We start from the raw sequence: 54,586 nt of genomic DNA on the forward strand, positions 1-54,586 counted from the left end.
GCCTCGGCGATCAGTTCGGCGCCGGCGTCGGCGATCTCCGCCATCGCCGTGCGAGCCGCTGCCCACCCGAACTCGCTCTCGATGAAGTCGATGGCGGTCGGGGTGGCCAGGTACGTGGTGGCGTCGATCGTGCCCTGCGTGTCGAAGCGGGAGGGGTACGGCTCGCGCGCGGCCCAGGAGTCGATCAGCGGCCAGAGCTCATCGCGGTCGGGCGCCGTCGTGACCAGAAGAGCCGAGCCCCGCGGTGCGCACGGCCACTTGTGCATGTTGCCGAACCACCAGTCCCCGCCAGCGACAGCGGCCGCGTCGGGGACCAGGCCGGGGGCGTGAGCGCCGTCGACGAGGGTGCGCACGCCGTGTTCGGCTGCGGCGTCGGCGATACGTCGGGTGGGCAGGAGGCGGGCGGTCGGCGAGGTGATCTGGTCGACGACGATCAGTCGGGTACGCGGTGTGAGCTCGTCGGCGAAGAGCTGCACGATCTCGTCATCGGAGGCGAGCAGCGGCACCGCGACGGCGCGGACCGTCGCGCCGAAGCGCCGGGCGAGGCGTTCGGCGCCCATCGTGATCGCGCCGTACCCCTGATCGGTCACGAGGATCTCGTCGCCGGCGTCGAGTCGCAGGGCGTTGAAGACCACGGTCGCGGCGGCGGAGGCGTTGGGCACGAAGGCGCTGTCCTCGGCGCGGGCACCGATGAACGGGGCGGTGCGCTCGCGGGCCTCCTGCACGCGCTCCGCGATGCGCGGGAACCACTCGACGGGGCTGAGGTCCGCGCGGCGGCGTAGAGCGTCCTGCTGCGCGACGACGACGGACGGGACCGCGCCGAAGGACCCGTGGTTCAGGTGGATCACGGACGGGTCGAGGGGCCAGGCGTCGCGCGCTCGCATGCCGGAGGTCAGCGTGAGCGGTGCGGGGAACAGCGGTGCGGGCATCGGTCCTCATCGGTGAGTTCGGGCGAGTTGTTGCACAACTTTGCCACAGGGCTACCGATTCCGCCACAAAACTCCGGTGATGAAACATACTTGTCATACGAGTTTGCGGAAACATCGCTTTCCGACAGACTTCACGAAGAGCGGCGGAGTGTCTGGAGGACGACGATGAGCGCACTCGACACGGCGCTGCACGGGCTGCGGGCCTTGATCGCGGACGGCGCGCTGCGGCCGGGCGACCGGCTTCCCAGCGAGGGAGAGCTCTGCGAGACCCTCGGTGTCTCCCGCGGATCCCTGCGCGAGGCGATCCGTACCCTCGCCGCCCTCGGGGTGCTCGAGACGCGACACGGATCGGGCAGCTACGTCAGCGAGCTGCGCGCCGCCGACCTGATCGGCAGCCTCTCGCTCACCGTCGGACTGCTGCCGATGGCGGGCGTGCTCGAACTGACGGAGCTGCGCCGAGTGCTCGAACCCCACGCCGCTGCACTGGCCGCGGCGCGCATCGACGACGAGACGGTGGAGTCGCTGGACCGCGTGCTCGACGAGATCGAGGCGACCACCGACTTCGAGGCGCAGTCACGGCTCGATCACGAATTCCACATGGCGATCTCCGCGGTCGCGGGCAACGAGGCGCTGACCAGCCTCATCGACGTGCTGCGCTCGCGCTCCCGGGCGTATCGCATCTCCGACCCCGAGGATGCCGCGGAGCTCAAGATCCACTCCGATGCCGGGCACCGCGCCATCCTGCGCGGCCTGGCCGCCGCGGATCCGGTCGCTGCGAGTGCTGCGGCCTCCGCGCACGTCGCGTACACGGAGTACTGGGTGCGCAAGTACTCCGGACTCTGACCTCCCCGACACCCAGCGTCGAAACCCATCGTTGTCGCCCAGACCCACGCCCAGCGGCGGCTTTCACCGTGGGTCTCGGCGCGGACCGTGGGTCTCGGCGGGGAGGGGCGGGGATGAGCGGGAGACCTCAGCCGAGGGTGATGTCGACCTGGATCTCGGCGGCGATGCGCTCGAGGTCGGCGCGCAGGGCGTCGAGGTCGACGTCGGCCGGCACCTTCGCCGTGACCGACGCCTCGAACAGGCGCCCGCCCGCCATCGCGGCATCGCGCGTCTCGGTGGCGAGCTCCTCGATGCTCAGGGCGTGAGCGTTCAGCACGCCGGAGACCTCGCGCACGATGCCGGGTCGGTCGTTGCCGAGCACCTGGATCTCGAGCAGCCGATCGTCGGCGGCGGCTGCGTCCGGGCTGCCGGTGAGCACGGCGAGGGTGAGCAGCCCTTGACCCTGGAGGCCGCGGAGCGCCGACGTCAGCTCGGCCTCCTTGTCGTCAGCGACCGAGACCTCGATCACGCCCGCGAACGTGCCGGCGAGCTCGGCCAGCGAGCTGTTCTCCCAGTTGCCGCCGTGCGCATCCACGACATCGGCGACGGCGGCCACGAGGCCAGGACGGTCTGCACCCGCGACGGTGAGGATCAGAGTAGTCATGCGGCCAGCGTAGCCCGCAGCCTTCACTCGCCCCAGACGCCGGACTCCAGGAACCGCTCCAGCCGGGCGCGGTGCGGGGCGAGGTCCCAGCCCTGCGCGGCCACCCACTCGTCGGAGTAGTAGGTGTTGGCGTAGCGGACTCCGCTGTCGCAGATCAGGGTCACGACGCTGCCGGTCTCGTCCGCGGCACGCATCCGCGCGATGAGCTGGAACGCGCCGTAGAGGTTCGTGCCCGTCGACCCGCCGGCCCAGTGCAGGGTGCGTTCACGCAGCAGGCGGATCGCGGCGATCGACCCCGCATCGGGGACCTGGATCATCTCGTCGATCACGGTGGGCACGAACGACGCCTCGACGCGCGGGCGGCCGATGCCCTCGATGCGACTCGGGCGTCCGGCCGGCGGATCCACCGTGCCGGCCCATCCGTCGTAGAAGGCTGAACCCTCCGGGTCGACGACCGCGATCTTGGTGTCGTGCATCCGGTACTTCACGTAGCGGCCGAACGTGGCGCTGGTGCCTCCCGTGCCCGCACCCGTGACGATCCAGGTGGGGATGGGGTGGCGTTCCTGGGAGAGCTGGCTGAACACGCTCTCGGCGATGTTGTTGTTGCCGCGCCAATCGGTCGCGCGCTCCGCGAACGTGAACTGGTCGAGGTAGTGGCCGGTGCAGTCCGATGCGAGGCGCTGCGCCTCCGGCGACATGTCCTCCGCACGGTCGACGAAGTGGCAGGTGCCGCCGTAGAACTCGATGAGGTCGATCTTCTCCTGCACCGTCGAACGCGGCACGACGGTGATGAACTTCAGGCCCAGCATCCGGGCGAAGTACGCCTCGGAGACCGCGGTCGACCCACTCGACGATTCCACGAGCGTGGTGTCTTCGCGGATGCGTCCGTTCACCAGCCCGTAGAGGATGAGCGACCGCGCGAGGCGGTGTTTGAGGGAACCCGTCGGGTGCACCGACTCGTCCTTGAGGTACAGGTCGATGCCCCATTCGGGCGGCAGCGGGAACAGGTGCAGGTGCGTGTCGGCGCTGCGGTTGGCATCGGCTTCCAGCAGGGCGATCGCGGTGCTGGTCCAGTCGCTCATGCCCTCGAGACTACCGGGCGGTCAGCCGACCGTTCCGGCGCGCGAGGCCCCGCCCTCGCCGTCCACGTGCAGCAGCGAGGCCTGCGACTGCTCCTGCTGCAGCTGGAACTCGAAGCGCGACCGGTCGCCGCGGTGATACGCGATGAAGTACTCGATGGGCGTGCCGTCGGCGCTGCGGCTGATGCTGCGCAGACGCAGCAGGGCCGAACCAGCGCTGACGCCGAGATGCTGCGCCTGCTCGTGCGTGGCCACGGTCGCCTCCGCCGAGCGCACGCCGTGCGTCGCAACGATGTCGTTGTCGGCGAGCAGCCGGTACAGCGACGCCTCGGTCAGGTCGGCGCCGAGCGTCACCGAGCCCACGGCTTCGGGCATCCAGGTCGTCGAGAGCGACCACGGCTCGCCGTCGACGTGGCGCAGACGCTCCAGCACGACGACGGCAGAGCCGACGGGCACCTCCAGGGCGAGCGCGATCTCTTCATCCGCCGTCGTCCGCTCGTGGCGCAGCACGTCGCTGTGCACGTGGCCACCACGGCGCTCGACGTCGTCGTACAGGCCCACGAGGGTGTGCACCAGGCTCTCGCTGGTGCGGGGCCGGGAGACGAAGGTGCCCTTGCCCTTCACGCGCTCGACGAGCCCCTCATGTTCGAGCTGGGCGAGCGCTTGACGCACCACGGTGCGGGAGATGCCGTAGCGCTCGCACAGCCGGTGCTCGCCGGGGAGCGGATCGCCGGGCTGCAGGCCGTCGCGGGCGATGCCGTCGATGATCAGCTGGCGCAGCTGGTCGTACATGGGCGCGGCGGAATGCCGATCGATCGCGTCGTCGACGATGGCCATCAGTACGCCACCCCCGCGTGCAGGATCACGTTCGCGTAGGGGGTGAACTCCCCGGAGCGCACGAACGCGCGGGCGCCCTGGCTGAGCTTCTTGAAATCGACGTGCGGGATGAGCTCGATCTCGAAGCCCTCACCGGCGAACCGCTCCCGCAACGCCTCGAGCACTTCGGGACTCTGCTCCGCCACCTCGGCCGAGACGGTGGCGCCCTCGACCACCAGCTCGGCGAGCACGGTGTCGAGCACGTCGAGGAAGGCCGGAGCCCCCGGTCGATACGCCAGGTCGATGCGCTCAGAGCCCGGCGGGATGGGCAGGCCCGCATCGGTGACGACGATCAGGTCGGTGTGCCCGGTCTCGCTGATCACGCGGGAGAGCGCGGGGTTGATCGTGGTGGCGGTCTTTCGCATGGGTCTCCTCGGTTCTCCGGATGCGGGATCGCGGAGTTCAGCTCGCGACGGATGTGGTGGTGCGCTCGGCCAGGAATGCCTCGACCTCCGCGCGGTGGGGCAGGCTCGGCGATGCGCCCTGCTTGGTGACCGTGAGCGCGCCCGCCGCCGTTGCCAGCCGCACGGCGTCCTCCAGGCTGCTCCCGTTGGCGAGCGCTGCACCGAGATAGCCCGCGTAGGCGTCTCCCGCTGCTGTCGTGTCCACGGCGTCGACGGGGAACGGCGGGATCACGGCGGCGCCCTCCGCCGTCACGACGCATGACCCCTGGCCCGCGAGTGTGATGACCGCGGCGCCCACCCCCTGTGCGAGGAACCAGCGGCCGGCGCGCTCGGCCGAGTCCGCGTCCGTGACCTCGATGCCGCTGATCAGCGTCGCCTCGGTCTCGTTGGGGGTGACGATGTCGATGCTCCGCCAGATCTCGGCGTCGAGCTCGGCGGCCGGGGCGGGATCGAGGATGACCGTCATGCCGTGTTCGCGTCCCCGCGCGGTGATGTGCGCGGTGAGCGCAGAGGGGGTCTCGAGCTGCGTGAGCAGCACCGACGTGGTGGGAGCGAGAGCCGCGAGTGCATCGTCGATCTGTGCGGCACTCAAGGCCGCATTGGCCAGCGGCACCATCACGATGTCGTTCTGCGCCGAGGAGTCGACGCGGATGTGCGCCACACCGGTCGGGCCGGGAACCGTGCGCAGGTGCGCCAGGTCGACCCCGGCGGCCGTGAGCCCGTCGACGACGAGATCGTGGAAGAGGTCGTCGCCCACGCAGCCGACGAAGCTCGTCCGTGCCCCCGAGCGCCCGGCGGCGACGGCCTGGTTGGCACCCTTGCCTCCCAGCATGAGGGTGAACTCGTCGCCCAGGATGGTCTCGCCCCTGGCGGGGAGGCGTCCGGAGAAGGTGGTGACATCGGCCGTGACGCTTCCGACGATCACGACGCCGGTGCGATCCTGGGGGTGTGCGGGGGTCATCTCGCTCCTGATCTCCTTCGACGGCAGGCGTAGCCGACGCTTTGACAGACCGCGGTGGCTGTCATTACATTAGCCGAATCCGCACCTGTAACGACAGGTTGTCCGCGAGGAGACCCCGATGAACCCGATCGCGCCACGCCTGTACGTCGACAGTGCCGACGTCGACCGCGTCTCCCGCCTGCTCGCCGCCGGGGTGGTGCACGGCGTCACCACGAACCCGACGATCCTCGAGCGAGGCGGTCGCACCGCAGCCGACATCCCCGAGCTCTACGCCCGATGGGAGGCGGAAGGCGCGCGTGAGATCTTCTTCCAGACGTGGGGAGGCGACACGGACTCCTTCCTGCGCAATGCCGAGGGCATCCGCGCGCTGGGCGAACGGGTAGCGGTGAAGGTGCCGGCGACCACTGCGGGTTTCGCCGCGGCATCGAACCTCGTGCGCGACGGCGCGACCGTGCTCGTCACCGCGGTGTACTCGGTCGCGCAGGCGCTCGCGTGCGCCTCGATCGGCGCCCAGTACATCGCGCCCTACCTCGGTCGGATGCGCGACGCCGGCCTCGACGGCGACCACACCATCGCACGGATGCAGGAGGTGTGTGCGGGCAGCGACTCGAACGTGCTCGCCGCCTCGCTGCGTTCGGCCGACGACATCACGGGGCTGCGCCTGGCCGGAGTGCCGTACTTCACCGCAGCGCCCGACGTGCTGGACGAGGTGCTCTTCCACGAGGTGAGCGACAGCTCCGCCACCGAGTTCGACGCCGCGATGGTGCGCCTCGGCGCCTGAGCGACGCCCCGGAGCGGATCAGTTCGCCGCGGCCTGACGCAGCCAGCGCTCGACACCCGCGATGTGCGCGGTGGCGAGCGAGGTCGCGAGGGCGGAGTCGTGCTGGGCGATCGCGTCGGCGATGGCCCGGTGCTCCGACAGGGTGCGCTCGACCGCGCCGGCCTCCGTGAGACCGCGCCAGACCCGCGCACGCACGGTCTGGCTGCTCAGGTGCTCGATCAGGCTCGCGAGATACGCGTTGCCCGACATCGCGACGATCTCACGGTGGAAGCGGATGTCGTGGTCGACGAGCGCCTCGATCGTGACGGCCGCATCGACCGCGTCGACTTCGTCACGCAGCTCGGAGATCTGCTCCTCGGTGCCGAGCGTGGCCGCCAACCCCGTCGCCTGCGACTCCAGCATCCGACGGACCGCGAAGATCTCGAGCATCGAATCGTCGTCGTGCATGTCGACGACGAACGAGATCGCCTCCAGCAGCAGGTGAGGTTCGAGGCTCGTGACATAGGTGCCGTCGCCTCGTCGCACGTCCAGCACCCGGATGACCTCGAGCGCCTTGACCGCCTCGCGCATGGAGTTGCGGGAGAGGCCGAGCCGTTCGGACAGCTCCTTCTCCGGGGGGAGCCGATCGCCCGGGGCGAGTTCGCCCGCCACGATCATCGCCTTGATCTTCTCGATCGCCTCGTCGGTGACTGCCATGGCGTCATCCTAGCGATTGATCGGATGTCTCCGGCAGGATGGGAGCCATGCGTGTTCTCGATTCACATCTGCACCTCTGGGATCCGGAGGCCCTGACCTACACGTGGCTCGACGGGCCGCTCTCAGGACGCTTCGCCGGGGCGGAGCTGGAGCGTGCCCGTGTGGCGCGTGCGGAGACCGAGCGGTCGATCTTCGTGCAGGCGGAGACCGTCGAAGACGACTTCCTCGACGAGGTGCGCTGGGTCGAGGAGCTCGCCCCCGCGGCGGGCGTGATCGGGATCGTGGCCGGCATCCGTCTGGATCGGGGTACCGACACGGTGTTGCACCTGGAGAGTCTCGCGGCGGAGCCTCTCGTCGTCGGCGTGCGTCACCTCCTGCAGGACGGCCCTGACGGGTTGGCCCTCTCCGCCGCATTCGTGACCGGAGCGCGGGAGGTGGCTCGGCGCGACCTGGCCTTCGACGCCTGCGTCCGTGCTGAGCAGCTGCCCGAGGTGGCGCGTCTCGCGGCAGCGATCCCCGAGCTGCGGATCGTGCTCGACCACCTCGGCAAGCCGGCGGTCGGCACGGCTGCTGCGCCGCTCGCGCCCTCAGCCGAATGGGTGCGCGACCTGACGGAGGTGGCGGGCCACGCGAACGCGTTCTGCAAGCTCTCCGGTCTGCAGGCGGAGGCAGGGGGAGACTGGGCGGCGGAGCAGCTGGTGCCGTTCCTCGACGTGGCCGCCGATGCCTTCGGCGTCGAGCGCCTGATGTGGGGGAGCGATTGGCCCGTCTCGGCGATCGGTCCGGCCGAGTCCGCTGCGCCCGACGCACCCGAGCGCGAGAAGGTGGCCTACCAGTCCACGGCACGATCGCGCGGGGCCGATGTCGTCATCGCGTGGGCGGAGGCGCGCGGCCACGATGTCGACGCCCTGTTCTGGCGCAACGCCGAGCGGTTCTACCGGATCGACGCCTCGGCCTGAGGGTTTCGAATCGCGCAACCGGTCCGATCCATGCTTCGGATATCCAGAGTGCGGATGGAACCAGTTGCGCGATTCGAAAGCGGGCGAGGGGCTACTCCGCGCGCAGGCGCAGCTGGGCCATGCCGCCGTCGACCTCGATGAAGGTTCCGGTGGTGGAGCCGGCTGACGGGCCCACGAGGTAGGCGACCGCCGCAGCGACCTCGTCGGGGCTGACCAGGCGTCCGTGGGGCTGGCGCGCTTCGAGGGCGGCGCGCTCCGCGGCGGGATCGGTGGCCGAGTCGAGAAGTCGCCCCACCCATGGGGTGTCTGCCGTTCCCGGGTTGACGGCGTTCACGCGGATGCCTTCGCGCAGGTGATCGGCGGCCATCGCACGGGTGAGGGCTGAGACCGCACCCTTCGACGCACTGTAGAGCGCGCGCTGCGGCAGGCCGGTGGTCGAGGCGATGGAAGCCGTGTTGCAGACCGCGGCCGCCGGCGACTTCCGCAGCCAGGGCAGGGCGGCAGACGTGACGCGGGCGATGCCGGTCACGTTGACCGAGAGCACTCGGGCCCACTCGTCGTCGTCGTTCGCGGCGATGTCGCCCTGCGCGCCGATACCGGCGTTGTTCACGACGATGTCGATGCGTCCGAACTTCTCGCCGACGGCAGCCACAGCGGCGTCGACGCTCGCGCGGTCGGAGACGTCGGCCGTGAAGGCGGCGAAGGCGGGGTCGGCCGTGGCGGTGTCGCGATCGAGCACCGCGATCGTCGCTCCGTCGGCGTGCAGGCGCTGTGCGATCGCCGCGCCGATTCCGGATGCTCCGCCGGTGACGATCGCCACCAGCCCGTTCAATGCGCTCATTTCCGGGCCTCCCATGCCACGAACTCCTGTCGCTGACGACCGAGGCCGTCGATCTCGATCTCGACCACGTCGCCCGCGGCCAGGTAGGGGTACTTGCCCGACAGTGCGACACCCTGCGGGGTGCCGGTGAGGATCAGGTCGCCGGGCTCGAGCGTCACGTACTGCGACAGGTGGTGCACGATCTGCTCGACCGTGAAGATCATGTCGCTCGTGTTCGAGTCCTGCCGCGGCTCGCCGTTCACGAAGCTGCGCAGGCCGAGCGCCTGGTGGTCGACCTCGTCGGGGGTGACCAGCCAGGGTCCGGTCGGATTGAAGCCGGCGGCGATCTTGCCCTTCGACCACTGCCCCCCGGAGACCGCCATCTGGAAGTCGCGCTCGGACACGTCGTTCGCGGCGACGAAGCCGGCCACGTGCGCCATCGACTCCTCCGGCGAGTCGAGGTACGCGGTGCGGGTGCCGATCACGATGCCGAGCTCGACCTCCCAGTCGGTCTTCTCGCTGCCGCGGGGGATCGTCACCGTGTCGTCAGGGCCGACGACCGTGTTCGGCGTCTTGAGGAAAAGGATCGGGATGGTGGGCGGCTCCGATCCCGACTCGGCCGCGTGGGCTGCGTAGTTCATGCCGATGCAGATCACGGCGCTCGGCCGTGCGATCGGGGCGCCGACGCGCAGGGAGGAGGCATCCGCGAGCTCGGGGAGCTCTCCGGCATCGCGGGCGGCGGTGACGCGGGAGCCGAAGTCGCTCTCGAGGAAGGCTCCGTCCACATCGGATGTTACGGGGCGGAGGTCGAGGTATCGGTCGCCCTCCACGAGGACGGGGATCTCATTCCCGGGGGTGCCGAGCCGCGCGAACTTCATGTTTCTCCTGATCGGTCGGGAGGCCGCGACGAGGCGGCCGGTCTCGTTGACAGTATAGACATCGGATGTTTACACTCCAAGAGATCCGCACGGAGAAATCACCCGTGCATGGAGAGGAATCCCGTGAGCCGTATCGTCGCCCTCGACACCACCGACATCCGCTTCCCCACGTCTCTGAGCCTGGACGGGTCGGATGCGATGAACCCCGACCCCGACTACTCGGCCGCGTACGTCATCGTGCGCACCGACGCGGACGACGACATCGAGGGGCACGCCTTCGTCTTCACGATCGGCCGCGGCAACGATGTGCAGGTCGCCGCGATCGACGCACTCGCCGGCCACCTGGTCGGACGCGAGATCGAGCCGCTGCTCGACGACATGGGCGGCACGTTCCGTGACATCATCGGCGACTCGCAGCTGCGCTGGCTGGGTCCTGAGAAGGGCGTCATGCACATGGCCATCGGCGCCGTCATCAATGCGCTGTGGGACATCAAGGCCAAGCGTGCAGGGCTTCCGCTCTGGCAGCTCCTCGCCCGGATGACGCCGGAGGAGCTGGTCGACCTCGTCGACTTCCGCTACCTCACCAACGCCCTCACCCGCGAGGACGCCCTCGGGATCCTGCGGGCCGCAGAGCCCGGTAGGGCCGAGCGGGAGCAGCAGCTGCTCGCCACCGGCTACCCGGGCTACACGACCAGCCCCGGCTGGCTCGGCTACTCCGATGAGAAGCTCGAACGCCTCGCCCGCGAGGCCATGGCCGACGGTTTCACCCAGATCAAGCTCAAGGTCGGTGCCGACCTGCAGGACGACATCCGCCGCTTCCGCAAGGCGCGCGAGGTGTGCGGCCCGGACTTCCCCATCGCGATCGACGCCAACCAGCGCTGGGAGGTGTCGGAGGCGATCGAGTGGGTGAACGCGCTCGCCGAGTTCCACCCCGCGTGGATCGAGGAGCCCACGAGCCCCGACGACGTGCTCGGTCATGCCGAGATCGCCAGAGGCATCGCCCCGATCCGCGTCGCCACCGGTGAGCACGCGCAGAACCGCGTCATCTTCAAGCAGCTGCTGCAGGCCGAGGCCATCTCCGTCATGCAGATCGACGCCGTGCGGGTCGCGGGCGTGAACGAGAACATCGCCAACCTGCTGCTCGCCGCCAAGTTCGGGGTGCCGGTCTGCCCGCATGCCGGCGGTGTCGGCCTGTGCGAGGCCGTGCAGCACCTGTCCATGTTCGACTTCGTCGCCGTCACCGGCACCCGCGAGGGCCGCATGATCGAGTTCGTCGACCACCTGCACGAGCACTTCGTCGTGCCCACCGACATCCAGGGCGGCTCTTACATGGCTCCCACCGCACCGGGCACGGGCATGGAGATGAAGGCTGAGAGCATCGCCGAGTACACCTGGACGGGCGCGCATGTCGGCGTCTGACGGTGTGATCGTGCCTGACCGCCTGACCGTCCCGACTCTCGGCTATGGTGCCGCCAACGTCGGCAACCTCTTCCGTGAGCTGTCCGACGACGACGCGTGGGCGGTGCTGGACGCGGCGTGGGAGAGCGGCATCCGCTTCTACGACACCGCTCCGCACTACGGCCTCGGGCTCTCCGAACGTCGCCTCGGCACCTTCCTGCAGACCAAGCCGCGCGACGAGTACGTGCTCTCGACCAAGGTCGGCCGGCTGCTGCGCCCGAACCCCGACCACGCCGGCGGCCTCGACACCGCGAACGACTTCCACGTGCCTGACGACCTCCAGCGCGTGTGGGACTTCTCGGCGGACGGCATCCGGACGAGCCTGGACGAGTCCCGCGAGCGGCTCGGCATCGAGCGCATCGACCTCCTCTACCTGCACGACCCGGAGCGGCACGACCTCGACCTCGCGCTCGCCGAGGCCCTTCCGGCCCTGGAGCAGCTGCGCGCGGAAGGCGAGGTGACCGCGATCGGCATCGGCTCGATGGTGTCGGAAGCCCTCGCGGCATCCGTGCGTTCCGCCGACCTCGACCTCGTGATGGTGGCCGGCCGATACACGCTCCTTGAGCAGCCCGCGGCAGTCGACGTGCTGCCCGCGTGCCGGGAGACCGGGACCGGGATCGTCGCGGCGTCGGTGTTCAACTCCGGACTGCTGGCCTCGAACGAGCCGCGGAGGGATGGCCGCTACGAGTACGGGCAGCTCCCCGACGAGCTGTGGGACCGCCTGGTGCGCATCGCCGCGGTGTGCGCCGACCACGATGTGCCCCTGCCGGCCGCGGCGATCCAGTTCCCGTTGCAGTCCGAGGTCGTACGCTCGGTCGTGGTGGGTGGCAGTCGTCCGGCGCAGCTGCAGCAGAATGCGGAGTACGCCGCCCTCGACATCCCGGCCTCACTGTGGGAGGACCTCGCAGCGGAGGGGCTCATCCCGGCCGGCTCAGGCGTCTCCTGAACCACCCGACGGCTCGACGAGAGGAGCACTCGTGCTCGAAGGAATCCATCCCCTGCTGACGGGAGAGCTGCTGCTGCACCTCGACCGCATGGGGCACTCCGATGCCGTGGTCGTCGCCGACGCGCACTTCCCCGCGTGGGGTCTGGGCGCACGTGTGATCGACCTGCCCGGCACCACGACGCCCGAGGTGGTGGCTGCCATCCGCACCGTGCTGCCGCTGGACGACGCCCCCGGCCTCGATCTGATGACCTCGGCCGACGGCGAGGTGCTCGACGTGCAGCGCGAGCTCATGGCGGCGGCGGGCACAGCCGTGGACACGACGGCCTTCGTCGAGCGGTTCGCCTACTACGAGGTCGCGAAGACCGCCTATCTGATGGTGCGCACGGGTGAGACGCGCAAATACGGCAACGCGCTGCTGCGCAAGGGTGTGGTCGGCCACCCCTCGGCCTGACGAAGGAGCGAGGCCTCGCGGCAGCCAGGGAACGACCGTCTCAGCGACCGACGGTCGACTCCCGCACGATGAGCTCGGCGGGGAACGGCGTCGTCGCGGGCGGGGGTGCCGAGGGGGCGGCGAGCTGTGCCAGCAGGGCGATCCCGGCGGCGCGGCCGATCTCGTAGCCGGGCTGCCGCACGCTGGTGAGGGGGACGACACCCTGGTGCGCCTGGGCGACATCGTCGAACCCGATGAGTGCGATCTCCTCCGGCACGCGGACGCCGTGGCGCAGGAGCTGCGTGAGCACGCCGAGCGCCACCATGTCGTTCGCGGCGAACACGGCGTCGGGCCGCTCGGCGGGGGGCAGGGCGATGATCCGCATGCCGGCCTCCAGGCCGTCCTCGGTCGCCAAGTGCGGCACTTCGACCGTCGACACCGTCGCGTCCGTGTCGGCGACGGCTTCGCGGAGCCCGGCCAGACGATCGTTCGACTGGCTCACCGCCGGGTTGCCGAGGAACAGGATGCGTCGTCGCCCGAGATCGACGAGGTGCTTCCCCGCGAGGCGGCCGCCGGCACGATCGTCGAACAGCACGGATGCGACCTTCGATGAGTCGGGGATCGGTCCCACCACGACCGAGCGGATGCCGCGATCGGCGAGCGCCTCGAGGCGCGGTACGACGTCGCCGAGCGGATAGATGACGATGCCCTGCACACGGTGCGCCTCGAACATGTCGAGGTTGCGTCGCTCCTGTGTCTCGTCGCGGTCGCTGTTGCTGAAGAAGAGCGACCAGCCGCCCTCGCGCGCCACATCCTCGACGCCGCGCGAGAGGTCGTGGAAGTAGGGCAGCCAGGCATCGAGGAGGATGAGCGCCAGCGCCTTGCTCGAGCCGGCCCGCAGCTGCCGAGCGGATTCGTTGGGCACGAAGTCGAGCTCTTCGATCGCGGCCCGTACCCGCTCGCGGCTCGCGGCTCCGAGCACGTGCGGGTGATTGAGGTAGTTCGACACGGTGGAGGAGGAGACTCCCGCGAGGGCGGCGACGTCCTTGACGCTCGCTGGCATGGGGCTCCTTCATCTTCTTCGTCTTCATCGTCGCCGCGGCGATCGGGGCTCCTGACCGCGGTGGCGGCCTCAGGATATCGGAGGAGTTGCAACGTGCCAAGAAAGTTCTTGACACCGCTGCCGCCCCCGACGTAGCGTGACTCGCACACCGGACTTGGCACGTGCCAAGTCCGGGGCGGCGACGGTGCCGGACACCCGCTGTGAGAGGTCTCATGAACATCGGCTGTCACGGTCTGGTCTGGACGGGGAATTTCGATGCCGAGGGCATCCGTCTGGCGGTGCAGAAGACCAAGGAGGCGGGCTTCGACCTCATCGAGTTCCCGCTGATGGACCCGTTCTCCTTCGACGTCGCGGTCGCGAAGGATGCTCTCGAGGAATACGGCCTCGACGTCAGTGCGTCGCTCGGCCTGTCCGAGGCGACCGACGTCACGAGCTCCGACCCCGTGATCGTCGCGGCCGGTGAAGCCCTGCTCATCAAGGCCGTCGACGTGCTCGCGGATCTCGGAGGGAAGCACTTCTGCGGCGTGATCTACAGCGCGATGAAGAAGTACATGGAGCCGGTGACCACCGAAGCGCTCGCGAGCAGCCGGGACGTGATCGCGCGGGTGGCCGACCATGCCTCCGAGCGCGGAGTGTCGGTCTCGCTCGAGGTCGTGAACCGCTACGAGACGAACGTGCTCAACACGGCGCGGCAGGCTCTCGCGTACGTCGCCGAGGTCGACCGGCCGAATCTCGGGATCCACATCGACACGTACCACATGAACATCGAGGAGTCGGATATGTTCGCGCCGGTCCTCGATGCCGCCCCCGCCCTGCGCTACGTGCACATCGGCGAGAGCCACCGCGGCTATCTGGGAACCGGCACCGTCGACTTCGACGCGTTCTTCAAGGCGCTCGGGCGCATCGGGTACGACGGTCCGATCGTGTTCGAGTCGTTCTCGTCGGCGGTCGTCGCCCCTGACCTCAGCCGCATGCTCGGCATCTGGCGGAACCTCTGGAACGACAACGTCGAGCTGGGTGCCCACGCGAACGCCTACATCCGCGACAAGCTCGTCGCGGTCGAGTCGATCCGCCTGCACTGAGTCGGTGAAGGGCGGGAAAGATCAAGATGTCATTACAGGTCTTCCCAACCTCGTCGACGTTAGATACATTTAGATACAACTTGCGCTGCCCGTAGCGTAGGACGCAGAATTGATCCGATGTTTGCGGCGGAACGATCCGTCGACATCGAAGCAGAACCTTCAAGGAAGCAGGTGAGCGCATGAGTGGACCCATCCTCCGGGTCGAGGGGATCAGCAAAGGATTCCCCGGCGTGCAGGCGCTGAAGGACGTGCACCTCGAGGTGCACGCCGGCGAGGTGCTCGTGCTCGTGGGTGAGAACGGCGCGGGAAAGTCGACCCTGATGAAGATCCTCTCCGGGATCTACACCAAGGACGAGGGGACGATCACGTTCGAGGGTCAGGAGGTCGAGCTCACGAGCCCTCTTCAGGCGCAGGAGCTCGGCATCACGATCATCCATCAGGAGCTCAACCTGATGCCCGATCTGACCGTGGCGCAGAACATCTACGTCGGGCGGGAGCCGACGACGGGCCCGTTCCTGTCGGAGCGCAAGCTCAACGCCCAGACCGCAGACCTGCTGCAGCGCCTCGACATCCACCTGAACCCGCGGCAACTCGTCGGCGAGCTCACGGTGGCCGAGCAGCAGATGGTCGAGATCGCCAAGGCCCTGTCGTTCAACGCCAAGGTGCTCATCATGGACGAGCCCACCTCGGCCCTCACCGACACCGAGGTCGAGACGCTGTTCGTACTGATCGAGCAGCTCAAGGCGCGTGGCACCGGGATCGTCTACATCTCGCACCGCATGGACGAGCTGCGTCGCCTGGCCGATCGGGTGACCGTCCTGCGCGATGGCACATACATCGGATCACTCGACCGGTCCGAGATCACCATCCCGACGATCATCGAGATGATGGTCGGACGTGTGATCGACGAGGGAACCCGTCCTCAGGCCCGCGAGCACGCCAACGACCCGATCGTCCTCGATGTGCAGGGGCTGTCGACCAGGAACCTTCTCAAGGACGTGTCCTTCCAGCTGCACAAGGGCGAGATCCTCGGGTTCGCCGGGCTGATGGGTGCGGGACGCACCGAGACCGCGAGGGCGGTGATCGGCGCCGACCATCGCGACGGCGGCACCATCGCGATCGACGGTCGCACCGTGAAGATCGCCCAGCCCGCCGACGCGGTGCAGCACGGCGTCGGATACCTCTCGGAAGACCGCAAGCTCCTCGGGCTGATGCTCGAGCAGGACGTGACGTTCAACACCGTGCTTGCCTCGCTCGGCTCCTACGCCAACGCGATCGGCTGGATGGGCGACAGCAAGGCCAAGAACCGCACCAAGGAGTACGTGCAGCAGCTGCGGGTGAAGACCCCCTCGGTCAACCAGGTGGTCAAGCTCCTCTCCGGAGGCAACCAGCAGAAGGTCGTCATCGCCCGGTGGCTGATGCGCGACTGCGACATCCTCATCTTCGACGAACCGACGCGAGGCATCGACGTCGGCGCGAAGGAGGAGATCTACCGCCTCATGCAACAGCTCGCTGATGCAGGCAAATCCATCATCGTCATCTCATCCGAGCTCCCGGAGATCCTCCGCGTGGCGAACCGCATCGCGGTGTTCGCCAACGGCCGCATCACCGGGACGCTCCGCAACGAGGAAGCAAGCCAGGAGAAGATCATGCAACTCGCAGCCCACGGGGAGGAAGACTGATGAGCGCTCCGCAGCAGCCCGGATCGTCGACGACGACGATCATCCAGACCGCCGTGAACGAGAACACGGACAAGAGGGACGTCGGCGCGTTCCTGAAGCGTCAGTTCCAGCAGTCGCTGGCGTTCGGCACGCTCATCGTGCTGATCATCTTCTTCTCGATCGCCAGCCCGAACTTCTTCACCTTCAGCAACATCGCCACGGTGCTGCTGTCGACGGCGGTCATCGGCATCCTCGCCCTCGGCACCACCTTCGTCATCATCACCGGCGGCATCGACCTGTCGATCGGCACCGGCATGGCGCTGTGCGCCGTGATGACGGGTGTGTTCGTGACCAACATGGGGCTGCCGGTGTGGGTCGGCGTGATCGGCGGCGTCCTGACCGGTGTGCTGATGGGGCTCGTGAACGGTGTGAACATCACGTTCCTCCGCCTCCCGCCGTTCATCGCCACCCTCGCGATGATGATGATCGCGGGCGGCCTCGCCCTCGTGATCTCGGGTGTCGCACCGATCTACTTCTCGACGTCGGCCCCCGACTTCAAGAAGATCGCCCTCGGCGTGATCATCCCCGGCATCCCGAACGCCGTGCTCGTGACAGCGGTGCTCGCGGTCATCGCGTACCTGGTGCTGTCGAAGACGCTCCTCGGCCGGTACACGTTCGCGATCGGCTCGAACGAGGAGGCCACGCGCCTCTCGGGCGTCAACACGCGTCGTTGGACGATCCTCATCTACATGTTCGCCGGAGCTTTCACCGGGGTCGCCGGCATCGTCATCGCCTCGCGGCTGGATTCGGCCCAGCCGCAGATCGGCACCGGATACGAGCTGCAGGCGATCGCCGCGGTCATCATCGGCGGCACCTCGCTGCTGGGAGGACGCGGATCCATCCTCGGCACCGTGATCGGCGCCCTCATCATGAGCGTGCTCGTGAACGGGTTGCGCATCATGTCGATCCAGCCCGAGTGGCAGAACATCGTCGTCGGCGTGGTCGTGCTGCTCGCGGTGTTCCTCGACTCGCTGCGCAACCGACAGCGCACCTGAGACCTGGACGGCGGCGAAAACCCGTGCCCGTCGTCGTCCTCCGGCCCCGGCCGACACCCCGCGGAGACATCCGCACAGGCACCTGGAATGTCCACAGCGCCGGCTCGTCCGGCATCCACACAGAACAAACCGAGTCGTACCCAAACAATGGAGTTTTCATGAAATTCGGGAAGAAGACCGCACTCGTGGCCCTGGTGGCCGCATCCGCACTGGTGTTCGCCGGCTGTGCCGGCGGAGGCGGCGACGTGATCGAAGAGGGCTCGAGCAGCGGCGGCAGCAGCGACGGCGAGATGTACATCGCCATGGTCTCGAAGGGCTTCCAGCACCAGTTCTGGCAGGCCGTCAAGAAGGGAGCGGAGGACAAGGCGAAGGAGCTCGGCGTGAAGATCACGTTCGAGGGTCCTGCCGCCGAGACCGAGATCGCGCAGCAGCTCGAGATGCTGACCGCCGCGATCGACAAGAACCCGGACGCCATCGCCTACGCCGCCCTCGACCCCGAGGCGTGCGTCGCCCCCCTCGAGCAGGCCAAGGCGAAGGACATCCCCGTCGTCTACTTCGACGCCCCCTGCAACGGCGACGTCGGGCTCAGCCTGTCGGCCACCGACAGCAAGGTCGCCGGTGCGCTCGCTGCCGAGCACATGGCCGACCTGATCGGCGGCGAGGGCCAGGTCGCCATCGTCGGTCACTCGCAGATCAACTCGACCGGTGTCGAGCGCCGCGACGGCTTCGTCGACAAGATCGAGGCGGACTACCCCGACATCGAGATCGTCGACATCCAGTACGGTGACGGCGACCACCTCAAGTCGGCCGACATCGCCAAGACCCTGATCGCGGCCCACCCCGACCTCAAGGGCATCTACGGCACCAACGAAGGCTCCGCCATCGGTGTCGTGAACGCCGTGAACGAGCTGGGCCTCGAGAAGGGCAAGATCACGATCGTCGGCTTCGACTCCGGCGCAGCGCAGATCAACGCCATCAAGGACGGCACCATGGCCGGCGCCATCACGCAGGACCCGATCGGCATCGGCGCACAGGTCGTGCAGGCCGCCTACGACGCCGCCAACGGCGACTCCGTCGAGAAGTTCTACGACACCGGTTCGTACTGGTACGACAAGAGCAACATCGACGACGAGAAGATCGCGGCCGTGCTCTACGAGTGACACCGCAACGTTGAAGAAGCCCCTCACCTTCGGGTGGGGGGCTTCTTCGTGTCCGGACGCGGGCGGGGGATGGAATTCCACGATCGAGTCCGGGAATCGAGGTCAGGATCTGTCCGCGGTGACTGTCAGAGTGATCGCGACGAAAGGACTCACACCATGAGCAGCACACCCGCCCGCCCGGCTGGATCGAACACCATCAACCCCTTCCTCATGACCGATGACGCCGCCCGCATCATCGACTTCGTGATCGAGGTCTTCGGGGCGACCGATGTCCCCGAGGCCCGCACCGTCGACACCGACGGACTCATCCTGCATTCCGAGCTGCGCATCGGCGACTCCGTCATCACGGTCGCGGACCGTAAGCCGGACTGGCCCTTCACCCCCGGATTCATCCAGGTGTACGTCGACGACGTCGAGGGAACGCTCGCACGAGCCGTCGGACTCGGCGCCCGTATCGTGACCCGGCCGACGGACTTCTTCGGAGACACGTTCTCGCGCTTCGCCGATCCCTCGGGAAATCTCTGGTGGGTATACGCCCACGTTCCGCAGGAGCAGACGTGGGACGCGGACGGAACGGACGCATCCACGTGGAACGGATCGGCGGAAGATGCGGGCGCGGACGACCGCGATGCCGCCGAGGCGGACTGGTCGAGCTTCACGTCACCCGAGCTCGAGTACATCCACGAAAGCCTCGTCGAGGCGATGGCGTCCTTGCGGGATCCTCGGCTCGATCGCTGACGGCGACGGATCGTCAGATCCGACGGAGGAAGGTGAGCTGCGACGAGGGTTCGACGATGAGCTCCTGCAGCGCGGCGTTGAAGGGGACACCGGCGGGGGCGGAGAGATGGGCGTGGAAGGCCGCCTCATCGCGGTAGACCTCGTACACGAAGAAGCGGTCGGGATCGTCGACGAGCCGGGACGCGTCGAAGACGAGGTTGCCCTCCTCGGCGCGCACGACTTCGGCGAACGCACGCAGCAGGGTGGCCACCATGTCCCCGGTGCCTGGTCGTGCAGTGAAGGTGGCATGCAGGACGGTCGGCTCTGACACGGTGTCTCCTCGGGGCTGTCGGATGCGGATGTGGATGCCCATGTGCATGCTCTTGTTCCGGCCCATGCTCGGGTTCAGGTGGAGAGCGTCAGCAGTCGGGCCGGTGTGGTCGCGAGCATCCGGTGCACGGCTTCGTCGCCGATCGCGTCGCGCAGGCGTGGGAGGTAGCGCTCGCCGAGGTAGGCGAGTCCTGGCATGCCGCCGTAGGCGACGTACCGCGTGCGACGAGCCACGTCGCCACCGAGCACGATCCGGTCCCCGGCGCCGCGCTCCACGACAGCGACCGTCAGGGCGAGCAGCTCGGCATCGGAGCGGGTGCGGGGTCGTGCGAAGCCGTCGTAGCCGAGGTGGGCTCCGCGTTCCGCGAGGGAGACGTGCAGGCCGGGATCGGGGTCGCGGTCGGCGTGTGCGAGCACGACGCGGTCGGCGGACACCCCCTCGGCCGCGAGCAGATCGAGCACCTCGTGAGCCGCCGTGCCGAATTCCAGGTGCACCATGACCGGCGCCCCCGTCGCACGGTGCGCCTCGGCCACCGCGACCAGCGTGGTGCGCTCGAACGGGCTGATGCGCCAGTAGTCGGCGCCGCCCTTGAGCATCCCGGCGCGCACGGGTGCGCCGTCGGGCGCTGCGGCGATGGACACCTCTGGGGCCTCGAAGAGCTCCGCGTCGTCGGCGGGCATGCCACGTGTGATGTCGGCGATGAAGAGGGCGGCCAGACGGTCGGCGGTCCACACCTGCATCGGATGGTCTGCGCCGTAGTGGGCTTCACGGTGTCGGCCGGTCGTCGCGACGATGTGCAGTCCGGTCGACGCACTGATCCGCGCCAGGGCGGAGGCGTCGCGGCCGACACCGAAGGGGGTGGCATCCACCATTGCCTCGAATCCGCTCGCCTGCAGCAGGGCCGCCTCTTCGCCCGAGGCCTTCTCGTCGTCGAGCTCGTCTCCCGGCAGCAGCGGTGACACCTGGAACAGGTGCTCGTGGTAGTCCACGCGCCCGAGCAGCGCCGGGGCGATGTCCCCGAGCACCGTGCGGACGACGGCGGACATCAGCGCACCGACTCCGCGGCCTCGGCGAGTCGCTCGACGGTCTCGGGTGTGAGATCGAGCTCGAACACGTCGGCGACGACCTGCGACCAGCCGTGGATGAAGTAGCGCCAGCCGTCGACCACGTGCAGGTCGCGAACCGCGGCCTGTGCTTCGGCCTGATGGAGGAACTCGAGCGAGCCGCGGTAGTTGAACTCCCACGCGTACGCGCCATCGGGGAACACCACCGCGTCGGTCAGGGGGGAGCCGGGGCGGTCCTTCCCGAGTCCCGTCGCATTGGCGATCACCGAGCCGGCCGGCGCAGCCGCGACGAGGGCATCGGCTTCTTCCGGCGTCGTGGTGACGACGTATTCGATCAACCCCTCACGGGTGCCGTGCTGGCGGTGCACCTCGCGCAGGTGGTCGAGCTTGTCCTGCGTGCGGGCGGTCACCGTGATCCTCGACGGGGCGTCGGGGCGTTCGGCGAGGGCCCAGCTGAGAGCGGTGCCCGAGCCTCCGGCCCCCAGGATCACGACCGCAGCCCCCGTGCGGGTGAAGTGGCCCGTGGGCAGGAAGTCGTTCAGCGCGAGGTCGACCGTGATCGGGTCCTTGGCCCTCCCCGACAGCGTCCGCCCCCGCTTGGAGATGCTGGAGATCTCGGAGCACGACACCGCGAACGGGTCGAGTTCGTCGAACAGGTCGGAGGCGGCGGCGAACACGTTCATCTTGTGCGTGGTCACCAGGGCCCCGCGGTGGTGCGGATCGTCGCGGATCTGCTCGACAATCGCGCGATACTGCGCGGGGTCAGCATCCATCGGCAGGTCGTGACCGACCAGGGTGCGCGTCGGCAGGTCGAGGATGTCGGCCCAGAGCGGGAACACCTTCATGATCGACGAGGAGGCGGTGGTCACCCCGACGAAGCCCATGTAGTCGGCGGCGACCGTCTCGGATCCGGAGGTCACGGTGTCGGCGGTGGTGGTCATCGGGTCTCCTCGGAGGCGGGGATCGGGACGGGATGCGCGGGCTCGCCGCCGGAGAGGACGGCGATCACGTCGGCGAGCGAGAGGGAGCCCATGTTGTCGACCGCCTGGGTGGTCTGCGCGCCGAGGTGCGGGGTCACGATGACCCGGTCGGCGAGCTCCGGCGCGAGCAGGGGACTCGCGTGCGCTGCGGTGTCCCCGTCGAGCGTGTCGGCCGCGTAACCGGCGAGCACGCCGTCGTGCAGTGCCCTGGCCACTGCCGCCTCGTCGATCAGGTCCCCTCGGGCGGTGTTGACCAGCACCGTGCCTGGCCGCATGCCGACGAGGCGCTCCGCATCGACGAGTCGCTGGCCGCCCGGGGCGTGCAGAGTGATCACGTCGGCCGCGCGGAACAGGTCGTCGACCGAGGCGGCTTCCGCCCCGCGGGCGCGCACCACGTCGTCGGGCACGAACGGGTCGGCCGCGAGCACGCGCGGACCGAAGCCGCTCAGACGCGCAGCGACGCCCTGGCCGATCCGGCCGAAGCCGACGATGCCGACCGTGGCGGCGCCGAGCTCCCGTCCGCGCCGCACCCCCCAGTCGCCCGCGCGCACCCGGCGGTCGCCGTCCGGCACGAACCGCAGCGCGGCCAGCATCAGACCGACCGCGTGATCGGCCACAGCGTCGGCGTTCGCGCCGGGGGTGTTCGTCACGGGGATGCCGCGATCACGAGCGGCAGCGAGGTCGACCGACTCGGTGCCTACTCCGTAACGGGCGACGATCTTGAGCTTCGGGGCCGCGGCGAGGTGCGCATCGGTGATGGCGCCGGTTCCTGCGATCCAGGCATCGGCGCCGTGCAGCAGCGACCGCAGCTCGTCCATGTCGTGGTGCGCGGGCCCGCGGAGGACGCGGTGTCCGGACTGCGCTGCCCGCTCCACCAGATCGAGGTCGCCGTCCGAGAAGGATCGGCTGGTGACGAGGATCACAGCCATCAGCGCGGCCGTCCGGCGAACCACGGCGCGAGGGCCGCGTAGGCATCCGTGAACCGCGCGTGCCGTTCGGCGTACACGGCATGGCGGCCGGCATCCGGGGTGAACTCGGCGGTGACCTCGCTGAGGGCACGTGCTGCCGAGAAGTCGGTGATCCCGAGCCCGACCGCGGCCGTCACGGCGGCTCCGAGGCTGTTCGCCTCCTCGACGATCGTGCGGCGACGAACGGGAACTCCCCAGACGTCGGCGAGCACCGACAGGTACACGTCGCTCTGCGCTCCGCCGCCGACCGCATCGATGCGGTCGATCACGGCGCCCGACGCGCGGAATGCCTGGATGCAGCTGAGCAGGTTGAACGCGGTGCCCTCCAGCACGGCGCGGACGAGGTGGGCCCGACCGTGGTGCCGCGAGAGACCGACGAATGCGCCACGGGCGTCCGGGTCCCACAGCGGGGAGCGCTCACCGAGCAGGTACGGGAGGAAGTAGAGGTCGTCGGTGTCGACATCGGCGGAGGCCTCGGCCGTCAGCCGTCCGGTCTCCGGGTGGGCGGGGTCGGGGGAGAGGGCCTCGGCGATCCACTGCACGGAAGCACCGCCGGCTTGCATGGTCGCCGTGGGCACGAACGAGCCGGGGACGACGTTGTCGAACGTGAAGGTGCGCATTCCCGGATCGTGCAGCGGAGCATCCGCTGCGAACGAGATCCATGACGAGGTGCCGAGGCACACGTAGGCGCCGTCCTCCGGAGCGACCACGCCCGATCCGACCGCGGCCAGGGGGCCGTCGCCGCCGCCCATCACCACCCGCACGCCCGTGTGCAGCCCGAGCGCGGCCGCAGCGGCATCCGTCAGCGCTCCCGCGATCTGCGTCGACTCCAGGATCTCGGGGAACAGCGCGCGGTCGAGGCGTGCGGTCCGCAGCACCTCGTCCGACCAGGTGCCGGCCGCCTGGTCGTAGGCGTTGGTGCCTGACGCGTCGGAACGGTCCGTCGCCAGACGCCCGGTGAGGCGCAGCACGATGAAGTCCTTCGCGACACAGACCCGGCGCACGCGCGCCCAGACGTCGGGCTCGTTGTCGCGCACCCACATGATCTTCTCGACCGAGTAGGTGGGGTTCAGACGGTGCCCCAGGATCCCGTACGCGCGTTCGGCGCCGATCGCGTCCTCGAGCTCGCGCTGCTGGGCTCCGGCTCTCGTGTCGGCCCAGATGATCGCCGGTCGCGCGGGCTCGCCCTCGGCATCGAGGAGGACGGCGCCCATCATCTGTCCGCTCACCACGAGTCCGACGATGTCGCTCGTGGGCGTGCTGGTGCGGGCGATCAGGTCACGTGTGGCGGCGACGACCGCGTTCCACCAGTCGTCCGGGTTCTGCTCGGCGACGCCGCCCGCGGCGAAGTGCGCGGGGTAGGCGACGGTGACCGAGGCGACGATCCGGCCGTCGTCGTGGTGCAGGGAGGCCTTGTTCCCCGTCGTGCCCAGGTCGTGCGCGATGATCATGGCGGCGCCTATCCCGCGTACGGACGCAGCTCGACGCCCTCGGGCGACCGGTAAGCCCGCGAACCCATCCCGTGCTCCAGCACCCAGCCGTAGTCGTGGCCCGCTCCACCCGGGTACACCGCGAGGAAGGAGTACGGCTCGTCGCCGGTGTTCACCGAGCGGTGCGCCCACCCAGGCGGGATGTAGCCGATCGTGCCAGGGAGCATGTCGAGCCATTCGGTGCGCTCGCCGTCGAACATGAGCAGTCCGCCGCGACCTTTCAGCGCCAGGTAGATCTCGCCCTGATGGTTCGGGTGCTGGTGGCCCTTGGTCATCCAGAGCTCTCCGCTCGTGTCCCCGGGCATGATCGTGGTGATCGACTGGGGCAGCTCGCGGTCGACCTCGGGCACGGGGGAGCTGACCACGGTGTAGACCACGGGGTTCTCGCCGGCTGATGCCGTGGCCCAGGCCTCTGCGTCGAGGAAGAGCCCTTCGAGGTCGGACATCCGCCGGGTGAGAGTCGGCCCTTCGGGCGAGAGCGTGAGCTTCTCGGCGTCGAAGGCGATCGCCAGGGGGGAGATCGGCGGGGCGTGGAACTCGGGCATCGGTGCTCCTCGTAACGGGTGCTGCGACGCTGCGCAACCTGTAATGACAGGTTCACCCTACCTGTTATGACAGGTGGCGTCCAGAGCGGGTTGCACCCTCGCACGCGATGAGGATGAGCGCGCGCGCAGCGACGGGCTCCCCGGTCCGGTGCACGGCACACCGCGGAGAGTCCGCCCTGTACTCGGGTCAGCTCGCGCCCGACCCCGCGACCGCAGCATCGATGAGGTCGGCGATCGCCGCCGGCTGCGAGGCCAGCGAGGCGTGGCTGGCGTCGAGCTCGACGACCTGACGCGGGTTCATGCGCGTCGCCATGCGTCGTTCGTTGTCGGGATTGATCATCCGGTCGGCGGTCGAGACCTGGTACCAGGTGGGCTTCGCCTTCCATGCGGGCGCCGTCACGGTGTCGCCGAACGTCGACCCCAGGGGGGCCTTCTGGGTGACGGCCATGACCAGCGCGTCGTCGGCGGAGAGGTCCTGGGCGAAGCTCTCGTGGAAGCGGTCCTGTGCGATCCACAGATAGCCGTCCGAGTCGGGGGCGATGGCGTCGACCGCGGCCGGTGGGTTCTCCTGAGTGATCTGCCCTGCGCTCTCGCCGGCGTCGGGAGCGAACGCCGCCACGTAGACGAGGCCCACCACGTTGGGCAGGTCGCCGGCCTCCGTGATGACGGCGCCGCCGTAGGAGTGCCCGACGAGGAGGACGGGGCCGTCGATCTGACGGACCATCTTCTGCGTGCGCTCTGCGTCGTCGGCGAGGGAGGTGAGCGGGTTCTCGACCGCGTGCAGATCGTCGTAGCCGCGGCGACGGAGTTCGAGGATCAGGGGACCCCAGTGAGCAGCCCTGACGCACCAGTCACGGTCCGCCTTCGCTCACCGGTTCACCGCCGTCGTCGGTCAGTCGCCCGCCGCCTACGTGGCGGGGCGTCGGATGCTTGCCGCCTCGAAGCTTCTCGAGACCACGGCGATGGCGGTCGGTGCCGTCGCGCATGCGGTCGGGTTCGAATCGGAGGCGGCGTTCTCGCGAGCCTTCCGCCGGCGCTTCGGTCGTTCACCGCTGGCCTGGCGGAAGCGCTCCCGCCCGCGCATGGCGGGTGTCGGCGCGGGTGCGTCGGAGGAGGCTCCTGCGCCGGCTCAGGCCCAGGACTCTGTGTCGGCTCAGGAGTCGGCGTCGGCTCAGGACTCGGCGCGGCGCGCGCGGTAGGCGGCGACGGCGTTGCGGTTCGCGCACGTGGTGGAGCAGTAGCGCTTCGAGCGGTTGCGGGAGAGGTCGAGCGCGATGGCCTGGCAGGTATCGTCCTCGCAGACCGTGAGGCGCGAGCCCTCGTCGGCACGGATGACGTCGATCAGGGCCATCGCGGTCTCGATCAGGATGCGTTCGGCAAGGGGCTGCTCGTCCGCCACCGCGTGCAGATGCCAGTCCACGCCGTCATGACGGCGCAGCGCGGGGGTGAGGCGGGACTCCGCGAGGGCGTCGTTGACGTGCGCGGCCATCTCGTCGCGCGGCGCCAGCAGCATCGCACGGAGCCGGGGACGCAGTCCGCGAAGCGAGGCGACCTCGGCCTCATCGCGGTCCAGGCGGCCGGTGTAGGGGAACTCGTGGAGGAAGGTGCCCTCGTCGTCGATGTCGGTGAGTGTGTCCGGCTGCTCCGCCGAGTTCGCGAGCCAGACCGCGGAGCGCAACGCCTCTTCCGTGTCATCGGTGAAGATCATATTGACATGTTACAACGCGCGGGAGTAGCGTCATCGATCATGAGTACGGTGAGCAATGACGCGGTTGTGCACTCCGCCAGGGGTGTGCGTCTCGGGCTGCCGCTCGCCCTCGCCGCGGCCTTCGCCTTCGGCATGTCGGGCGGATGGGCGCGGGGGCTCATCGACGCAGGGTGGAGTCCCGGTGCCGCCGTCACCGCGCGCATCTGGGTCGCCGCCCTCGTGCTGCTCGTCCCCACTATCCTGTCGCTGCGAGGACGGTGGACGCTGCTGCGGCGCAATGCGGGCATGATCCTCGCCTACGGGCTGCTCGCGGTCGCCGCGACCCAGCTCTTCTACTTCCAGGCGGTCGCGGTGATGGACGTCGGGCTGGCGCTGCTCATCGAGTACACCGCCCCGGTCGCGGTACTGCTGTGGCTCTGGCTGCGGAGAGGGGAGCGGCCGAGCCGCAAGAGCCTGCTCGGTGCGGCGATCGCTTTCGTCGGGCTCGTGCTCATGCTCGACGTCCTCACGGGTGCCGACGTCAACGTGCCCGGAATCCTGTGGGCCCTCGGCGCCATGGTGGGCGCTGCCGCCTACTTCGTGCTGTCCGCCAAGGCCGACACGGGATTGCCGCCCCTCGCCCTGGCCGGCAGCGGGCTCCTGCTCGGGGCACTGGGGCTGACTGCGGCCGGCGCGATCGGCGTGCTGCCGATCGCATGGACGACCGACGACATCTCCTACCGGTTCGGCAGTGTTCCCTGGTTCGTCCCGGTGCTCGCGATGGGGGTGGTGGCGACCGCTCTCGCCTATCTGCTGGGCATCGCCTCGACGCGCATGCTGGGGTCGCGGCTCGCTTCCTTCGTCGCACTCGCGGAGGTCGTGGCCGCGCTGCTGTTCGGCTGGCTGCTGCTCGGCCAGCTCCCCGACCTGCTGCAGGCCTTCGGCGGTGTGCTGGTGTTGATCGGCGTGGTCGTGGTGAAGCTCGGCGAGCCCGCCCCTCCCGACCGGAGCGGAGTTTTGTATACGTACAGTCGGCGCAGGGGGTGATAGGAGGCGCGCAGGGCGGATTTATGTATACACTGAGGGGATGAGTCTCGTCGCTGAACGCACCTCCGCGGGTGACCGCGCGTATGCGGCGCTGCTCGACGGCATCCAGTCCGGTGCCCTGCCGGCCGGCTTCGTGCTCGGCGAGGTCGAGCAGGCCGAGCGCCTGGGAGTGAGCCGTACACCGATGCGCGAGGCGCTCCGTCGGCTGATCGCCGACGGGCTCGTGGTGCAGCAGTCTCCGCGCGTCACCGTCGTGGCAGACCTCGACGCCGACGACATCCGCTCCCTCTTCGAGATCCGTCGGGCGCTCGAGGAATCCTCGGCACGCCTCGCCGCCGCCCGGGGCGACGCGCAGCTCTTCGCAGCCCTCGCCGACGAGTTCGCGCATGTCGACCTCGACGCCGTCGAGGGTCGAGACGCCTATTACGCGCTCATCGCCCGCTTCGACGCGGCCCTCGACGCGGCCGTCGCCAACGACTACATCGCCTCCGCGCTGCGCACCGTGCGCACCCACCTCGTGAGAGTGCGGCGGATGGCCAGGGACAAGCCCGCCCGACTCGCCGCCTCCGCCGCCGAGCACCGCACCATCGCGGAAGCCCTCGCCGCCCGCGACGGCGACCTCGCCGCCCATGCCACGCACGTGCACCTGCACAACGCGCTCGCCGGCATCCTCGACTCCCTCGATTCCCGTAACAGTGAAGGATAAGAAATGACCGTCAGCCACCACGTCCGTGTGCACCGCAGCGACGAGAACCTCGCCAGGGAAGACCAGCTCGCCTGGAAGATCGCCGAGGTCGCCGCCGACCGGGTCGAGGTCGAGCAGCCCGTCGTCGACATGATCATCAACCGCATCATCGACAACGCGTCGGTGGCCGCCGCTTCCCTCACCCGTGCGCCGATCAACGCGGCTCGTGCGCAGGCGTTCAGCCACCCCGTCTCGACCGGCGGCGTCGGCGCGAACCTCTTCGGCGCCGAGCTCGACCACCGCACCAGCCCCGAGTGGGCGGCCTGGGCGAACGGCGTCGCCGTGCGTGAACTCGACTACCACGACACGTTCCTCGCAGCCGAGTACTCGCACCCCGGCGACAACATCCCGCCGATCCTCGCGGTCGCTCAGCACACCGGCAAGGACGGCCAGGCTCTCGTGCGCGGCATCGCCACCGGCTACGAGATCCAGATGGACCTGGTGCGCGCGATCTGCCTGCACAAGCACAAGATCGACCACGTCGCCCACCTCGGCCCGTCCGCGGCCGCCGGTATCGGCACTCTCCTCGGTCTCGACGTCGAGACGATCTACCAGGCGGTCGGCCAGGCGCTGCACACCACGACCGCCACCCGCCAGAGCCGCAAGGGTGAGATCTCCACCTGGAAGGCGCACGCCCCGGCGTTCGCCGGGAAGATGGCCGTCGAGGCGGTCGACCGGGCGATGCGCGGTCAGACCAGCCCCGCGCCGATCTACGAAGGCGAAGACGGCGTGATCGCGTGGATGCTCGACGGCAAGGACGCCTCGTACGACGTGCCGCTGCCCGCCGCCGGCGAGCCCAAGCGCGCGATCCTGGACTCGTACACGAAGGAGCACTCCGCCGAGTACCAGGCCCAGGCGCTGATCGACCTCGCCCGCAAGCTCGGCCTGCAGAACCCCGCGCTGCGCGACCCTGCGAACATCGAGTCCATCGTCATCCACACCAGCCACCACACGCACAACGTGATCGGCTCGGGCGCGAACGACCCGCAGAAGTACGACCCCACCGCGTCGCGCGAGACCCTCGACCACTCGGTGCCGTACATCTTCGCGGTGGCCCTGCAGGACGGCGGCTGGCACCACGTCGACTCCTATGCCCCCGAGCGCGCTGGTCGCGCCGACACGGTCGCGCTGTGGCACAAGATCACCACGGCCGAGGATGCCGAGTGGACGCGCCGCTACCACTCCGAGGACCCGGCCGAGAAGGCGTTCGGCGGTCGCGTCGAGATCCGTCTCACCGACGGTGAGGTCGTGGTGGACGAGATCGCCGTGGCCGATGCGCACCCCCTCGGAGCGCGCCCGTTCGCCCGCGAGAACTACATCGCGAAGTTCCGTCTGCTGGCGGAGCCCGTGCTCGAGCCCGCCGAGATCGAGCGTTTCCTCGCCCTCGTGCAGCGCCTGCCCGAACTGACCGCCGCCGAGGTCGGCGAATTGTCGATCGTCGCGAAGCCCGGACTGCTCGAAGCCGCCGACGCCCCCAAGGGTCTGTTCTGATGCTGTACTCCACCGTCACACCTGCCGAGAAGAGGCGCCTCTTCCGGGAGCGACTGGCCTCCGGGGAGCTGCTGCGCCTCCCCGGCGCGTTCAATCCGCTGAGCGCCCGACTGATCGAGCAGAAGGGCTTCGACGGCGTCTACATCTCCGGCGCCGTGCTCTCCGCCGACCTGGGGCTCCCCGACATCGGCCTCACCACGCTCACCGAGGTCGCCGGCCGCGCCAAGCAGATCGCCCGCATGACCGACCTCCCCGCGATCGTCGACGCCGACACCGGCTTCGGGGAACCGATGAACGTCGCCCGCACGATCCAGGAGCTCGAAGACGCGGGTCTCGCCGGCACCCACATCGAGGACCAGATCAACCCGAAGCGCTGCGGTCACCTCGACGGCAAGGCCGTGGTCGACGAGAACACCGCGATCAAGCGGATCCGTGCCGCGGCCGACGCCCGCCGCGACGAGAACTTCCTCATCATGGCGCGCACCGACATCCGGGCCGTCGAGGGGTTGGACGCCGCGATCGACCGCGCGAAGGCGCTGGTGGATGCCGGCGCCGACGCCGTGTTCCCCGAGGCGATGCGCACCCTGGGCGAGTTCGAGGCGATGGCCGAGGCGCTCGACGTGCCGATCCTGGCGAACATGACCGAGTTCGGCAAGAGCGAGCTGTTCTCCGTCGACAGCCTCCGCGACGCCGGAGTGAACCTGGTCATCTGGCCGGTGTCGCTGTTGCGCATCTCGATGGGGGCCGCCGGCCGCGCACTGGATACTCTGAACGACGAGGGGCACCTGACCTCGAAGCTCGGCGAGATGCAGCACCGCGCCGATCTCTACGATCTGATCGACTACGAGTCGTACAACCACTTCGACTCGGGCGTCTTCAACTTCACAGTCGACAACACCGGTCGCTGAGCGCAGCGAAGCGGACACACGACGCGGTTGCTGAGCGAGGAGCGCAGCGACGAGTCGAAGTACACGAAGGAGTGACCATGACCGAGCCGGACATCAAGAAGGGGCTTGCGGGCGTCGTCGTCGACACGACCGCGATCTCGAAGGTCAACCCCGAGACGAACAGCCTGCTGTACCGCGGCTACCCGGTGCAGGAGCTGGCGGACACCCAGCCCTTCGAAGCGGTGGCGTATCTGCTGTGGAACGGCGAGCTGCCGACCCCCGAAGAACTCGCCGCGTTCCGGCTGGAGGAGCGGAAGCACCGCGCGCTCGCCGACAATGTGAAGGCGGCGATCGACCTGGTCCCGCTCGAGGCGCATCCGATGGACGAGGTGCGCACCGCGGTCAGCCTGATCGGCGCCTCTGACCCCGGTGCCGGCGGCTCGGTGCTCGACGCGGGTGGAAGCCCAGAGCAGAACCTCGAGCGCAGCATCCGGCTGTTTGCCGCGCTGCCGGCCATCGTCGCGTACGGTCAGCGTCGCCGTCGCGGTCAGGAGCTCATCGCCCCGCGCGACGACCTCGACTACTCGGCGAACTTCCTCTGGATGACCTTCGGGGAGGAGGCGGACGACGTTGTGGTCGACGCCTTCAACCGGTCGATGATCCTCTACGCCGAGCACTCCTTCAACGCTTCGACCTTCACCGCGCGGGTGATCACCTCGACGCTGAGTGACATCTACTCGGCCGTCGTCGGTGCCATCGGTGCACTCAAGGGTCCGCTGCACGGAGGGGCCAACGAGGCCGTGCTGCACATCTTCGACGAGATCGGGTCGGCGGACGCGGTGGAGTCCTGGCTCGACAAGGCCCTCGCGGAGAAGCGCAAGATCATGGGCTTCGGGCACCGCGTCTACAAGAGGGGCGACTCCCGCGTGCCGACCATGAAGGCCGCGCTCGACACCCTGGTGGAGCACTACGACCGCCCGGAGGTCGCGGCTCTGTACGACGCGCTCGAGTCGGAGTTCGTCGCCCGCAAGGGCATCTACCCGAACCTCGACTACCCCTCTGGTCCCGCGTACAACCTGATCGGCTTCGACACCCTCACCTTCACGCCGCTGTTCGTCGCGGCACGCGTGACCGGGTGGACGGCCCACGTGATCGAGCAGGCCGGATCGAACGCGCTCATCCGCCCCCTGTCCTTCTACGACGGCCCTGACGAGCGCCACGTCGGCTGACCGCCCTTCGAGTCGCGCGAATGGCTCCATCTCCACCCGCGATGGAACCTTCGCGCGATTCCAACGCTGTAGCGCCCCGGAGGCTCCCGGGTCAAGGTGGCTGCGGCGAAGTCGGCGACGGGAGTAGGACAGACCCCGGGGACGGAAGCACGTCCCGTACGAAGGAGGGTCCATGTCCGCATCCGACGCCGCCGTCAAGGAGGTCAGGTCACTCGTCCCCGCACGTATGGACCGGCTGCCGTGGTCGCGATTCCACTGGTTGATCGTCGTCGGGCTCGGGTTCTCGTGGATCCTCGACGGCCTCGAGGTGCAGATCGTCGCCGCGAACGGATACGCCGCGACCCTCGGCATGGGGCCGGCCGAGGTGGGGCTCGCCGGCACGTGCTACCTGCTCGGTCAGGTCTTCGGTGCCCTCTTCTTCGGACGCCTCACCGATCGCCTGGGACGCAAGAAGCTCTTCCTCGTCTCCCTTGCCGTGTACCTCGTGGGCTCCGCGGTCGCAGGGCTCGCCTTCGCGCCGTGGTTCTTCTACATCTGGCGCTTCGTGGCCGGCGCCGGTATCGGCGGCGAGTACGCGGCCATCAACTCGGCGATCGACGAGATCATCCCGGCGCGCTACCGCGGACGTGTCGACATCGCGATCAACGGCACCTACTGGGGTGGTGCGGCGCTCGGTGCCGTGGCCAACGTGTTCTTCCTGAACACCGACATCCTTCCCGAGGACATCGGGTGGCGGCTCAGCTTCTTCCTCGGACCCCTCCTCGGACTGCTGCTCATCTACATGCGCCGGCACATCCCGGAGAGCCCGCGCTGGCAGATGACGCACGGACGCGAAGAGGCGGCGGAGCGCAATGTCGACGAGATCGAGGAGCGCATCCGCAAGGAGGGCAAGACGATCCCACCCGTCGACGAGAGCAAGGCCATCACGGTCAAGGAGTACGGCCGCGTGCCGTTCCTCGTGATCGCGAAGGTGCTGTTCAAGAAGTACCCGCGGCGCACGCTGGTGGGCATCACGATGATGGTGACGCAGTCCTTCCTCTACAACGCCATCTTCTTCACGTACGCGCTGGTGCTGGAGAACTTCTACGACACCCCGCCCGCTTCGGCGTCGCAGTACTTCATCGTGTTCGCCGTCGGGAACCTTGCCGGGGCGCTCATCCTCGGGCACTTCTTCGACACCTGGGGTCGCCGTCGCATGCTGTTCGGCACCTACATGCTCGCCGGCCTGATCCTGCTGGTCAGCGCCTTCCTGTTCAACGCCGGGGTGCTGAACGCCGCGACGCACACGGCGTTCTGGTGCGCTTCGTTCTTCTTCGCGTCGGCCGGAGCATCCGCCGCCTACCTGACGGTCAGCGAGATCTTCCCGCTGGAGCTGCGCAGCCAGGTCATCTCGTACATCTTCTCGATCGGTCAGCTGGTCGGCGCGATCGCTCCGGTGCTCTACGGTGCCTTGATCGGGCAGAGCGCCGAGAGCGGCGACCGCGGTCCGCTCTTCTGGGGCTATGTGCTCGGCGCGTCGATCATGATGTTCGGCGGCATCGTCTGCGGCGTCTTCGGCGTGAGCGCCGCGGGCAAGTCACTGGAGGACATCGCGGATCCGCTCTCGCTGGTGGGCTCAGGAGAGAAGGAGGCCGAGAGGAAGGGCGCGTCGTCCGGCGAGAGGTGAGAGGCGTGTCCGGGGCGGCGCTCAGCGCGCGAGCCAGCTCCGCAGCGACCGGGTGACGAACGGGAGAACCCAGTACGCCATGATCGGCGTGAGCACGAGCGTGGTGACGAGCACCCGCAACCAGATCGGCAGTTCGTTCCATCCCGGAACCGGGCTCATCGCGTAGGTGAAGGCGAGGTTGACGGGGAAGAAGCCCAGCCAGATCGAGGTCGCCTGCTTCCAGCGCGGCGGGGCGGGTGCGACCGTGACCGTCTCGGTGGTGCCGTCGGAGGACGGAAGCGTGATCGTCCCGGTGGTCGGCTCGTCGAACCAGCCCTCGATCCCGGTGCGGCGCTTGGAGCGCTCGCTGCGCACGAAACCTTCGCCCATCGACAGCCACCATGCCCGCTCGGCCGACTGCTCCCACGCGGTGAGCGAATCCTCGCTCGCGAAACGGTAGAGCATGTGCCAGACCTGCGAGTCTTCGCCGGCACGCACCCAGCCTGAGCCGAGGAAGCCCGGATACTTCGTCGCGAGGTTCACCCCCGTCTGCACCCAGGCGGTCGCCTCGACGATGCGCTCGGGGTCGACTTCGCGGCGGATGGACACGGTGAGGGGTTCGGACATGGTGCGGTCCTCGGGAACGGGCGCCAGGGGTCGGGGCGCCGGAGCGGATGCGCCAGGGTGACGGCGCTTGGTCGATTCTAATTCGGTTGCGGGAGGTTCCCGACCGGATCCGCCCGTGCACAGAGAGACCCCCGCCGACCCGATTCGGCGGGGGTCACGCGGCGTGGGAGCCGCGACGGGAGCGAGAACGCTCACCGTGCGCGCGGTGGACGTGACACCCGATCCGGTCTGAGTCTCTGTCCGCGCATCTGCAGTTCTACCCGGGCGAGATGGCCGGACGGTGAACGCGATGCGAACACCCAACACTGCCGAGAGCGAGGTCGATCCGGAAGATACAAGGATGTCCTAGTAAATGTCCGGTCCTCCGAGTAAACTCCCCAATGTGCCAACGACGGCACGGAGGGATGTCACACAATGACTCGTACTATCCCGCACTTCGTGGGCGGATCGCTTCTCACTCCCGATTCGGGTCGCTTCGCCGACGTGTTCGATCCGAGCACGGGCGCTGTGCAGGCCAGGGTTCCGCTCGCATCGGCCGACGAGGTGCGCCGCGTGATCACGAACGCCGAAGAGGCGCAGGTGGCGTGGGCAGCGACCAACCCGCAGAAGCGCGCCCGCGTGCTGCTGCGCTTCCTCGACCTGGTGCAGCGCGAGATGACGTCTCTGGCCGAACTCCTCGCGAGCGAGCACGGCAAGACGGTCGACGACGCGAAGGGCGACATCCAGCGGGGGCTCGAAGTCATCGAGTTCTCCGCCGGTGCTCCGCACCTCCTCAAGGGCGAGTACTCCACCGGCGCCGGAGCCGGCATCGACGTGTACTCGATGCGGCAGCCGCTCGGGGTCGTCGCCGCGATCACGCCCTTCAACTTCCCCGCCATGATCCCGCTGTGGAAGGCCGGCCCCGCGCTCGCCGCCGGCAATGCGGTCGTGCTCAAGCCCAGCGAGCGTGACCCTTCCGTGCCGGTGCGCATCGCCGAACTCTTCCTTGAGGCGGGCCTGCCCGCCGGCGTCCTCAACGTGGTGCACGGCGACAAGGAGGCGGTCGACACGCTGCTCACCGACGACCGCATCCGCGCGGTCGGCTTCGTCGGGTCCACGCCCATCGCGGAGTACATCTACGCGACGGCCGCAGCCCACGGCAAGCGCGCGCAGTGCTTCGGCGGTGCCAAGAATCACATGATCGTGATGCCGGATGCCGACCTCGACCAGGCCGTCGACGCGCTGATCGGCTCCGGCTACGGCTCGGCGGGCGAACGCTGCATGGCCATCTCGGTCGCCGTGCCGGTGGGGCAGGAGACCGCAGACGCCCTCGCCGCGAAGCTCACCGAACGTGTCGCCCAGCTGCGGGTGGGGCCTTCCCTCGCCGCGGACGTCGACTACGGACCTCTGGTCACGCGGGCGGCCGTCGAACGGGTGGAAGGCTACATCCAGCAGGGGATCGACGAGGGTGCGACGCTGCTCGCCGACGGTCGCGGCTTCACGGTCGAAGGGCACGAAGAGGGCTTCTATCTCGGACCGACCCTGTTCGACCACGTCACCACCGACATGGCGATCTACCGCGAGGAGATCTTCGGCCCTGTGCTCGTGATCGCCCGCGCCGCCGACTACGAGGAGGCGCTGCGCATGGCCTCGGAGCACGAGTACGGCAACGGGGTCGCCATCTTCACGCGCGACGGCGACGCGGCTCGTGACTTCGCCGCCCGCGTCGAGGTCGGGATGGTCGGGGTGAACGTGCCGATCCCCGTGCCGATCGCCTATTACACGTTCGGCGGGTGGAAGCGCAGCGGCTTCGGCGACCTCAACCAGCACGGCACCGATGCCTTCCGCTTCTACACGAAGACCAAGACGGTGACGAGTCGCTGGCCCGCTGCGGGCATCCGCGACGGCGCCAGCTTCGTCATCCCCACGATGCACTGACCCTTCGACAAGCTCAGGGACCCAACTTCTAAGGAAAAGCGATGACCATGACCACCGTCACCACCACCGCCGAGGAGCGCGAGGCGATCATCGGCGCCGTCCGCGAGTTCGCCGAGACCGAGCTCGCCCCCTACGCCGCGGAACGCGACGAGAAGCACCTGTTCCCCCGGGAATCGCTGAACCGTGCAGGAGAGCTCGGGCTCGGCGGTATCTACGTCGACGAGGAGTTCGGGGGCAGTGGACTCAGTCGGCTCGACACCGTCGCGATCTTCGAGGAGCTCGCGAAGGGTGACCCGGCGGTCGCGGCGTACATCTCCATCCACAACATGGTCGTGTGGATGATCGACACCTACGGTGATGACAGCCAGCGCGCGACGTGGTTGCCGCAGCTCACCGCGATGTCGGAGTTCGGCGGCTACTGCCTCACAGAGCCGGGGGTGGGGTCTGATGCGGCCAACGTCGCGACGAGTGCGGTCCGCGACGGCGACGATTACGTGCTCACGGGAGTGAAGCAGTTCATCTCCGGTGCGGGCGAGGCCGCCGTCTACGTCGTGATGGCGCGCACGGGAGAACCGGGAGCACGCGGTATCAGCGCGTTCCTCGTGCCGGGAGACTCCGAATCCCTCAGCTTCGGCGCACCGGAGAAGAAGATGGGGTGGCATGCGCAGCCCACCCGACAGGTGATCCTCGACGGCGTCCGAGTCCCGGCATCCGCCATGCTCGGCGACGAGGGACGCGGGTTCGCGATCGCGATGTCCGCGCTCAACGGCGGTCGGCTCAACATCGCCGCGTGCTCGCTGGGCGCGGCGCAATGGGCGCTCGACAAGGCTGTGCAGTACGTCCACGAGCGGATGGCGTTCGGCGAACCGCTCGCCGAGAAGCAGTCGATCCTGTTCGCGATCGCCGACATGCGCACCGACCTGCACGCCGCCCGGCTGATGGTGCGCGATGGCGCGCAGGCGGTCGACGAGCACGCGCCGGACGCGACGATGCGTTGCGCCATGGCCAAGCGGTTCGCGACCGATGCCGGATTCGACGTCGCCAATCGCGCCCTGCAGCTGCACGGCGGCTACGGCTACCTGCAGGACTACGGGATCGAGAAGGTGGTCCGCGACCTGCGGGTGCACCAGATCCTGGAAGGCACGAACGAGATCATGCGTCTGATCGTCGGACGCGAGATGCTGCGACCGGCGGGCTCGGCGTCCGTGCAGCGTGGCGGAGATCAGATGCGGAGCGCATCATGACCGGGTCGTCGTCGAAACCGGCCGTGGCCTTCCTCGGACTCGGGCACATGGGACTGCCGATGGCGAAGAACCTCGTCGCCGCCGGTCATGAGGTGCACGGCTTCGACCTGGTTCCGGCGGCGATCGAGGCAGCGCGGGCGGCCGGCATCGCGGTGGCGGCGAGCGGGGCGGAGGCCGTGGCGGAGGCGGATGTCGTCATCACGATGTTCCCCGCCGGGAAGCACGTGATCGAGGCGTATCGCACCGAGCTGCTCGCGGCTGCGCGACCCGGCACGCTGTTCATCGAGTCGTCCACCATCGCGGTCGACGAGGCCCGTGCCGCGCACGCGCTCGCTCTCGCCGCCGGACACCGCAACGTCGATGCCCCGGTGTCCGGTGGAGTGGTCGGCGCGGAGAACGGCACTCTCGCGTTCATGGTGGGCGGGTCGGACGAGGACTTCGCCGCGGCACTCCCGCTCCTCGAGGTGATGGGAAAGCGCATCGTGCACTGCGGCGGATCTGGGCTAGGACAGGCGGCCAAGGTCTGCAACAACATGGTGCTCGCGGTCTCGCAGATCGCCGTCGCGGAGGCATTCGTGCTGGGGGAGCGCCTCGGGCTCGAGCACCAGGCGCTCTTCGACGTCGTGTCTCAGGCGTCAGGGCAGTGCTGGTCGATCACGACGAACTGCCCCGTGCCCGGACCGGTGCCCACGAGCCCGGCGAACCGCGATTACCAGCCCGGATTCGCCGGTGCATTGATGGCGAAGGACCTCGGTCTCGCGCTGCAGGCGATCGAGCAGACGTCGACGGATGCGCGGATGGGCCGACTCGCCCAGGAGATCTACGCCGCGTTCGCTGCCGGAGACGGGGCGAGCCGCGACTTCTCCGGCATCATCACCGACATCCGCGACGACCGCGTGTGATGACGGCCGTTCGAATCGCGCGAATGGTTCCATCGGGCACCTGAGAGCCACCATTTGCGCGATTCGAACGCAGGGGTGAAGGTGGAACGCAACCACGACGGAGAGGGCGACATGACCGAGTACGAGACGATCCTGGTCGAGCAGCGCGGACGGGTGGGGTGGATCACCCTGAACCGGCCGGAAGCGCTGAATGCGTTGAACAGCAGAATCGCCGAGGAGGTGACCGCCGCCGCGCTCGCTTTCGATGCGGACGAGGGCGTCGGCGCGATCGTGGTCACCGGGTCGGAGAAGGCGTTCGCCGCGGGTGCCGACATCAAGGAGATGGAGGGCATGTCGGCGGCGCAGATGCTCGAGACCGATCACTTCGGTGTGTGGCATGAGTTCGCCGCGGTGCGCACCCCCGTGATCGCGGCCGTCTCCGGGTTCGCGCTGGGCGGCGGGTGCGAGCTGGCCATGATGTGCGACATCATCCTCGCGGCCGACAACGCCAAGTTCGGGCAGCCCGAGATCAACCTCGGCGTGATCCCCGGCATGGGTGGCACGCAGCGTCTGATCCGTGCAGTCGGCTACTACAAAGCAGCCGAGCTCGTGCTCTCCGGCCGGTTCATGGGGGCGGAGGAGGCCGAGCGCTCCGGCCTCGTGTCCCGTGTCGTGCCGACCGCGGAGCTCCTGACCGAGGCGACGAAACTCGCCGACACCATCGCCTCGAAGTCGCTCCCGTCCGTGTTCGCCGCCAAGGCCGCGCTGGACGCGGCGATGGAGACGACCCTCGCCGAAGGGCTCGCGCACGAGAAGCAGGCGTTCGCCGCGCTGTTCGACACCGCGGATCAGAAGGAGGGCATGTCGGCCTTCCGGGAGAAGCGGTCACCGGACTTCCAGAACCGCTGACCGCTCGTGGACGACTCCGCAGAACTGAGGGCGCCATGCCGGAAGCGACGCTCTGCGTGGTGCTCGATGAGTACTTCTGCGGAGTTCGTCACGCCGTCAGCTGCGGAGTGCGTCGACGATCTTCGTGATCCGGCGTTCGCGCGTCGCTTCCTGCTTCGCCTCGGCCACACTTCGCGCGTGCTCCTTGCGCACCGAGTACGACAGGGCGTCGAAGGCGGAGCGCAGTGCGGGGTCGGCGTCCAACGCGGCGGCGAGCTCGGGCGGAACGTCGACCGTGCGCTCGGCCGCATCCACTCTGATCACGGCGTCGATCTCCTGGCCGATGTCGAGCCCGAGGTCGGCGCGGACGGCCTTGCTGAAGCCGATCATGTTCTCGCTGCCCATGCGTGCCAAGCGCAAACGCGCGGTGCGCCCACCGATCGTCACGGCCACGGGGAACGCCTTGCCCGCACCCAGGGACGCGACCTGATCGTCGGTGAGCAGGATGGCCGCCGCGGGGCCGCGGCCGGTGAGGACGGTGTGCACGCGCAGTTCGCTCATGCCGAAAGAGTACGCCCGGGCTCCCCGAACTCGGCGGCGAGAATCGCGTTGCGCTCGGAGATCAGGCGGCGCATGTACCTGCCGAGGACCAACGCGTCGACCAGCCGACCGAGCGGACCGAACGGTGAGCGGAACGTCACGGTGTCGCGCATGAGCGTGCCGTCCGGATGCTCCTCGAAGCGGTGCTCGTGCAAAAACGCGGCGAACGGCCCGGCGATCTGCCGATCCGAGAACCCGTGCGGCGGATCGACGTCGAACACCAGCGAGCGCAGTCGGAACGGGATGCCGAAGTGGCGTGCTCGCCAGGTCGCCGTCGTCCCCTCGGTGAAGACGCCGCCCGCCGGCGCCTCGACCATCGTCTCGCCGAATCGGGCCATGCTCTTCACGTGCAGTTCGGGGTCGAGCGAGGCGGCGAACACCTCGGCGGGCGTCGCGCCGATGACCGTCTCGAGCGCGAACCGCGGCATGTCAGAGCGCTTCGGGCTGCGGACGCGGGTCGGCGAAGTCACCGGCGTCCTTGCGCAGCCGGGCCACGATCGCCACGAGCTCCGCCGCGTCGTCGCGGCTCAGGCCGGGCTCGGCGAAGACGTCGGCGTTGAGAGCCCGGGTGGCGCGCTCCACGAGTTCCCGACCGGATTCGGTCAGCACGAGGAGTGCGGCGCGTCCGTCGTGCGGGTGCGGCTCACGCGCGATCAGACCATCGCGGACCAGACGCTCGGCCGTGCTCGTGACCGTGGTCGGGTGCACCTGGAGGCGGGCGACCACGCTGGACAGCGGAAGGCTGCCCGCGCGGCTGAACGCGAGCAGTCGCAGCACCTCGTAGCGGGCGAAGCTCAGGGCGAACGGCTTGAGCGCCGCGTCGACGCGTGCGAGCAGCAGCTGCTGGGCCCGCATGACCGAGGTGACCAGGGCCATGCCGTCGGCGGCCTCCGTCCATCCGTGCGCGAGCCACTGCCGCTTCGCCTCGGCGAGCGGATCGATGGGGAGCGGACGGGGTCTGGCCATCTCTCTACGGTAGTGGCGGGAGTGCGGGGCGCGGCGACGGCGCGCGACGCACTCGATCTCGGCACATCTCAGCCCCGGTCAGCACTGAGTCTCAGTCGCAAGTGGGTTGGTACTCAGTATCGCGGTCTAGAATTGCAGGAGTCGTGAGGAGCAATCGATGAAGATCTTCGTCCTGGTCAAAGAGGTGCCGGACACCTATGGCGATCGCAAGCTGAATCTCGAGACCGGACTCGCCGATCGCGCGGCGGGCGACGTCGTGCTCGACGAGATCACTGAGCGGGCCCTCGAGGTCGCGCTCAGCTACGCCGACAAGAACGACGGCACCGAGGTGGTCGCGGTCTCGATGGCTCCGGAGAGCTCGACCGCGTCCGTGCGCAGGGCTCTCGCGATCGGTGCCGGATCCGCCGTGCACATCGCCGATGAGCAGCTCACCGGCGCCGATCTCGGACTCACCGCCGAGGTGCTGGCCGCGGCCATCCGCCGCGGCGCTCCCGACCTCGTCATCACCGGCAACCTGTCGACGGACGGCTCCGGTGGAGTGATCCCCGCGATGCTCGCCGAGCACCTCGGATTCGCCCAGGCCACCGCTCTCACCTCGGTCGAGATCGCCCCCGACGGCATCTCCGGAGTGCGAGGCGCCGACGCCGGGAGCCAGCCGGTCTCGGCGCCGCTGCCCGCCGTGATCTCCATCACCGAGGCGCTCCCCGACGCACGCTTCCCGAACTTCAAGGGCATCATGGCGGCGAAGAAGAAGCCGCTCGAGGTGCTCTCCCTCGCCGACCTCGACGTCTCGGCCGATCCGTCCGTCGCCCCGCGCACCATCATGACCTCGGTGGCGGAGAAGCCCCCGCGCGCGGCCGGAGTGAAGATCATCGACGAGGGCGACGCCGCCGACAAGCTCGTCGACTACCTCGTGCAGAACAGGCTGGTGTGAGATGACCTCTTCCGAGAACCCGATCCTCGTCCTCGTCGACATCGACCCCTCCGGTTACGTCGCGACCAGCACGGCCGCCCTCATCGGCGCCGCCTCCACGATCGGTTCGCCGGTGGCCCTGATCGTCGGCGGCGGTCCTGCGGCCGTGGATCAGGCAGCGGCGGCGGGGGCATCCGTGGTGCTGACCGCCGACGGGGACCAGGCTGCGCTCACGGTGCCGATCGTCGACGCACTGCAGGCAGCCGCAGCCCAGGTGCGACCCGATGCCGTCCTCATCTCGAACTCGATCTCCGGCCGCGACGTCGCCGGGCGCTTCGCGGTGCGCACGAAGAGTGCGCTGTCGGTCGATGCCGTCGGGGTCTCGCGCGATGACGAAGGCGTCGTGGCCCACCACTCGGTCTACGGCGGGGCGTACCTGGTCGATTCGGCTCCCACGTTCGGGACTCCGGTGATCACGGTGCGTCAGGGAGCTGTCGACGCGCGCGCCGAAGCCGTCGCATCGCACTCGGTCGAGGTGCTCGATGTCACTCCGTCCGGGGCCGTCGCGGCCACGGCGGGCCCGGTCGAGGCGGTGGAGGTCGCTTCCTCCCGTCCCGAGCTGCGGGGAGCCACGAAGGTGGTCTCCGGTGGCCGAGGTCTCGCGTCGAAGGAGAAGTTCGTGCTCGTCGAAGAGCTCGCCGATGCGCTCGGCGCGGCCGTCGGTGCCTCGCGCGCCGCCGTCGACGCGGGCTACATCCCGCAGTCCCATCAGGTCGGACAGACCGGGGTCTCGGTGTCGCCGCAGCTGTATGTCGCACTCGGCATATCCGGAGCGATCCAGCACCGCGCGGGCATGCAGACATCGAAGAACATCATCGCCATCAACAAGGACGCGGACGCGCCGATCTTCGACGTCGCGGACTTCGGCATCGTCGGCGATGTGTTCACCGTGGTACCGCAGGTGATCGCGGCGCTCGAGGCACGGAAGAAGTAGCCATGGCGACGCGGATGCTGCGACGCGGTCTGCCGCGCGTGCCTGGAGGAGACCCCTGGCCTCCCGCTGATGCGGTGGCGGAGGATGCCACGGTGGATGATCGGGCGGCGGACGCGGTGACGAGCGCGGCGCCCGACGAGCCCGCGACAGGTTCGGAAGTCGCGGTGTCTTCGGACGTCGAGGTGCCTGTCGGGGTGCCCCTCGAGCCCACCGGCCCCGCCGGCCCGGCATCGCCGGCGACCGTGACGGCTGTTGTTGCAGCGGCCGCTCCGGCAACGGCCGGTGGGGCAGCGCGGATCCGTCGCGGTCTGCCGCGTGTGCCGGGCGGGGAGCCTTGGCCGCCGTCGACGTCGCCGACCGCTCCCACTTCTCCCGCCGAGGTGCCCGAACCCGCTGCGGCAGTACCCGCTCCCTCTCCGGGGTCGGCGGTGTCTGACCCCGTGCCAGCCGCGTCAGCATCCGTGCCAGCGCCCGCGGCGTCGACCGCCACAGCGGACATCTCTGCGGCAGAGACCTCCGCCCCCGTCGCGGTGGCCACGGCCGACGGCACCGGTGTCCGACGCGGCTTGCCTCGTGTCGCCAGCGGAGACCCGTGGCCGCCCGCCGACACTGTTCCCCTCTCTGCTGCCGCCCCAGCCGAGCCCGTCGCGCCCGAGCCCGTCGCGCCCGAGTCCGTCGTGCCGGCCGCTGTCGTTCCCGTCGCGGCTGCCGCGACTCCTGCCGTTGCGACCGGATCGTCGTCCGTGCTCGCCGACGTCTCGACTCCGCTCCCGTGGACGCAGACCGTGTGGAACGGACGAGCGCCCCGACACCTCCCACAGACGTCGGCCCCGACGACCGGCCGCCCGCGCCCGACGTGGACCCAGGCGATCGGCGTGCTGTTCGGAGCCGCTGCGCTCGGGGTGCTCGCCGGAGCCGCCATCGCGTTCGTGCGCACGCTCCTGAGCTTCCCGTTCATGCAGGACTTCCTGGCGGCCTTCCCCGGCGAGTACGAGCCCGGGATCGCCGTCGAGCCGGGATTCGCCCCGTGGATCGGGTGGCAGCACTTCTTCAACATGTTCCTGATGGTGCTGATCATCCGCTCGGGGTTGCAGGTGCGCACCGAGAAGCGCCCGACGGTCTTCTGGACCCCTCGCAACAACGCGAAGGGCAAGATCAGCCTCAACCTGTGGTTCCACCAGTCGCTCGACATCCTGTGGCTCGTCAACGGCGTGATCTTCGTCGTGCTGCTGTTCGTCACGGGGCACTGGGTGCGCATCGTCCCGACCAGCTGGGAGGTGTTCCCGAACGCCCTCTCGGCGGCCCTGCAGTACATCTCGTTCGATTGGCCGCACGAGAACGGCTGGAACAACTACAACAGCCTGCAGCAGCTCGCCTACTTCGCCACCGTGTTCATCGCGGCGCCGCTCGCCGCGATCACCGGCTTCCGCATGTCGGGGCTGTGGCCGAAGAAGGCCGAGAAGCTGTCGAAGGCGTACCCGGTCGAGTGGGCGCGGGCGCTGCACTTCCCGATCATGCTGTACTTCGTGGCGTTCATCATCGCGCACGTGGCGCTCGTCATGTTGACCGGGTTCCTGCGCAACCTGAACCACATGTTCGCGTCGCAGGACGCGGTGACGTGGACCGGATTCTGGGTGTTCATCCTGTCGCTCGTGGTGATCGCAATCGGATGGGCGGCTGCGCGTCCGCTGGTGCTCGCCCCCATCGCCAAGGTGTTCGGCAAGGTCTCGGGTCGGTGAGCAGATGAGCGACGAGGTCATCGCAGAGTACTGGCGCACCGTGCGGACCACCCTGCCTCACCTCCCGGAGACGCGGCCGGAAGCCTGGGGGTTCGGGGCGACGCCCGAGCACGCCGACGAGCTGCTGGCACTCGTGCTCGACGGCATCAAGGTCGGCACCGCGTCGTCCCTCTGGGATTACGAAGCGAACGGCGACCCTCTCCCCGCTGTGGGCGAGCTCAGCATCATCCTGGACGGGACCGGCGCCCCGCGGGCTGTGATCGAGACCACGACGATCGACATCACGCCGTTCGACGAGGTCGACGAGGCCCATGCCTTCGCCGAGGGGGAGGGCGACCGCACGCTGACGCACTGGCGCGAGGTGCACGAACGCTACTGGCGCACCCACTCCCAGAACCCGCGCGGCTACGAACCGGACATGCCGGTGGTCTGCGAGCGGTTCCGGCTGGTGTTCCCGGCCTAGAGAGTCCCGAGGGACTGGAGGAGAGGCGCGATCATGGCTGAGGCATACATCGTCGACGCGGTCCGTTCGCCGGTCGGCAGGCGCGGCGGATCGCTCGCCGAGGTCCACCCTGTGGACCTCGGCGCCCACAGCCTTCGGGCGCTCGTCGACCGGACGGGGATCGACCCCGGTGCGGTGGACGACGTGATCCTGGGCGTCATCGACGCGATCGGCGGCCAATCCGGCAACGTGGCCAGGACGGCTCTGCTCGCCGCCGGATTCCCCGAGCACGTTCCCGGGGTGACCATCGACCGGCAGTGCGGGTCGAGCCAGCAGGCCGTGCACTTCGCGGCGCAGGCCGTGATGAGCGGCACGAGCGACCTCGTGATCGCGGGCGGACTGCAGAGCATGTCGCAGGTGCCGTTGACCGCCGCGGCCACCGTGGGGGAGTCCTACGGCTTCACCACGCCGTACGCGCAGTCGCCCGCCTGGACCGACCGCTACGGCGATCAGGAGATTTCGCAGTTCGCCGGTGCCGAGCTGATCGCCGAGAAGTGGGACATCTCCCGCGAGGAGATGGAGCGGTTCGCCCTGGAGAGCCATCGTCGTGCAGCCCTGGCGCAGGACGAGGGTCGCTTCATCGGTGAGATCGCTCCGCTGAACGGTCTCGACCACGACGAGGGTGTGCGCCGCGACACGACGCTGGAGCGGATGGCCGGGCTCGCGCCGCTGCGGGAGGGTGGACGGATCACCGCCGCCGTGTCGTCGCAGATCAGCGATGCGTCCAGCGCCGTGCTCATCGCCAGCGGGCAGGCCGTACGTGACCACGGGCTCGCGCCCCGTGCCCGCATCCATCAGATGACGGTGCGCGGCGACAGTCCGATCCTCATGCTCACCGCTCCGATCCCCGCCACGAAGCTCGCGCTGGAGCGCGCGGGGATGCGGGTCTCCGACATCGACCTGTTCGAGGTGAACGAGGCCTTCGCTCCCGTGGTGCTCGCCTGGATGCGCGAGCTCGATGCTCCGCACGAGAGGGTGAACGTCAACGGCGGAGCCATCGCGCTCGGTCACCCCATCGGCGCGACCGGGACCAGGCTGATGACCACGATGCTCAACGAGCTCGAACGCACGGGCGGACGCTACGGTCTGCAGGCCATGTGCGAGGGCGGCGGGGTCGCGAACGTGACCATCGTCGAACGGCTCTGACGCCGCTGATCCCGCGGTGACGACAGAGCGGGCCGCCTCCCGGAGGAGACCGCCCGCTCTGTACGTGCTCGGAGGATCAGGGGCGGACGAAGCGCACTTCGGTCAGCGTCTCGCCCAGGAACGGCTCGGTGTGCGATGCGCCGTCGAGGTGGAAACCGTTGCGGGTGTAGAACCGGTGCGCGCGAGGGTTGTCCTCGGCGACCCACAGGTACAGCGGCTCGTCCTTCTCCACGGCGGCGTCGAACAGCTTCTGGCCGATGCCGGTGGAGTGATAGGCGTCGAGCAGGTAGATGAAGTAGAGCTCGCGGAACGCCGGAGCGTCCTTGTCGCGGGCGGGGCCGGAGCCGACGAAGCCCACGATCTCCCCGTCGACCAGCGCGGCGTTCATCTTGAACTCGGGGCCCTGCGAGGCCCAGTGCGTCCACAGTTCGGCCATGCGGCGGGGCGAGACCTTCTCCAGCGCCGCCTTGCTGATCAGGTGGTCGTAGGTCTCGTGCCAGCACTGCGCATGCACGCGACCGAGGGCTTCCGCATCCACATCACGGACCGGACGGACGATGACTTCAGGCTGGGCTTCGGCGCTCATGGTCGTGACTCTACGCGCGGCGTCCGCGAAGGGGAAATCGAGGGGATGTTCGATGACACCCTTCCCGCGGTCATGGAGGTTTCGCACAACGATGTTCGCCGATCGTGCACTCCTGGCTACGATCGATGCTCGTGAACGTGATCTGGCGGACCCTCATGGTGATCCTCGGCGCTCGCCGCCGCGTGCGACGGGGGGAGGCCCTCGACCCCACCGCCGTCGGCAGCATCACCCTGACCACGCTGCCCACCGACATCGACATCCTGCGCCACATGAACAACGGCCGCTACCTGTCGCTGTTCGACCTCGGGCGCTGGGACCTGCTCATCCGCACCGGACTGTTCGATGCGATGAAGGACCGGGGCTGGTATGCGGTCGTCTCCAGCGAGACGATCACGTTCCGCAAGTCGCTGCAGCTCTGGCAGCGGTTCGAGGTGCAGTCGCGTTTCATCGGGCACGACGACAAGGCGCTCTTCATGGAGCACCGCGCAGTCGTGGACGGCGAGGTCTACGCACGGGCGATCGTGCGGGCCCGGATGCTGCGACGCACCGGAGGGACCGTCAGCAACGAGGAGCTTTTCGCGGCCGTGGGCAAGCCGGAGGGTGTTCCGGAGATCGACGCCTGGGTGCACGACTGGGCAGCGGCCTCGGCGCTTCCTCCCGTGCGGGCGAAGGCCCCGAGCGTCTGGGGCTGAGCGTCTGGGGCTGAGCGTCTGGGGCTGAGTTCGAAAACCCCGAGGGGCTGAGCGGCAGAGGAACGTTCTCTCCGTCCGCACCGGCGCGGTAGCTTAGGCGTGTGCTGGCGATCCTGACGACGACCGGGCGAGTGCTGTGGCGGCACTGGCCTGCGCTGATGGCGTGGTACCTCGCGGGCGTCCTGGTGCACTACGGGGTCACAGAGATCGCCGGCTTCATCGGAGCCTCGTCGGCGACGTTGGGCTTCCTGGTGCTGCCGATCGCGATCCTCGCCCGGCTGGTGAGCCTGGTGGCGATGTTCCTCGTGCTGCGCGACGGTCTGCGCAACCTGCAGGAGGTGGCACCGCTGCCGGAGTCGCCGGTGGAGCGTCGGCGTACTTTCCTCTCGGCCCTTCTCGCCGGCATCCTGCCGTTCTTCGCGGTGTACTGGGCGCAGGGGCTGCTCGGCGAGGACGTGCGGGCTTACTCGCTCCGCGCTCTCGAGGTGCGCAACGGCATCGTGTGGACGGCGAGCGTGAACGGCGAGCCGCCCGTGAGCTCGGACGACACCGTGCTCAACCTTCCGATCAACGTGTGGACCATCGCGATCATCGTGCTCGCGTTCGCCGGTCGATGGGCGTGGTCGAAGTGGTCGCCGAAGCTCGCGGCCTGGTTGTCGCCGGTGGCGGTGTACTTCGAGGTCGTCTGGGTCTTCTTCTCGGTGATGGTGCTCGGCGACATCTTCGACGCGATCAAGGCCTGGGTCGACAGTCGCGCGGCGATGGCGTACCTCGAGACGGTGCGGGAGGGCATCCTCGACGCCGTGGCGCCCCTGCGCTGGCTGTGGGAGGGGATCGGCTGGGTCCTCTCCGAGGCGGGCCCCGTGCTGCTGGCGCCGCTGGCCTGGCTCACGATCGCCGGAGTCGTCTTCGGACAGGCGATCGTCGCCGAGAAGCTGCGCGTCGAGAGTGAACTCGTCTCGCGGTTCCGTCAGCACACGGAGGCGATCCCCAACCCCCTGGTACGACGGCTGCGCGACCTCGGCGACGAGCTGGGAGCACGCTTCCGGCCGATCGGTCGCGCCCTGCTGCTGATGTGGCGAGCGGGTCCCCTGCTGGTCGCCTCCTACGCGCTGCTCTACGTGGCGGTGAAGGCGCTCGAATCGGTCCTCGGCTTCGGTGTCACCCGGCTGATCGGACCGCAGGACTACGTGTTCTGGGCGGTCGCGGCCCCGCTCGTCTCCCTCGTGCCGCTCCTGCTCATCGAACCCCTCCGCATCGCCGTGATCAGCGGCGCCTACGACGCCACGCTCGGACGGCTGCGACGTCGCCAGCAGGCGCGGCCGGACGCCTCGGCCTCCACGGAGGCGGAAGCGGAGATGCGTGCCGTCGCGGATGCGGCCGGACTACTGCCCTCGTCGGTCGATGCGGTGGCAGCCGCTGTGGTCTCGGCGCCGCCTCGTGACGCCGTCGGCGGTCAGGGTTCGAACTCGAACCTCACGAACGAGCCGCCGGCGCGATAGGGCCGGATGTCGACCCAGAACGGGCCCTCCACGTCGGCAGGAACCACGAACGGCACGATCAACTCGTAAGGGCTCGCCTGCTCGCTGAGGCACGTCTCGGGCTCGTCGGCGCTCCAGTCGAGTCCGATCTCGGCGCGCACCGGACTCCACTCCCGCCCCGTCGACTGCTCCACGAGCACGGGAGCCTCGCACCCGACGCCCTCGGCTTCCGGGTCCACGGGCACCGCGACCGCGATCAGCCGCGTCTTCTCCGGTACGTCGAGGCCGGAGACGTCGTCGATCTCCCCGCCGCGGATCGGGCCCCAGGCTGCGCCGGCGAGGTCCGTCGTCTCGTCTTCCGTCACGACCACCGGGGCGACCGCGCGGGCACCGAACCCGAAGTACTGGTACCACTCCTGCCAACCCACGGCGGCCGCCGTCGCGGGCACGAGGAGGGCGAGTGCGATCAGGGCGACGGTGTTGCGCCGCCACCAGGAATCGCGCTTCGTCGGAACAGCCGCGGCTGCGGGGTCTTCCTGAGGGGCGGGAGGAAAGAGCGGAGGAGGGATCGTCATCGCGCCCACCCGTTCTCGACCAGGAGCACCTCGGCCTCGACGGGGAGAGTCGCCAGATCGATCGGCAGGTCGATCACGCCGTCGCGCAGCACCTCGAAGCCGCCCGATCCCGGCACGCCGAGGCGCAGGGTGGCCCTGTCACCCACGACGTCGTCGGGGAGCTCGAACGCCAGACTGCCGCTGCGGGGAACCGCGGTGACCAGACGCTGAGCGAGGAAGGTGGTTCCACGATCCGTGGCGCTGAACGTGCGCTCGCCGATCGTGAGCTCTGCGAGCCTGAGGGTGCTCAACCGCTGCGTGACCCCGCTCGCGGCGTCGAGGTCGATCACGAGCCAGGTGCCCTCGGCGGACCAGCCCTCGGCATCGGTGACCCGATTCGTGAGATGGACATCGGTCACGGTCGCGACGAGGTTGCGTGTGACGGCCTCCTCGCCGATCTGCGCGACCGCGGGGAAGGGGGCATCCGGAGCGTCGTCGGGGAGCGTGACCTTGACGAGGACCCACGCGCACGCGAGCAGCGCCGTGGTGAGAAGCCAGACGAGCACGTGCTTCTTCATCCGGCGCTCACCTCCTCGATCGTGGTCGTCAGCGTCGCGCCGACGCGGGGATCGTTCCAGTAGTCGCCGCGGATCAGGCTCTGCCCGACGTAGTGGTCGGAGTCGGGGAGGGTGAGCGAGACCTCGTCGCCGTCGCGGAAGTCGTCCGGTCCCACGGCCCAGGTGATCAGCACACGGGCCGGAACGTCGGGCTGGAGCGTGGGCGCGAGCTTTCCGTCGTCGGCGCGCGACACCACCCCCTTGGCATCGAGCCCTTCGATGCGGATGCCGTCCAGGAGAGGAGACACCTTCGCGGGTGATCCGGAAGCACGCGGCTGCGAGAAGGTGTTCACCACGTCCACGGTCACGACGAGCAGGCGCTCCCCCTTTTCCTCGTCGGGATAGATCGCCGCCATTCCGCGCTCGTCGCGCAGTTCGACGCCCACCACGGTCATCTCGAATTCGGAGCCGGAGAACGTCTCTCCGATCGTGAGATCGGGGATCGGGTCGACCGCGGCGGCCTCGAGGCCGCCGAACAGGGCGGTGGTCGCCAACAGCGCCGCCCCCGCGCCGGTGATCAACCACGAGGTCGGGATGAGGTCGATGCTGCGCCGCGCCCACCCCAGCACCTTCGCGCGGGCTCCCGCGTTCGAGGCGGTGACCTCCGCCTCACCGCGCGATGCGGAGGTGCTGTCGGGCGGGGTCGTGGTCACGGCAACAGCTTAGGACCGCGCCGTTCGGCGGTGCGGCATGGTTCGCACCCCGCCCGGCCGCGCTCCTCCGCTCCGGGGCCGCACCGGGCGGCGAGAACGGCCGCATGCGAAGCGGACGCGGATGGCGGAATGCGGCGGCGCGGCGCGGAATCCGGGGTGTCCAGACCTAGGCTGAAATCCATGGCAGACCTCCCGCCGGATGCCGTGGCATCCGCATCCCTCGCAGACCGCGCCGTCGAGCTGGCTCGGCGGTGGACGATCGAGGCCGCGGCCACAGAACCAGACCCTGCCGCCGCCCGGCTCGCCGGAGTGCTGCAGGACGCGAACGGACTCCCGTTCACCCTGGGGTTCGTCGACGGCGTCATGCGTCCGGAGAGCCTGACCGCCGCGGCCTCGCAGCTGCACCGCATCGCCCCGATCGTGCCCGAGTTCCTGCCCTGGTACCTGCGCTCGGTGGTACGTCTCGGTGGCGGGGTCGCGCAGATCCTCCCGACGCCCGTGGTGCCGATCGCCCGTCGGGTGCTCCGGGACATGGTGGGGCACCTGGTCGTCGACGCGCGCCCTGCCAAGCTCGGCGCCGCGATCGAGCGGATCCGCGCCGACGGCTCCCGGCTCAACCTCAACCTGCTCGGCGAGGCCGTGCTCGGGGAGGCGGAGGCCCGACGACGGCTCGACGGCATCCACGCGCTCGTCCGCCGTCCGGACGTGGACTACGTCTCGGTGAAGGTCTCGGCGATCATCAGCCACCTGTCGATGTGGGCTTTCGACGAGGTCGTCGACGAGGTGGTAGAGCGGCTCCTTCCGCTGTATCTCGCGGCGGCGGCCGACGGCACCTTCATCAACCTGGACATGGAGGAGTACCGCGACCTCGACCTCACGATCGCCGTCTTCACGCGCATCCTCGAGGACCCCCGACTGGCCGGGCTCGAAGCCGGGATCGTGCTGCAGGCGTACCTGCCGGACGCGCTGCCCGCCCTGCAGGAGCTCACCGCGTGGGCGCAGGACCGCGTGGCGCACGGCGGCGCCCGCATCAAGGTGCGTCTCGTGAAGGGGGCGAACCTCGCGATGGAGCACGTCGAGGCGCGGATGCACGGGTGGACGCCTGCGACCTACGACACCAAGCTCGACACCGACGCGAACTACCTGCGCTGCCTCGACTGGGCGCTGCGGCCGGAGCACACGGCTGCGGTGAAGATCGGCGTCGCGGGGCACAACCTCTTCGGCATCGCCTACGCCTGGCTGCTGGCGGGCGAGCGGGGCGTGCGGGAGGCCGTGGAGTTCGAGATGCTGCTCGGCATGGCCCAGGGGCAGGTGCGAGCCGTCTCGCGCGAGGTCGGACCGGTGCTGCTCTACGTGCCTGTGGTGGAGCCAGCGGAGTTCGACGTGGCCATCAGCTACCTGGTGCGCCGGCTCGAGGAGAACGCCTCGCCGGACAACTTCCTCTCCGCCGCCTTCCGGCTCGGCGAGGACGAGTCGCTGTTCGTCCGCGAGCAGAATCGCTTCCTCGATGCGCTCGACAGGGCGGGCGACCCGACGCTGCGCATCGGACCCCGTCGCACGCAGGACCGTCTCGCCCCCGTGCACGAGTCGCTGCGCCCTGCACCCGTCGCCCCGGTGCCGGAGACCGACCTGACCAAGGCGGTGCTCGGCATCTCCCGCGGCTCGGACGACAGCGGCCGGGAGGCGTTCCTGGAGACCGCGGTCTACTCCGCCCGCGAGCTGGAGCAGGACACCGGCGGAGCCCCCGGCTTCGCGAACACCGTCGACAGCGACCCCGCGCTTCCCGCCAACCGCGAATGGGCGCGCGAGGTGCGCGAGCGCATCGCGACCTCCGACCTGGGGTCTGCCACGATCGCGGCGGCGCAGGTGTCCGAGGCGGACGAGCTCGAGCGGGTCGTGCACGGTGTGCGTCGTGCGGCCCCGGCCTGGGGCGGGCGACCTGCCGCCGAGCGTGCCGAGGTGCTGCTGCGTGCCGCGGCTGCACTCGAGGCTCGTCGCGGAGACCTCATCGAGGTCGCGGCCTCCGAGACCGGCAAGGTCTTCGCAGAAGCCGACATCGAGGTGAGTGAGGCCGTCGACTTCGCGCGGTACTACGCAGCCAAGGCCAGGGAGCTCGACGCGATCGCCGGCGCCGTGTTCGTCCCGGCATCCGTCACGGTCGTCACGCCGCCCTGGAACTTCCCCGTCGCCATTCCCGCCGGAGGAGTGCTCGCCGCGCTCGCCGCAGGTTCCGGTGTGGTCTTCAAGCCCGCACCGCAGGCCCGTCGCTGTGCGGCGGTGATCGCCGAGACGCTGTGGGAGGCAGGGATCCCCCGCGACCTGTTGGCGCTCGTCGACGTCGAAGAGGGGGAGCTCGGCCGCGAGCTGATCACGCACGAGGCGGTCGACCGGGTGATCCTCACCGGCGCGTGGGACACGGCGGCGCTGTTCCGCTCCTGGCGCCCGGATCTGCCGCTGCTCGCGGAGACCAGCGGCAAGAACGCGATCATCATCACGCCTTCCGCCGATCTCGACCTCGCGGTCGCCGACCTCGTCAAGAGCGCCTTCGGACATGCCGGGCAGAAGTGCTCGGCGGCGTCGCTCGCGATCCTCGTGGGGCCGGTCGGACGCTCGGCCCGGTTCGCCCGCCAGTTGGCCGATGCCGTGCGCTCGCTGCACGTCGGTCCTCCTACCGATCCGCTGGCCGAGGTGGGGCCGGTGATCGAGCAGCCGCAGGGCAAGCTCGCCTGGGCGCTGAGTGAGCTCGAGGGCGACGAGCAGTGGCTGATCGAGCCGTCTCTCGCCGCGGCGGACGACGGCAGCCGACGGCTGTGGCGTCCCGGCGTGCGCGTCGGGGTGCAACCGGGATCGCGTTTCCACACCGAGGAGTTCTTCGGCCCCGTGCTCGGGGTGATGCACGCCCCGACCCTCGCGCGCGCCGTGGAGATGCAGAACGCCGTCGCCTACGGACTCACCGCAGGGCTGCACACCCAGGATCCGGAGGAGCTGTCGTACTGGCTCGACCGGGTGCAGGCGGGCAATCTCTACGTGAATCGCGGCATCACCGGCGCGATCGTGCAGCGTCAGCCCTTCGGCGGCTGGAAGCGCTCCTCGGTCGGCCCCGGCGCGAAGGCGGGTGGGCCCAACTATCTCATCGGTCTGGGATCGTGGCGCTCGCAGTCGGGAGGGCCGGCCTCCAGCACCCTGCACCTGCGCGGGCTCGATTCGCGCATCACCGCGGTGATCGAGGCGGCACAGTCCTCGCTCGCGTATGAGTCGTTCGAGTGGCTGCGGCGCTCGGCTCTCTCGGATGCGCTGGCCTGGGATCGGGAGTTCGGCCAGGTGCGCGACGTGTCGCGTCTGGGAGTCGAGCGCAACCTGTTCCGCTATCGCCCCGTGCCCGTCGAAGTGCGCGCGACCGACGACGCCGCGCTGCACGACCTGCTGCGCGTGGTGATCGCCGGGGTGCGCTCCGGCGCCAGGTTCGTCATCTCGACCCCTTCCGGTTTGCCCGCCGAGGTGCGCCGAGCGCTCGGAGACCTCGACGCCCCGGTGTTCCTCGAGAGCGACGACGAGTGGTTGCAGCGGCTGCTCCGTCAGGACGCCGACCTCGAAGGCGTCACACTGCCGGCGAGCGATCGAGTGCGACTGGTCGGCGGTCGTGAGGGTGTCGCCGCTCTCCGCGCGGAGCTGGCCGCGGCTTCCGCTGGCGATCCCGATCTCGCGGTGTACGACGGCGAGGTGACGGCGGCCGCCCGCATCGAGCTGCTGCCGTTCGTGCACGAGCAGTCGATCTCGATCACCGCGCACCGTTACGGCAACCTCGACGCCTGGAGCAGTGACGTGATCTGAGTCACATGTAAAGAATTCTTGACACATCTGGTAAGCGGTCGTACGCTGAGCGTGTCAAGAATCTTTTACATCGGAGGCGTCGTGGTCTACGAAGAGCGCAATGCGTGGGCGGGACTCATCGTGAGCCCCATCGTGATGGTCGTCTACGTCGTGCTGGTGCTCCAGCAGGCCGGGGGAGGACCGCTCACCGACGTCGACTGGTTCC

The 54,586-nt window shown here is 69.2% G+C and carries 57 protein-coding genes (2 of these 57 running past the window's edge); 31 read left to right on the forward strand and 26 right to left on the reverse strand.

Translation table 11 applies throughout. The features are described from left to right. Positions 1 to 929, reverse strand: partial view of an aminotransferase class V-fold PLP-dependent enzyme gene (locus tag FFS56_RS09400; protein WP_046747517.1) — the 5' portion only. Its footprint begins 307 nt before the window's first position; 929 of the gene's 1,236 nt are visible here — the first part of the coding sequence; its start codon is at positions 927 to 929; its stop codon lies beyond the left edge, outside the window. A 165-nt stretch (positions 930 to 1,094) separates the two neighbouring features. On the opposite strand from FFS56_RS09400, the gene FFS56_RS09405 reads away from it, so the two are divergent. Further along, positions 1,095 to 1,772 (forward strand): FCD domain-containing protein, encoded by a 678-nt coding sequence (locus tag FFS56_RS09405; RefSeq protein ID WP_046747518.1) that lies wholly within the window; start codon positions 1,095 to 1,097, stop codon positions 1,770 to 1,772. A 127-nt stretch (positions 1,773 to 1,899) separates the two neighbouring features. On the opposite strand, the gene FFS56_RS09410 is transcribed toward FFS56_RS09405, so the two are convergent. From FFS56_RS09410 to FFS56_RS09430, 5 genes are read right to left on the reverse strand one after another with little or no spacing between them, the layout of a single operon-like run. Beyond that, the gene (locus FFS56_RS09410; RefSeq protein WP_046747674.1) at positions 1,900 to 2,415 is read right to left on the reverse strand and encodes an ACT domain-containing protein; all 516 of its coding nucleotides are present in this window, start codon (positions 2,413 to 2,415) and stop codon (positions 1,900 to 1,902) included. Between the two features lie 23 nt (positions 2,416 to 2,438). After that, a complete protein-coding gene (locus tag FFS56_RS09415; RefSeq protein WP_127012723.1) occupies positions 2,439 to 3,497 on the reverse strand; it encodes a PLP-dependent cysteine synthase family protein in 1,059 nt (352 codons plus the stop codon). 21 nt (positions 3,498 to 3,518) lie between these two features. Beyond that, a complete protein-coding gene (locus tag FFS56_RS09420) occupies positions 3,519 to 4,331 on the reverse strand; it encodes a GntR family transcriptional regulator (protein WP_046747520.1) in 813 nt (270 codons plus the stop codon). Beyond that, complete coding sequence (gene rbsD, locus FFS56_RS09425; RefSeq protein WP_113681631.1) at positions 4,331 to 4,735, reverse strand: D-ribose pyranase; 405 nt, start codon at positions 4,733 to 4,735, stop codon at positions 4,331 to 4,333. The genes FFS56_RS09420 and rbsD overlap by 1 nt, the downstream gene beginning before the upstream one ends. Positions 4,736 to 4,772: 37 nt before the next feature. Continuing rightward, a complete protein-coding gene (locus FFS56_RS09430; RefSeq protein ID WP_046747522.1) occupies positions 4,773 to 5,735 on the reverse strand; it encodes a ribokinase in 963 nt (320 codons plus the stop codon). Positions 5,736 to 5,853: 118 nt separating this feature from the next. Here FFS56_RS09430 and FFS56_RS09435 point away from each other — a divergent pair, with 118 nt between their 5' ends. Next, positions 5,854 to 6,516 (forward strand): transaldolase family protein, encoded by a 663-nt coding sequence (locus FFS56_RS09435; RefSeq protein ID WP_058633092.1) that lies wholly within the window; start codon positions 5,854 to 5,856, stop codon positions 6,514 to 6,516. 18 nt (positions 6,517 to 6,534) lie between these two features. On the opposite strand, the gene FFS56_RS09440 is transcribed toward FFS56_RS09435, so the two are convergent. Further along, positions 6,535 to 7,212: a FadR/GntR family transcriptional regulator gene (locus FFS56_RS09440; RefSeq protein WP_046747524.1), complete on the reverse strand. Its 678-nt coding sequence runs from the start codon at positions 7,210 to 7,212 to the stop codon at positions 6,535 to 6,537. A 47-nt stretch (positions 7,213 to 7,259) separates the two neighbouring features. Between FFS56_RS09440 and FFS56_RS09445 the strand changes: the two genes are divergently transcribed. Continuing rightward, positions 7,260 to 8,171: an amidohydrolase family protein gene (locus tag FFS56_RS09445; protein WP_137772125.1), complete on the forward strand. Its 912-nt coding sequence runs from the start codon at positions 7,260 to 7,262 to the stop codon at positions 8,169 to 8,171. 91 nt (positions 8,172 to 8,262) lie between these two features. Here FFS56_RS09445 and FFS56_RS09450 read toward each other — a convergent pair whose 3' ends face one another. Both FFS56_RS09450 and FFS56_RS09455 read right to left on the reverse strand, forming a co-directional pair. After that, on the reverse strand, positions 8,263 to 9,012 hold the full coding sequence (locus tag FFS56_RS09450) for an SDR family oxidoreductase (RefSeq protein WP_046747526.1): 750 nt from the start codon (positions 9,010 to 9,012) through the stop codon (positions 8,263 to 8,265). Continuing rightward, a complete protein-coding gene (locus FFS56_RS09455) occupies positions 9,009 to 9,869 on the reverse strand; it encodes a fumarylacetoacetate hydrolase family protein (protein WP_046747527.1) in 861 nt (286 codons plus the stop codon). Before FFS56_RS09455 ends, FFS56_RS09450 begins: the two co-directional genes overlap by 4 nt. A 123-nt stretch (positions 9,870 to 9,992) precedes the next feature. On the opposite strand from FFS56_RS09455, the gene FFS56_RS09460 reads away from it, so the two are divergent. From FFS56_RS09460 to FFS56_RS09470, 3 genes are read left to right on the forward strand one after another with little or no spacing between them, the layout of a single operon-like run. After that, positions 9,993 to 11,288, forward strand: coding sequence for an L-fuconate dehydratase (locus FFS56_RS09460; protein ID WP_046747528.1), 1,296 nt, complete (start codon positions 9,993 to 9,995; stop codon positions 11,286 to 11,288). After that, positions 11,275 to 12,273: an aldo/keto reductase gene (locus FFS56_RS09465; RefSeq protein ID WP_127012721.1), complete on the forward strand. Its 999-nt coding sequence runs from the start codon at positions 11,275 to 11,277 to the stop codon at positions 12,271 to 12,273. The genes FFS56_RS09460 and FFS56_RS09465 overlap by 14 nt, the downstream gene beginning before the upstream one ends. Before the next feature lie 31 nt (positions 12,274 to 12,304). Further along, positions 12,305 to 12,724 carry an RbsD/FucU domain-containing protein gene (locus tag FFS56_RS09470; RefSeq protein ID WP_058633097.1) on the forward strand — a complete coding sequence of 140 codons (420 nt, stop codon included), beginning with the start codon at positions 12,305 to 12,307 and terminating at the stop codon, positions 12,722 to 12,724. A 40-nt stretch (positions 12,725 to 12,764) separates the two neighbouring features. Here the strand turns inward: FFS56_RS09470 and FFS56_RS09475 are convergent, their stop codons facing one another. After that, positions 12,765 to 13,766 carry a LacI family DNA-binding transcriptional regulator gene (locus tag FFS56_RS09475; protein ID WP_046747531.1) on the reverse strand — a complete coding sequence of 334 codons (1,002 nt, stop codon included), beginning with the start codon at positions 13,764 to 13,766 and terminating at the stop codon, positions 12,765 to 12,767. A 212-nt stretch (positions 13,767 to 13,978) separates the two neighbouring features. Here FFS56_RS09475 and FFS56_RS09480 point away from each other — a divergent pair, with 212 nt between their 5' ends. The 5 genes from FFS56_RS09480 to FFS56_RS09500 all read left to right on the forward strand — a co-directional run bounded on the left by FFS56_RS09480 (position 13,979) and on the right by FFS56_RS09500 (position 19,462). Then, positions 13,979 to 14,848 carry a sugar phosphate isomerase/epimerase family protein gene (locus FFS56_RS09480; protein ID WP_046747532.1) on the forward strand — a complete coding sequence of 290 codons (870 nt, stop codon included), beginning with the start codon at positions 13,979 to 13,981 and terminating at the stop codon, positions 14,846 to 14,848. Between the two features lie 179 nt (positions 14,849 to 15,027). Continuing rightward, positions 15,028 to 16,530, forward strand: coding sequence for a sugar ABC transporter ATP-binding protein (locus tag FFS56_RS09485; protein WP_046747533.1), 1,503 nt, complete (start codon positions 15,028 to 15,030; stop codon positions 16,528 to 16,530). Continuing rightward, complete coding sequence (locus FFS56_RS09490) at positions 16,530 to 17,564, forward strand: ABC transporter permease (protein WP_171011018.1); 1,035 nt, start codon at positions 16,530 to 16,532, stop codon at positions 17,562 to 17,564. The genes FFS56_RS09485 and FFS56_RS09490 overlap by 1 nt, the downstream gene beginning before the upstream one ends. A gap of 158 nt (positions 17,565 to 17,722) precedes the next feature. Further along, positions 17,723 to 18,724 (forward strand): ABC transporter substrate-binding protein, encoded by a 1,002-nt coding sequence (locus FFS56_RS09495; RefSeq protein WP_058633100.1) that lies wholly within the window; start codon positions 17,723 to 17,725, stop codon positions 18,722 to 18,724. A gap of 156 nt (positions 18,725 to 18,880) precedes the next feature. After that, positions 18,881 to 19,462: a VOC family protein gene (locus FFS56_RS09500; protein WP_046747535.1), complete on the forward strand. Its 582-nt coding sequence runs from the start codon at positions 18,881 to 18,883 to the stop codon at positions 19,460 to 19,462. A gap of 13 nt (positions 19,463 to 19,475) precedes the next feature. On the opposite strand, the gene FFS56_RS09505 is transcribed toward FFS56_RS09500, so the two are convergent. From FFS56_RS09505 to FFS56_RS09535, 7 genes are all read right to left on the reverse strand, one after another. Then, complete coding sequence (locus FFS56_RS09505) at positions 19,476 to 19,772, reverse strand: putative quinol monooxygenase (protein WP_231589672.1); 297 nt, start codon at positions 19,770 to 19,772, stop codon at positions 19,476 to 19,478. A gap of 74 nt (positions 19,773 to 19,846) precedes the next feature. Next, entirely contained in the window at positions 19,847 to 20,818 is a 972-nt protein-coding gene (locus FFS56_RS09510) for an aryldialkylphosphatase (RefSeq protein ID WP_046747536.1), read from the reverse strand. Then, on the reverse strand, positions 20,818 to 21,777 hold the full coding sequence (locus FFS56_RS09515; protein ID WP_127012720.1) for a shikimate dehydrogenase: 960 nt from the start codon (positions 21,775 to 21,777) through the stop codon (positions 20,818 to 20,820). The genes FFS56_RS09510 and FFS56_RS09515 overlap by 1 nt, the downstream gene beginning before the upstream one ends. Further along, positions 21,774 to 22,745, reverse strand: coding sequence for a phosphoglycerate dehydrogenase (locus FFS56_RS09520; RefSeq protein ID WP_233437336.1), 972 nt, complete (start codon positions 22,743 to 22,745; stop codon positions 21,774 to 21,776). The genes FFS56_RS09515 and FFS56_RS09520 overlap by 4 nt, the downstream gene beginning before the upstream one ends. Beyond that, the gene (gene xylB, locus FFS56_RS09525) at positions 22,745 to 24,235 is read right to left on the reverse strand and encodes a xylulokinase (protein WP_046747537.1); all 1,491 of its coding nucleotides are present in this window, start codon (positions 24,233 to 24,235) and stop codon (positions 22,745 to 22,747) included. Before xylB ends, FFS56_RS09520 begins: the two co-directional genes overlap by 1 nt. A gap of 8 nt (positions 24,236 to 24,243) precedes the next feature. Then, complete coding sequence (locus FFS56_RS09530) at positions 24,244 to 24,819, reverse strand: glucose-6-phosphate isomerase family protein (RefSeq protein WP_046747538.1); 576 nt, start codon at positions 24,817 to 24,819, stop codon at positions 24,244 to 24,246. Positions 24,820 to 25,006: 187 nt separating this feature from the next. Next, a complete protein-coding gene (locus FFS56_RS09535; protein ID WP_127012718.1) occupies positions 25,007 to 25,639 on the reverse strand; it encodes an alpha/beta hydrolase in 633 nt (210 codons plus the stop codon). A gap of 19 nt (positions 25,640 to 25,658) precedes the next feature. Between FFS56_RS09535 and FFS56_RS09540 the strand changes: the two genes are divergently transcribed. Beyond that, positions 25,659 to 26,018 carry a helix-turn-helix transcriptional regulator gene (locus FFS56_RS09540; RefSeq protein ID WP_127012717.1) on the forward strand — a complete coding sequence of 120 codons (360 nt, stop codon included), beginning with the start codon at positions 25,659 to 25,661 and terminating at the stop codon, positions 26,016 to 26,018. Here the strand turns inward: FFS56_RS09540 and FFS56_RS09545 are convergent. Further along, on the reverse strand, positions 25,991 to 26,527 hold the full coding sequence (locus FFS56_RS09545; RefSeq protein ID WP_046747541.1) for a CGNR zinc finger domain-containing protein: 537 nt from the start codon (positions 26,525 to 26,527) through the stop codon (positions 25,991 to 25,993). The two genes, FFS56_RS09540 and FFS56_RS09545, sit on opposite strands and share 28 nt — an antisense overlap. Before the next feature lie 39 nt (positions 26,528 to 26,566). On the opposite strand from FFS56_RS09545, the gene FFS56_RS09550 reads away from it, so the two are divergent. The 6 genes from FFS56_RS09550 (at position 26,567) to FFS56_RS09575 (ending at position 33,571) form a co-directional block, all read left to right on the forward strand. Then, entirely contained in the window at positions 26,567 to 27,553 is a 987-nt protein-coding gene (locus FFS56_RS09550) for a DMT family transporter (protein ID WP_127012716.1), read from the forward strand. 40 nt (positions 27,554 to 27,593) lie between these two features. Further along, a complete protein-coding gene (locus tag FFS56_RS09555) occupies positions 27,594 to 28,259 on the forward strand; it encodes a GntR family transcriptional regulator (protein WP_061017003.1) in 666 nt (221 codons plus the stop codon). A 3-nt stretch (positions 28,260 to 28,262) separates the two neighbouring features. Continuing rightward, positions 28,263 to 29,789 carry an MmgE/PrpD family protein gene (locus FFS56_RS09560; RefSeq protein WP_046747544.1) on the forward strand — a complete coding sequence of 509 codons (1,527 nt, stop codon included), beginning with the start codon at positions 28,263 to 28,265 and terminating at the stop codon, positions 29,787 to 29,789. After that, positions 29,789 to 30,697, forward strand: a complete 909-nt coding sequence (prpB, locus tag FFS56_RS09565; protein ID WP_046747545.1) for a methylisocitrate lyase — start codon at positions 29,789 to 29,791, stop codon at positions 30,695 to 30,697. Before FFS56_RS09560 ends, prpB begins: the two co-directional genes overlap by 1 nt. Positions 30,698 to 30,774: 77 nt before the next feature. After that, complete coding sequence (locus FFS56_RS09570; protein WP_046747546.1) at positions 30,775 to 31,905, forward strand: bifunctional 2-methylcitrate synthase/citrate synthase; 1,131 nt, start codon at positions 30,775 to 30,777, stop codon at positions 31,903 to 31,905. A 172-nt stretch (positions 31,906 to 32,077) separates the two neighbouring features. Further along, positions 32,078 to 33,571, forward strand: coding sequence for an MFS transporter (locus FFS56_RS09575; RefSeq protein ID WP_046747547.1), 1,494 nt, complete (start codon positions 32,078 to 32,080; stop codon positions 33,569 to 33,571). 21 nt (positions 33,572 to 33,592) lie between these two features. Here the strand turns inward: FFS56_RS09575 and FFS56_RS09580 are convergent, their stop codons facing one another. Further along, positions 33,593 to 34,177 (reverse strand): antibiotic biosynthesis monooxygenase, encoded by a 585-nt coding sequence (locus FFS56_RS09580; protein WP_046747548.1) that lies wholly within the window; start codon positions 34,175 to 34,177, stop codon positions 33,593 to 33,595. A gap of 414 nt (positions 34,178 to 34,591) precedes the next feature. Between FFS56_RS09580 and FFS56_RS09585 the strand changes: the two genes are divergently transcribed. The 4 genes from FFS56_RS09585 (at position 34,592) to FFS56_RS09600 (ending at position 39,128) form a co-directional block, all read left to right on the forward strand. Continuing rightward, on the forward strand, positions 34,592 to 36,094 hold the full coding sequence (locus tag FFS56_RS09585; protein ID WP_127012715.1) for a CoA-acylating methylmalonate-semialdehyde dehydrogenase: 1,503 nt from the start codon (positions 34,592 to 34,594) through the stop codon (positions 36,092 to 36,094). Positions 36,095 to 36,135: 41 nt separating this feature from the next. Then, entirely contained in the window at positions 36,136 to 37,338 is a 1,203-nt protein-coding gene (locus tag FFS56_RS09590; protein WP_127012714.1) for an acyl-CoA dehydrogenase family protein, read from the forward strand. Next, a complete protein-coding gene (gene mmsB, locus FFS56_RS09595) occupies positions 37,335 to 38,240 on the forward strand; it encodes a 3-hydroxyisobutyrate dehydrogenase (protein WP_046747551.1) in 906 nt (301 codons plus the stop codon). The genes FFS56_RS09590 and mmsB overlap by 4 nt, the downstream gene beginning before the upstream one ends. Positions 38,241 to 38,351: 111 nt before the next feature. Further along, positions 38,352 to 39,128, forward strand: coding sequence for an enoyl-CoA hydratase-related protein (locus FFS56_RS09600; RefSeq protein WP_046747679.1), 777 nt, complete (start codon positions 38,352 to 38,354; stop codon positions 39,126 to 39,128). 96 nt (positions 39,129 to 39,224) lie between these two features. On the opposite strand, the gene FFS56_RS09605 is transcribed toward FFS56_RS09600, so the two are convergent. From FFS56_RS09605 to FFS56_RS09615, 3 genes are read right to left on the reverse strand one after another with little or no spacing between them, the layout of a single operon-like run. Then, positions 39,225 to 39,668 carry a YdeI/OmpD-associated family protein gene (locus FFS56_RS09605; protein WP_127012713.1) on the reverse strand — a complete coding sequence of 148 codons (444 nt, stop codon included), beginning with the start codon at positions 39,666 to 39,668 and terminating at the stop codon, positions 39,225 to 39,227. Beyond that, the gene (locus tag FFS56_RS09610; protein WP_231589673.1) at positions 39,665 to 40,177 is read right to left on the reverse strand and encodes an SRPBCC family protein; all 513 of its coding nucleotides are present in this window, start codon (positions 40,175 to 40,177) and stop codon (positions 39,665 to 39,667) included. The genes FFS56_RS09605 and FFS56_RS09610 overlap by 4 nt, the downstream gene beginning before the upstream one ends. Beyond that, the gene (locus FFS56_RS09615; protein ID WP_045264412.1) at positions 40,137 to 40,673 is read right to left on the reverse strand and encodes a MarR family transcriptional regulator; all 537 of its coding nucleotides are present in this window, start codon (positions 40,671 to 40,673) and stop codon (positions 40,137 to 40,139) included. The genes FFS56_RS09610 and FFS56_RS09615 overlap by 41 nt, the downstream gene beginning before the upstream one ends. A gap of 157 nt (positions 40,674 to 40,830) precedes the next feature. On the opposite strand from FFS56_RS09615, the gene FFS56_RS09620 reads away from it, so the two are divergent. The 5 genes from FFS56_RS09620 to FFS56_RS09640 are packed head-to-tail and all read left to right on the forward strand — an operon-like array spanning position 40,831 to position 45,967. Further along, entirely contained in the window at positions 40,831 to 41,607 is a 777-nt protein-coding gene (locus FFS56_RS09620) for an electron transfer flavoprotein subunit beta/FixA family protein (protein WP_046747554.1), read from the forward strand. Between the two features lies 1 nt (position 41,608). Further along, positions 41,609 to 42,580 (forward strand): electron transfer flavoprotein subunit alpha/FixB family protein, encoded by a 972-nt coding sequence (locus FFS56_RS09625; RefSeq protein ID WP_127012712.1) that lies wholly within the window; start codon positions 41,609 to 41,611, stop codon positions 42,578 to 42,580. A 2-nt stretch (positions 42,581 to 42,582) separates the two neighbouring features. Further along, complete coding sequence (locus FFS56_RS09630; protein WP_171011017.1) at positions 42,583 to 44,319, forward strand: cytochrome b/b6 domain-containing protein; 1,737 nt, start codon at positions 42,583 to 42,585, stop codon at positions 44,317 to 44,319. A 4-nt stretch (positions 44,320 to 44,323) separates the two neighbouring features. Next, on the forward strand, positions 44,324 to 44,782 hold the full coding sequence (locus FFS56_RS09635; RefSeq protein WP_127012711.1) for an ASCH domain-containing protein: 459 nt from the start codon (positions 44,324 to 44,326) through the stop codon (positions 44,780 to 44,782). 33 nt (positions 44,783 to 44,815) lie between these two features. Next, positions 44,816 to 45,967 (forward strand): acetyl-CoA C-acetyltransferase, encoded by a 1,152-nt coding sequence (locus FFS56_RS09640; RefSeq protein WP_127012710.1) that lies wholly within the window; start codon positions 44,816 to 44,818, stop codon positions 45,965 to 45,967. 76 nt (positions 45,968 to 46,043) lie between these two features. On the opposite strand, the gene FFS56_RS09645 is transcribed toward FFS56_RS09640, so the two are convergent. Beyond that, positions 46,044 to 46,553 carry a GNAT family N-acetyltransferase gene (locus FFS56_RS09645; protein ID WP_045264712.1) on the reverse strand — a complete coding sequence of 170 codons (510 nt, stop codon included), beginning with the start codon at positions 46,551 to 46,553 and terminating at the stop codon, positions 46,044 to 46,046. 131 nt (positions 46,554 to 46,684) lie between these two features. On the opposite strand from FFS56_RS09645, the gene FFS56_RS09650 reads away from it, so the two are divergent. Beyond that, the gene (locus FFS56_RS09650) at positions 46,685 to 47,245 is read left to right on the forward strand and encodes an acyl-CoA thioesterase (protein ID WP_127013017.1); all 561 of its coding nucleotides are present in this window, start codon (positions 46,685 to 46,687) and stop codon (positions 47,243 to 47,245) included. Between the two features lie 101 nt (positions 47,246 to 47,346). Then, positions 47,347 to 48,747 (forward strand): hypothetical protein, encoded by a 1,401-nt coding sequence (locus FFS56_RS09655; RefSeq protein WP_127012709.1) that lies wholly within the window; start codon positions 47,347 to 47,349, stop codon positions 48,745 to 48,747. On the opposite strand, the gene FFS56_RS09660 is transcribed toward FFS56_RS09655, so the two are convergent. The 3 genes from FFS56_RS09660 to FFS56_RS09670 are packed head-to-tail and all read right to left on the reverse strand — an operon-like array spanning position 48,702 to position 50,550. Further along, a complete protein-coding gene (locus tag FFS56_RS09660; protein ID WP_127012708.1) occupies positions 48,702 to 49,301 on the reverse strand; it encodes a hypothetical protein in 600 nt (199 codons plus the stop codon). The genes FFS56_RS09655 and FFS56_RS09660 overlap by 46 nt on opposite strands. Beyond that, a complete protein-coding gene (locus FFS56_RS09665) occupies positions 49,298 to 49,858 on the reverse strand; it encodes a hypothetical protein (protein WP_061017035.1) in 561 nt (186 codons plus the stop codon). Before FFS56_RS09665 ends, FFS56_RS09660 begins: the two co-directional genes overlap by 4 nt. Further along, the gene (locus FFS56_RS09670; protein WP_127012707.1) at positions 49,855 to 50,550 is read right to left on the reverse strand and encodes a hypothetical protein; all 696 of its coding nucleotides are present in this window, start codon (positions 50,548 to 50,550) and stop codon (positions 49,855 to 49,857) included. Before FFS56_RS09670 ends, FFS56_RS09665 begins: the two co-directional genes overlap by 4 nt. Before the next feature lie 180 nt (positions 50,551 to 50,730). Between FFS56_RS09670 and FFS56_RS09675 the strand changes: the two genes are divergently transcribed. Both FFS56_RS09675 and FFS56_RS09680 read left to right on the forward strand, forming a co-directional pair. Next, entirely contained in the window at positions 50,731 to 54,381 is a 3,651-nt protein-coding gene (locus FFS56_RS09675; protein ID WP_127012706.1) for a bifunctional proline dehydrogenase/L-glutamate gamma-semialdehyde dehydrogenase, read from the forward strand. A gap of 51 nt (positions 54,382 to 54,432) precedes the next feature. After that, positions 54,433 to 54,586, forward strand: partial view of a hypothetical protein gene (locus FFS56_RS09680; protein ID WP_233437335.1) — the 5' end (the start) only. It continues 311 nt past the right edge of the window; the window shows 154 of its 465 coding nt (coding positions 1–154); the start codon lies at positions 54,433 to 54,435; the stop codon falls past the right edge of the window.

The organism is Microbacterium sp. Beta, assembly GCF_005502545.1.
Lineage (GTDB): Bacteria > Actinomycetota > Actinomycetes > Actinomycetales > Microbacteriaceae > Microbacterium > Microbacterium oxydans.

Coding starts and splice junctions, on each gene's coding strand:
- FFS56_RS09575 (WP_046747547.1), top strand. CDS start 32,078: ATGTCCGCATCCGACGCCGCCGTCAAGGAGGTCAGGTCACTCGTCCCC.
- FFS56_RS09445 (WP_137772125.1), top strand. CDS start 7,260: ATGCGTGTTCTCGATTCACATCTGCACCTCTGGGATCCGGAGGCCCTG.
- rbsD (WP_113681631.1), bottom strand. CDS start 4,735: ATGCGAAAGACCGCCACCACGATCAACCCCGCGCTCTCCCGCGTGATC.
- FFS56_RS09660 (WP_127012708.1), bottom strand. CDS start 49,301: ATGACGATCCCTCCTCCGCTCTTTCCTCCCGCCCCTCAGGAAGACCCC.
- FFS56_RS09455 (WP_046747527.1), bottom strand. CDS start 9,869: ATGAAGTTCGCGCGGCTCGGCACCCCCGGGAATGAGATCCCCGTCCTC.
- FFS56_RS09480 (WP_046747532.1), top strand. CDS start 13,979: ATGAACATCGGCTGTCACGGTCTGGTCTGGACGGGGAATTTCGATGCC.
- prpB (WP_046747545.1), top strand. CDS start 29,789: ATGCTGTACTCCACCGTCACACCTGCCGAGAAGAGGCGCCTCTTCCGG.
- FFS56_RS09435 (WP_058633092.1), top strand. CDS start 5,854: ATGAACCCGATCGCGCCACGCCTGTACGTCGACAGTGCCGACGTCGAC.
- xylB (WP_046747537.1), bottom strand. CDS start 24,235: ATGATCATCGCGCACGACCTGGGCACGACGGGGAACAAGGCCTCCCTG.
- FFS56_RS09510 (WP_046747536.1), bottom strand. CDS start 20,818: ATGTCCGCCGTCGTCCGCACGGTGCTCGGGGACATCGCCCCGGCGCTG.
- FFS56_RS09465 (WP_127012721.1), top strand. CDS start 11,275: ATGTCGGCGTCTGACGGTGTGATCGTGCCTGACCGCCTGACCGTCCCG.
- FFS56_RS09600 (WP_046747679.1), top strand. CDS start 38,352: ATGACCGAGTACGAGACGATCCTGGTCGAGCAGCGCGGACGGGTGGGG.
- mmsB (WP_046747551.1), top strand. CDS start 37,335: ATGACCGGGTCGTCGTCGAAACCGGCCGTGGCCTTCCTCGGACTCGGG.
- FFS56_RS09515 (WP_127012720.1), bottom strand. CDS start 21,777: ATGACCACCACCGCCGACACCGTGACCTCCGGATCCGAGACGGTCGCC.
- FFS56_RS09635 (WP_127012711.1), top strand. CDS start 44,324: ATGAGCGACGAGGTCATCGCAGAGTACTGGCGCACCGTGCGGACCACC.
- FFS56_RS09665 (WP_061017035.1), bottom strand. CDS start 49,858: ATGAAGAAGCACGTGCTCGTCTGGCTTCTCACCACGGCGCTGCTCGCG.
- FFS56_RS09560 (WP_046747544.1), top strand. CDS start 28,263: ATGACCGTCAGCCACCACGTCCGTGTGCACCGCAGCGACGAGAACCTC.
- FFS56_RS09440 (WP_046747524.1), bottom strand. CDS start 7,212: ATGGCAGTCACCGACGAGGCGATCGAGAAGATCAAGGCGATGATCGTG.
- FFS56_RS09545 (WP_046747541.1), bottom strand. CDS start 26,527: ATGATCTTCACCGATGACACGGAAGAGGCGTTGCGCTCCGCGGTCTGG.
- FFS56_RS09590 (WP_127012714.1), top strand. CDS start 36,136: ATGACCATGACCACCGTCACCACCACCGCCGAGGAGCGCGAGGCGATC.
- FFS56_RS09630 (WP_171011017.1), top strand. CDS start 42,583: ATGGCGACGCGGATGCTGCGACGCGGTCTGCCGCGCGTGCCTGGAGGA.
- FFS56_RS09585 (WP_127012715.1), top strand. CDS start 34,592: ATGACTCGTACTATCCCGCACTTCGTGGGCGGATCGCTTCTCACTCCC.
- FFS56_RS09475 (WP_046747531.1), bottom strand. CDS start 13,766: ATGCCAGCGAGCGTCAAGGACGTCGCCGCCCTCGCGGGAGTCTCCTCC.
- FFS56_RS09450 (WP_046747526.1), bottom strand. CDS start 9,012: ATGAGCGCATTGAACGGGCTGGTGGCGATCGTCACCGGCGGAGCATCC.
- FFS56_RS09675 (WP_127012706.1), top strand. CDS start 50,731: ATGGCAGACCTCCCGCCGGATGCCGTGGCATCCGCATCCCTCGCAGAC.
- FFS56_RS09520 (WP_233437336.1), bottom strand. CDS start 22,745: ATGGCTGTGATCCTCGTCACCAGCCGATCCTTCTCGGACGGCGACCTC.
- FFS56_RS09580 (WP_046747548.1), bottom strand. CDS start 34,177: ATGTCCGAACCCCTCACCGTGTCCATCCGCCGCGAAGTCGACCCCGAG.
- FFS56_RS09500 (WP_046747535.1), top strand. CDS start 18,881: ATGAGCAGCACACCCGCCCGCCCGGCTGGATCGAACACCATCAACCCC.
- FFS56_RS09620 (WP_046747554.1), top strand. CDS start 40,831: ATGAAGATCTTCGTCCTGGTCAAAGAGGTGCCGGACACCTATGGCGAT.
- FFS56_RS09495 (WP_058633100.1), top strand. CDS start 17,723: ATGAAATTCGGGAAGAAGACCGCACTCGTGGCCCTGGTGGCCGCATCC.
- FFS56_RS09420 (WP_046747520.1), bottom strand. CDS start 4,331: ATGGCCATCGTCGACGACGCGATCGATCGGCATTCCGCCGCGCCCATG.
- FFS56_RS09415 (WP_127012723.1), bottom strand. CDS start 3,497: ATGAGCGACTGGACCAGCACCGCGATCGCCCTGCTGGAAGCCGATGCC.
- FFS56_RS09605 (WP_127012713.1), bottom strand. CDS start 39,668: ATGAGCGAACTGCGCGTGCACACCGTCCTCACCGGCCGCGGCCCCGCG.
- FFS56_RS09550 (WP_127012716.1), top strand. CDS start 26,567: ATGAGTACGGTGAGCAATGACGCGGTTGTGCACTCCGCCAGGGGTGTG.
- FFS56_RS09530 (WP_046747538.1), bottom strand. CDS start 24,819: ATGCCCGAGTTCCACGCCCCGCCGATCTCCCCCCTGGCGATCGCCTTC.
- FFS56_RS09570 (WP_046747546.1), top strand. CDS start 30,775: ATGACCGAGCCGGACATCAAGAAGGGGCTTGCGGGCGTCGTCGTCGAC.
- FFS56_RS09485 (WP_046747533.1), top strand. CDS start 15,028: ATGAGTGGACCCATCCTCCGGGTCGAGGGGATCAGCAAAGGATTCCCC.
- FFS56_RS09430 (WP_046747522.1), bottom strand. CDS start 5,735: ATGACCCCCGCACACCCCCAGGATCGCACCGGCGTCGTGATCGTCGGA.
- FFS56_RS09410 (WP_046747674.1), bottom strand. CDS start 2,415: ATGACTACTCTGATCCTCACCGTCGCGGGTGCAGACCGTCCTGGCCTC.
- FFS56_RS09615 (WP_045264412.1), bottom strand. CDS start 40,673: ATGGCCAGACCCCGTCCGCTCCCCATCGATCCGCTCGCCGAGGCGAAG.
- FFS56_RS09640 (WP_127012710.1), top strand. CDS start 44,816: ATGGCTGAGGCATACATCGTCGACGCGGTCCGTTCGCCGGTCGGCAGG.
- FFS56_RS09490 (WP_171011018.1), top strand. CDS start 16,530: ATGAGCGCTCCGCAGCAGCCCGGATCGTCGACGACGACGATCATCCAG.
- FFS56_RS09645 (WP_045264712.1), bottom strand. CDS start 46,553: ATGAGCGCCGAAGCCCAGCCTGAAGTCATCGTCCGTCCGGTCCGTGAT.
- FFS56_RS09405 (WP_046747518.1), top strand. CDS start 1,095: ATGAGCGCACTCGACACGGCGCTGCACGGGCTGCGGGCCTTGATCGCG.
- FFS56_RS09625 (WP_127012712.1), top strand. CDS start 41,609: ATGACCTCTTCCGAGAACCCGATCCTCGTCCTCGTCGACATCGACCCC.
- FFS56_RS09555 (WP_061017003.1), top strand. CDS start 27,594: ATGAGTCTCGTCGCTGAACGCACCTCCGCGGGTGACCGCGCGTATGCG.